General features: G+C 53.4%; 60 protein-coding genes and 1 tRNA gene (2 of these 61 running past the window's edge). 25 read left to right on the forward strand and 36 right to left on the reverse strand.

Annotation, left to right across the window (positions count from 1 at the left end; all coding sequences use genetic code 11):
- A protein-coding gene (locus tag LMED105_RS02165) for a TonB-dependent siderophore receptor (RefSeq protein WP_008247770.1) crosses the window boundary here: on the reverse strand, positions 1–2,097 show its 5' portion. 15 nt of this gene lie to the left of the window's left edge; 2,097 of the gene's 2,112 nt are visible here — the first part of the coding sequence; the start codon lies at positions 2,095–2,097; its stop codon lies beyond the left edge, outside the window.
- A 117-nt stretch (positions 2,098–2,214) separates the two neighbouring features.
- On the opposite strand from LMED105_RS02165, the gene LMED105_RS02170 reads away from it, so the two are divergent.
- Positions 2,215–2,754: a transcriptional activator RfaH gene (locus LMED105_RS02170; protein ID WP_008247772.1), complete on the forward strand. Its 540-nt coding sequence runs from the start codon at positions 2,215–2,217 to the stop codon at positions 2,752–2,754.
- Here LMED105_RS02170 and LMED105_RS02175 read toward each other — a convergent pair.
- Positions 2,736–3,116 (reverse strand): response regulator transcription factor, encoded by a 381-nt coding sequence (locus LMED105_RS02175; RefSeq protein ID WP_008247775.1) that lies wholly within the window; start codon positions 3,114–3,116, stop codon positions 2,736–2,738. The genes LMED105_RS02170 and LMED105_RS02175 overlap by 19 nt on opposite strands.
- Before the next feature lie 102 nt (positions 3,117–3,218).
- Positions 3,219–3,617, reverse strand: coding sequence for a hypothetical protein (locus LMED105_RS02180; RefSeq protein WP_008247778.1), 399 nt, complete (start codon positions 3,615–3,617; stop codon positions 3,219–3,221).
- 138 nt (positions 3,618–3,755) lie between these two features.
- Between LMED105_RS02180 and rfbB the strand changes: the two genes are divergently transcribed.
- Both rfbB and rfbD read left to right on the forward strand, forming a co-directional pair.
- Positions 3,756–4,784: a dTDP-glucose 4,6-dehydratase gene (gene rfbB / locus LMED105_RS02185; protein ID WP_008247781.1), complete on the forward strand. Its 1,029-nt coding sequence runs from the start codon at positions 3,756–3,758 to the stop codon at positions 4,782–4,784.
- 541 nt (positions 4,785–5,325) lie between these two features.
- Positions 5,326–6,273 (forward strand): dTDP-4-dehydrorhamnose reductase, encoded by a 948-nt coding sequence (rfbD, locus tag LMED105_RS02190; protein WP_198006774.1) that lies wholly within the window; start codon positions 5,326–5,328, stop codon positions 6,271–6,273.
- Here rfbD and LMED105_RS02195 read toward each other — a convergent pair whose 3' ends face one another.
- Genes LMED105_RS02195 through ftsY form a run of 3 tightly spaced genes read right to left on the reverse strand, consistent with a single transcriptional unit; the run spans position 6,274 to position 8,876 of the window.
- Positions 6,274–7,182 (reverse strand): ABC transporter permease, encoded by a 909-nt coding sequence (locus tag LMED105_RS02195; RefSeq protein ID WP_008247786.1) that lies wholly within the window; start codon positions 7,180–7,182, stop codon positions 6,274–6,276.
- Positions 7,183–7,203: 21 nt separating this feature from the next.
- Entirely contained in the window at positions 7,204–7,938 is a 735-nt protein-coding gene (locus LMED105_RS02200) for a cell division ATP-binding protein FtsE (protein WP_008247789.1), read from the reverse strand.
- A complete protein-coding gene (ftsY, locus tag LMED105_RS02205; RefSeq protein WP_008247791.1) occupies positions 7,935–8,876 on the reverse strand; it encodes a signal recognition particle-docking protein FtsY in 942 nt (313 codons plus the stop codon). The genes LMED105_RS02200 and ftsY overlap by 4 nt, the downstream gene beginning before the upstream one ends.
- 116 nt (positions 8,877–8,992) lie before the next feature.
- Here ftsY and LMED105_RS02210 point away from each other — a divergent pair, with 116 nt between their 5' ends.
- Genes LMED105_RS02210 through LMED105_RS16600 form a run of 5 tightly spaced genes read left to right on the forward strand, consistent with a single transcriptional unit; the run spans position 8,993 to position 13,288 of the window.
- Positions 8,993–10,405, forward strand: coding sequence for a pitrilysin family protein (locus LMED105_RS02210; protein WP_008247794.1), 1,413 nt, complete (start codon positions 8,993–8,995; stop codon positions 10,403–10,405).
- Between the two features lie 36 nt (positions 10,406–10,441).
- The gene (locus LMED105_RS02215) at positions 10,442–11,791 is read left to right on the forward strand and encodes a pitrilysin family protein (RefSeq protein WP_008247796.1); all 1,350 of its coding nucleotides are present in this window, start codon (positions 10,442–10,444) and stop codon (positions 11,789–11,791) included.
- Positions 11,784–12,404 carry a 16S rRNA (guanine(966)-N(2))-methyltransferase RsmD gene (gene rsmD / locus LMED105_RS02220; RefSeq protein ID WP_083797066.1) on the forward strand — a complete coding sequence of 207 codons (621 nt, stop codon included), beginning with the start codon at positions 11,784–11,786 and terminating at the stop codon, positions 12,402–12,404. Before LMED105_RS02215 ends, rsmD begins: the two co-directional genes overlap by 8 nt.
- A 59-nt stretch (positions 12,405–12,463) precedes the next feature.
- Positions 12,464–12,967: a pantetheine-phosphate adenylyltransferase gene (coaD, locus tag LMED105_RS02225; protein WP_008247800.1), complete on the forward strand. Its 504-nt coding sequence runs from the start codon at positions 12,464–12,466 to the stop codon at positions 12,965–12,967.
- Positions 12,968–12,976: 9 nt separating this feature from the next.
- The gene (locus tag LMED105_RS16600) at positions 12,977–13,288 is read left to right on the forward strand and encodes a YfhL family 4Fe-4S dicluster ferredoxin (RefSeq protein WP_008247801.1); all 312 of its coding nucleotides are present in this window, start codon (positions 12,977–12,979) and stop codon (positions 13,286–13,288) included.
- On the opposite strand, the gene LMED105_RS02235 is transcribed toward LMED105_RS16600, so the two are convergent.
- From LMED105_RS02235 to pth, 4 genes are all read right to left on the reverse strand, one after another.
- The gene (locus tag LMED105_RS02235; protein ID WP_008247803.1) at positions 13,231–14,499 is read right to left on the reverse strand and encodes a hypothetical protein; all 1,269 of its coding nucleotides are present in this window, start codon (positions 14,497–14,499) and stop codon (positions 13,231–13,233) included. The two genes, LMED105_RS16600 and LMED105_RS02235, sit on opposite strands and share 58 nt — an antisense overlap.
- Before the next feature lie 107 nt (positions 14,500–14,606).
- The gene (ychF, locus tag LMED105_RS02240) at positions 14,607–15,698 is read right to left on the reverse strand and encodes a redox-regulated ATPase YchF (protein ID WP_008247804.1); all 1,092 of its coding nucleotides are present in this window, start codon (positions 15,696–15,698) and stop codon (positions 14,607–14,609) included.
- Positions 15,699–15,744: 46 nt separating this feature from the next.
- Positions 15,745–16,863 (reverse strand): patatin-like phospholipase family protein, encoded by a 1,119-nt coding sequence (locus tag LMED105_RS02245; protein ID WP_008247805.1) that lies wholly within the window; start codon positions 16,861–16,863, stop codon positions 15,745–15,747.
- A complete protein-coding gene (pth, locus tag LMED105_RS02250; protein ID WP_040512227.1) occupies positions 16,860–17,459 on the reverse strand; it encodes an aminoacyl-tRNA hydrolase in 600 nt (199 codons plus the stop codon). Before pth ends, LMED105_RS02245 begins: the two co-directional genes overlap by 4 nt.
- A gap of 122 nt (positions 17,460–17,581) precedes the next feature.
- On the opposite strand from pth, the gene LMED105_RS02255 reads away from it, so the two are divergent.
- On the forward strand, positions 17,582–18,250 hold the full coding sequence (locus LMED105_RS02255; RefSeq protein ID WP_008247808.1) for a hypothetical protein: 669 nt from the start codon (positions 17,582–17,584) through the stop codon (positions 18,248–18,250).
- On the opposite strand, the gene leuA is transcribed toward LMED105_RS02255, so the two are convergent.
- The gene (gene leuA / locus LMED105_RS02260) at positions 18,251–19,927 is read right to left on the reverse strand and encodes a 2-isopropylmalate synthase (protein WP_008247810.1); all 1,677 of its coding nucleotides are present in this window, start codon (positions 19,925–19,927) and stop codon (positions 18,251–18,253) included.
- Between the two features lie 141 nt (positions 19,928–20,068).
- On the opposite strand from leuA, the gene LMED105_RS02265 reads away from it, so the two are divergent.
- Entirely contained in the window at positions 20,069–20,536 is a 468-nt protein-coding gene (locus tag LMED105_RS02265) for an Lrp/AsnC family transcriptional regulator (RefSeq protein ID WP_040512228.1), read from the forward strand.
- A gap of 9 nt (positions 20,537–20,545) precedes the next feature.
- Here the strand turns inward: LMED105_RS02265 and LMED105_RS02270 are convergent, their stop codons facing one another.
- The 7 genes from LMED105_RS02270 to LMED105_RS02300 all read right to left on the reverse strand — a co-directional run bounded on the left by LMED105_RS02270 (position 20,546) and on the right by LMED105_RS02300 (position 26,369).
- Positions 20,546–21,178, reverse strand: a complete 633-nt coding sequence (locus LMED105_RS02270) for an exopolysaccharide biosynthesis protein (RefSeq protein ID WP_008247814.1) — start codon at positions 21,176–21,178, stop codon at positions 20,546–20,548.
- A 105-nt stretch (positions 21,179–21,283) separates the two neighbouring features.
- Positions 21,284–21,871 (reverse strand): 50S ribosomal protein L25/general stress protein Ctc, encoded by a 588-nt coding sequence (locus LMED105_RS02275; RefSeq protein WP_008247817.1) that lies wholly within the window; start codon positions 21,869–21,871, stop codon positions 21,284–21,286.
- Between the two features lie 90 nt (positions 21,872–21,961).
- Positions 21,962–22,915: a ribose-phosphate pyrophosphokinase gene (locus LMED105_RS02280; RefSeq protein WP_008247818.1), complete on the reverse strand. Its 954-nt coding sequence runs from the start codon at positions 22,913–22,915 to the stop codon at positions 21,962–21,964.
- 75 nt (positions 22,916–22,990) lie between these two features.
- Positions 22,991–23,067 (reverse strand) — tRNA-Gln (locus tag LMED105_RS02285).
- Between the two features lie 28 nt (positions 23,068–23,095).
- Positions 23,096–24,013 (reverse strand): 4-(cytidine 5'-diphospho)-2-C-methyl-D-erythritol kinase, encoded by a 918-nt coding sequence (gene ispE, locus LMED105_RS02290; protein WP_008247819.1) that lies wholly within the window; start codon positions 24,011–24,013, stop codon positions 23,096–23,098.
- 3 nt (positions 24,014–24,016) lie between these two features.
- Complete coding sequence (locus LMED105_RS02295; protein WP_008247821.1) at positions 24,017–24,586, reverse strand: hypothetical protein; 570 nt, start codon at positions 24,584–24,586, stop codon at positions 24,017–24,019.
- Between the two features lie 4 nt (positions 24,587–24,590).
- Positions 24,591–26,369: a tetratricopeptide repeat protein gene (locus LMED105_RS02300; protein ID WP_008247823.1), complete on the reverse strand. Its 1,779-nt coding sequence runs from the start codon at positions 26,367–26,369 to the stop codon at positions 24,591–24,593.
- A 78-nt stretch (positions 26,370–26,447) separates the two neighbouring features.
- Between LMED105_RS02300 and mutM the strand changes: the two genes are divergently transcribed.
- Complete coding sequence (gene mutM, locus LMED105_RS02305) at positions 26,448–27,266, forward strand: bifunctional DNA-formamidopyrimidine glycosylase/DNA-(apurinic or apyrimidinic site) lyase (RefSeq protein ID WP_008247825.1); 819 nt, start codon at positions 26,448–26,450, stop codon at positions 27,264–27,266.
- Between the two features lie 7 nt (positions 27,267–27,273).
- Complete coding sequence (gene mutY / locus LMED105_RS02310; protein ID WP_008247826.1) at positions 27,274–28,407, forward strand: A/G-specific adenine glycosylase; 1,134 nt, start codon at positions 27,274–27,276, stop codon at positions 28,405–28,407.
- On the opposite strand, the gene rapZ is transcribed toward mutY, so the two are convergent.
- The 10 genes from rapZ to LMED105_RS02360 all read right to left on the reverse strand — a co-directional run bounded on the left by rapZ (position 28,360) and on the right by LMED105_RS02360 (position 36,139).
- The gene (gene rapZ / locus LMED105_RS02315) at positions 28,360–29,229 is read right to left on the reverse strand and encodes an RNase adapter RapZ (RefSeq protein ID WP_008247828.1); all 870 of its coding nucleotides are present in this window, start codon (positions 29,227–29,229) and stop codon (positions 28,360–28,362) included. The two genes, mutY and rapZ, sit on opposite strands and share 48 nt — an antisense overlap.
- Complete coding sequence (hprK, locus tag LMED105_RS02320) at positions 29,222–30,205, reverse strand: HPr(Ser) kinase/phosphatase (protein ID WP_008247830.1); 984 nt, start codon at positions 30,203–30,205, stop codon at positions 29,222–29,224. Before hprK ends, rapZ begins: the two co-directional genes overlap by 8 nt.
- A gap of 4 nt (positions 30,206–30,209) precedes the next feature.
- The gene (locus LMED105_RS02325) at positions 30,210–30,680 is read right to left on the reverse strand and encodes a PTS sugar transporter subunit IIA (RefSeq protein ID WP_040512070.1); all 471 of its coding nucleotides are present in this window, start codon (positions 30,678–30,680) and stop codon (positions 30,210–30,212) included.
- A 110-nt stretch (positions 30,681–30,790) separates the two neighbouring features.
- Entirely contained in the window at positions 30,791–31,120 is a 330-nt protein-coding gene (gene hpf, locus LMED105_RS02330; RefSeq protein WP_008247834.1) for a ribosome hibernation-promoting factor, HPF/YfiA family, read from the reverse strand.
- Between the two features lie 40 nt (positions 31,121–31,160).
- Entirely contained in the window at positions 31,161–32,681 is a 1,521-nt protein-coding gene (locus LMED105_RS02335) for an RNA polymerase factor sigma-54 (protein ID WP_008247836.1), read from the reverse strand.
- A 12-nt stretch (positions 32,682–32,693) separates the two neighbouring features.
- Positions 32,694–33,449: an LPS export ABC transporter ATP-binding protein gene (gene lptB / locus LMED105_RS02340; RefSeq protein WP_008247838.1), complete on the reverse strand. Its 756-nt coding sequence runs from the start codon at positions 33,447–33,449 to the stop codon at positions 32,694–32,696.
- A complete protein-coding gene (gene lptA, locus LMED105_RS02345; RefSeq protein WP_008247844.1) occupies positions 33,446–34,027 on the reverse strand; it encodes a lipopolysaccharide transport periplasmic protein LptA in 582 nt (193 codons plus the stop codon). Before lptA ends, lptB begins: the two co-directional genes overlap by 4 nt.
- On the reverse strand, positions 34,024–34,611 hold the full coding sequence (lptC, locus tag LMED105_RS02350; protein ID WP_198006775.1) for an LPS export ABC transporter periplasmic protein LptC: 588 nt from the start codon (positions 34,609–34,611) through the stop codon (positions 34,024–34,026). The genes lptA and lptC overlap by 4 nt, the downstream gene beginning before the upstream one ends.
- Positions 34,608–35,147: an HAD family hydrolase gene (locus LMED105_RS02355; RefSeq protein WP_008247847.1), complete on the reverse strand. Its 540-nt coding sequence runs from the start codon at positions 35,145–35,147 to the stop codon at positions 34,608–34,610. The genes lptC and LMED105_RS02355 overlap by 4 nt, the downstream gene beginning before the upstream one ends.
- The gene (locus LMED105_RS02360) at positions 35,147–36,139 is read right to left on the reverse strand and encodes an SIS domain-containing protein (protein WP_008247854.1); all 993 of its coding nucleotides are present in this window, start codon (positions 36,137–36,139) and stop codon (positions 35,147–35,149) included. The genes LMED105_RS02355 and LMED105_RS02360 overlap by 1 nt, the downstream gene beginning before the upstream one ends.
- Positions 36,140–36,278: 139 nt before the next feature.
- Here LMED105_RS02360 and LMED105_RS02365 point away from each other — a divergent pair, with 139 nt between their 5' ends.
- The gene (locus tag LMED105_RS02365; protein WP_008247855.1) at positions 36,279–38,246 is read left to right on the forward strand and encodes a monovalent cation:proton antiporter family protein; all 1,968 of its coding nucleotides are present in this window, start codon (positions 36,279–36,281) and stop codon (positions 38,244–38,246) included.
- 8 nt (positions 38,247–38,254) lie between these two features.
- Here the strand turns inward: LMED105_RS02365 and LMED105_RS16045 are convergent, their stop codons facing one another.
- The 8 genes from LMED105_RS16045 to LMED105_RS16050 are packed head-to-tail and all read right to left on the reverse strand — an operon-like array spanning position 38,255 to position 46,120.
- On the reverse strand, positions 38,255–38,899 hold the full coding sequence (locus LMED105_RS16045; RefSeq protein ID WP_008247856.1) for a type II secretion system protein: 645 nt from the start codon (positions 38,897–38,899) through the stop codon (positions 38,255–38,257).
- 1 nt (position 38,900) lies between these two features.
- Entirely contained in the window at positions 38,901–39,650 is a 750-nt protein-coding gene (locus LMED105_RS02375) for a type II secretion system protein (protein WP_008247857.1), read from the reverse strand.
- Complete coding sequence (locus tag LMED105_RS02380) at positions 39,647–40,765, reverse strand: hypothetical protein (RefSeq protein ID WP_008247858.1); 1,119 nt, start codon at positions 40,763–40,765, stop codon at positions 39,647–39,649. The genes LMED105_RS02375 and LMED105_RS02380 overlap by 4 nt, the downstream gene beginning before the upstream one ends.
- Complete coding sequence (locus tag LMED105_RS02385; RefSeq protein WP_008247859.1) at positions 40,762–41,307, reverse strand: hypothetical protein; 546 nt, start codon at positions 41,305–41,307, stop codon at positions 40,762–40,764. Before LMED105_RS02385 ends, LMED105_RS02380 begins: the two co-directional genes overlap by 4 nt.
- Positions 41,304–42,164 carry a hypothetical protein gene (locus LMED105_RS02390; protein ID WP_008247860.1) on the reverse strand — a complete coding sequence of 287 codons (861 nt, stop codon included), beginning with the start codon at positions 42,162–42,164 and terminating at the stop codon, positions 41,304–41,306. The genes LMED105_RS02385 and LMED105_RS02390 overlap by 4 nt, the downstream gene beginning before the upstream one ends.
- Entirely contained in the window at positions 42,161–43,198 is a 1,038-nt protein-coding gene (locus LMED105_RS02395; protein WP_008247863.1) for a type II secretion system F family protein, read from the reverse strand. The genes LMED105_RS02390 and LMED105_RS02395 overlap by 4 nt, the downstream gene beginning before the upstream one ends.
- Complete coding sequence (locus LMED105_RS02400; RefSeq protein WP_008247864.1) at positions 43,188–44,183, reverse strand: GspE/PulE family protein; 996 nt, start codon at positions 44,181–44,183, stop codon at positions 43,188–43,190. The genes LMED105_RS02395 and LMED105_RS02400 overlap by 11 nt, the downstream gene beginning before the upstream one ends.
- Positions 44,180–46,120 carry a type II secretion system protein GspD gene (locus LMED105_RS16050; protein ID WP_008247865.1) on the reverse strand — a complete coding sequence of 647 codons (1,941 nt, stop codon included), beginning with the start codon at positions 46,118–46,120 and terminating at the stop codon, positions 44,180–44,182. The genes LMED105_RS02400 and LMED105_RS16050 overlap by 4 nt, the downstream gene beginning before the upstream one ends.
- A 167-nt stretch (positions 46,121–46,287) precedes the next feature.
- On the opposite strand from LMED105_RS16050, the gene LMED105_RS02410 reads away from it, so the two are divergent.
- From LMED105_RS02410 to hisD, 12 genes are all read left to right on the forward strand, one after another.
- A complete protein-coding gene (locus LMED105_RS02410) occupies positions 46,288–47,076 on the forward strand; it encodes an ABC transporter ATP-binding protein (RefSeq protein ID WP_008247868.1) in 789 nt (262 codons plus the stop codon).
- Positions 47,073–47,858, forward strand: coding sequence for a lipid asymmetry maintenance ABC transporter permease subunit MlaE (gene mlaE, locus LMED105_RS02415; RefSeq protein WP_008247869.1), 786 nt, complete (start codon positions 47,073–47,075; stop codon positions 47,856–47,858). Before LMED105_RS02410 ends, mlaE begins: the two co-directional genes overlap by 4 nt.
- Before the next feature lie 12 nt (positions 47,859–47,870).
- Positions 47,871–48,344, forward strand: a complete 474-nt coding sequence (gene mlaD, locus LMED105_RS02420; protein WP_008247870.1) for an outer membrane lipid asymmetry maintenance protein MlaD — start codon at positions 47,871–47,873, stop codon at positions 48,342–48,344.
- Positions 48,345–48,365: 21 nt separating this feature from the next.
- The gene (locus tag LMED105_RS02425) at positions 48,366–49,256 is read left to right on the forward strand and encodes a VacJ family lipoprotein (protein WP_008247871.1); all 891 of its coding nucleotides are present in this window, start codon (positions 48,366–48,368) and stop codon (positions 49,254–49,256) included.
- 72 nt (positions 49,257–49,328) lie between these two features.
- Positions 49,329–49,952 carry a phospholipid-binding protein MlaC gene (locus LMED105_RS02430; protein WP_008247872.1) on the forward strand — a complete coding sequence of 208 codons (624 nt, stop codon included), beginning with the start codon at positions 49,329–49,331 and terminating at the stop codon, positions 49,950–49,952.
- Between the two features lies 1 nt (position 49,953).
- Positions 49,954–50,205 carry a lipid asymmetry maintenance protein MlaB gene (locus LMED105_RS02435; RefSeq protein ID WP_008247873.1) on the forward strand — a complete coding sequence of 84 codons (252 nt, stop codon included), beginning with the start codon at positions 49,954–49,956 and terminating at the stop codon, positions 50,203–50,205.
- 33 nt (positions 50,206–50,238) lie between these two features.
- Positions 50,239–51,147 (forward strand): ABC transporter ATP-binding protein, encoded by a 909-nt coding sequence (locus tag LMED105_RS02440; protein ID WP_008247874.1) that lies wholly within the window; start codon positions 50,239–50,241, stop codon positions 51,145–51,147.
- Positions 51,144–51,899 (forward strand): ABC transporter permease, encoded by a 756-nt coding sequence (locus LMED105_RS02445; RefSeq protein ID WP_008247875.1) that lies wholly within the window; start codon positions 51,144–51,146, stop codon positions 51,897–51,899. The genes LMED105_RS02440 and LMED105_RS02445 overlap by 4 nt, the downstream gene beginning before the upstream one ends.
- 33 nt (positions 51,900–51,932) lie before the next feature.
- Positions 51,933–52,175 (forward strand): BolA family protein, encoded by a 243-nt coding sequence (locus LMED105_RS02450; protein ID WP_008247876.1) that lies wholly within the window; start codon positions 51,933–51,935, stop codon positions 52,173–52,175.
- 16 nt (positions 52,176–52,191) lie between these two features.
- Positions 52,192–53,448, forward strand: coding sequence for a UDP-N-acetylglucosamine 1-carboxyvinyltransferase (gene murA / locus LMED105_RS02455; RefSeq protein WP_008247877.1), 1,257 nt, complete (start codon positions 52,192–52,194; stop codon positions 53,446–53,448).
- Positions 53,445–54,080 (forward strand): ATP phosphoribosyltransferase, encoded by a 636-nt coding sequence (hisG, locus tag LMED105_RS02460; protein ID WP_008247881.1) that lies wholly within the window; start codon positions 53,445–53,447, stop codon positions 54,078–54,080. The genes murA and hisG overlap by 4 nt, the downstream gene beginning before the upstream one ends.
- A gap of 20 nt (positions 54,081–54,100) precedes the next feature.
- A protein-coding gene (gene hisD, locus LMED105_RS02465; protein ID WP_008247882.1) for a histidinol dehydrogenase crosses the window boundary here: on the forward strand, positions 54,101–55,375 show its 5' portion. Its footprint extends 48 nt past the window's final position; only the first 1,275 of its 1,323 coding nucleotides appear in the window; its start codon is at positions 54,101–54,103; its stop codon lies off the right edge, out of view.

A 55,375-nucleotide genomic window follows, 5' to 3' on the forward strand; every position in this document is an offset into this window, starting at 1 on the left:
GACAATTGCCTTGATGGTTCGGGGTGTGCCCACACCAATCAAATCATTGCCCGCTGTGCTGTAGTAGTTTTTGTTGGTGGGGTTGTCGATCACCAACTGGAACTGTGTGGGCGTGCTGCCAATGACAGTTGAGTAACGTGCGCCCAACGAGGCCACGGTGTAGCCGCCAATAAACGCCTGGTTTTGGTCGTTCACGGCACGCTCGCCGGTGTAGTACAAACCACCGCTAAAGCTTAAGCCCGGCACGCTGATCAAACGGTATTCCGCAAACAGGCTGGCGGTTTTTTCGGCGGTGTTTTCAGGCACACGCCCCACAGTGGCTGGGTTGCCATCGTTTTGCAATTCAGCGTTCATCAGCAAAGCCGAGGCAGCCAGTGAAAGTTGCTTGTTCAATTCGCCAGTCCATGCCATTTCGAACCCGCTGTAATTTGCTTTGCCGTTCAGGCCAAATACGCCGTTGCTTGGGTCTTCAAAGGTAGAGGCACGCTCAATGTCGAAATAGGCAATTTGTGCCAGGCTGTTCTGGCCGACATTGAACTTGGCACCCACTTCAACTTGTTCCGATTCTGCGGGGTCGAGCAACTGAAATGCATTGGTGGATGTTGCCGGTGCCTGGCCCGATTCTTCAAGGCCTTCCACATAGCTGGCGTACAACGACACATCCTGGCGAGGTTTGTAAACCACCGCTGCCGAGGGTGTGGTTTCTTGTGCGTTGTACAGGCGAACAGTGCGTGTTCCGTCGGCTGCCACGCGCAGGTCTTCGGTGCGGTAGTCGCCACGGCGAAGGCCTGCCAACACTTGCCACTGTTCATTCAATTGCATGCGGTCGAATACATACAAGCCTTGATCATCGATGGTGACCGCAGAATAGGCGCCTGTGAAGGTGACGTTCTGTGGCGCAATTTCACGGGGGTTGTACAGGTTTTGGTTGAACAGGCTTTGTGTGCCAGTTACGCCCGGTGTGTTGCTGGCGCGGGTATTGGTGGTGTAGCCAAACGACAGGTTGTGTGTAATGGGCCCGGTAACCACTTCACCGTAAATTTCACCCCGGTAATTGGTGTTGTCGAATTGCTGGTCGCGGCTGTAAAAAATTTGCAGCTGCCCCTCGCCGGTGTTCAGGTCGTAATCTTGAAAACGCGAGAACGCGCGATCGCGCGTGGTTTCGGCGTAACCGGCTTCAAACAACACGCCCCATGAGTCGCTCAATACATAGTCCACGCGGGCCAGGTAATTTTGTGCGTTGGCATCGTATTGCTGCCATTCGCCAGCCAGGTTGGTTTTGTTGTCGGGCACTGGGGGTAACGTTACACGGCCATTGACCGCAGGCAGCAATCGAATGGCCGCCTGTTCGCTGACTGATTTTTCATAGTGTTCCACGTCGAAGCGAAAGCTTAAGCGGTCGGTGATTTTCCAGTCGTAGGCAATGCTGGCCAGTTCACGTTCGCCGCTGTAGTTGTTCACGCCAATGTCTTCTGAGCCTTTCACCAAATTAACCCGCAGGCCTTGGCTATTGTTGTCGCCAAACTTGCGACCCCAGTCCAGGTGCGTGGTGGCGCCGCCATGTTCATTCACACTTTGGCTAAGGCTGAGCACGGGTTTGTTGCCCGCACGCTTGGTGACCAGGTTTACAACGCCCGAGGGTGGAATAAAACCGTAGTACAGGGAAGATGCGCCCTTGAGCACTTCCACTTGCTGTTTGTTTTCAAGCGGCACGTCGACCAGGTTAATAATGGGCAGCGAGCCATTCAAACGATAGTTGCCGCGGTTTTCAACCAGAATGCCGCGAATGGCGATGTTGTCGTAGGTGGAGCCGTTCAGTTGCGAGCGGGTAACACCAGCAGTGTTGCGCAGTGCGCCGAACAGGGTGGTGGCCGATTGTGCATCTAGCACCTCGCGGGTTACCGAGTTCACGGTGAGCGGTACATCAATGGGGGCTGTGTCGCGGAAGGTACCCACCTGCACGGCGTTGCTGGAATAGCTGCCTTGCTCGCGGGCTTGAACTTCGACTTCCTCAAGCTGATTGTTGGTGGTTTGGGCCATGGCCAAAGCAGGCAGGCCCAAGCTGAGCAGTGCCAGTGAGACAGGTTTGAGTTTCATGTTGATTGCTGTAGTAGGTTTGAATTTTATGAAGATAGAATACTAAACGATAATCACTCGTATTACTAATATCAATTATGAAAACTGTTGTTTATCATGCGCTTTGAAGGGTTTAGAATGCGGCCTGTGCCTTATTTTGAAGAATGCAACACCATGGCCCAGTGGTATGTGATGTACACCAAGCCCCGCCAGGAAACTGTGGCGCTGGAAAACCTGCAACGCCAGAACTACAACGTGTTTTTTCCCCAGGCCCGCGTGCAAAAACGCAAGACCGGGCAGGGCACTGTGCAGGTGGTTGAACCCCTGTTTCCACGTTATATGTTTATTCAGCTGGAGGTGGGGGTGAGCGATTTTTCCAAGCTGCGCTCAACCAAAGGCTGTGTCGATTTGGTGAAGTTTGGCGGTAAGCCTTCAGTGGTGCCAATTGAACTGATCGAGTTGATTCAACATCAGCTTGATTCTGATTCCGTTCTCGATTTACTGAAGCTGAATGAGCTGGAGGTGGGGGGCGAAGTGCGTGTGGCCGAAGGACCCTTCGAAGGCATGATGGGCAAAATTGCAGCCCGAAAAAGTGATCAACGCGTGATTGTTTTGCTCAATGTGCTGGGCGCTGAACGCAGTGTGGAACTGGCCCAAAGTCAGCTGGACAAAGCCTGAACTTCACCCAATATTGATTTCAGCTTGTTCAGGAAGTACTCGGGTTCTACGGGTTTTAACATCCAGCCTTGAACCCCGACCGTTTTGGCCTCGGCCACCAAACCTTTGTCGGACAATGCGCTCATGACAATGATTGGTGTGTGTTTGGCCACATTCCGCACCCGTTTGCAAAATTCCAGGCCGCTGATGCCCGGCATGTTGATGTCCGTCACGATGAGGTCGGGCGTGCCATGGTCGACAATGTATTGCAAACCTTCTTCGGCGCTGGATGCAGTTTGGGCTTCAAACCCCGCTTGGCGGATTACTTCCGCGTACACGCTTCGAATGGACCGTGCGTCATCAAGCAACAAGACTGTTTTCATACTGATTTCCCATAACACCGAATTAGCTCCAGTGGAATGTTAAATCAGTACGAAATGTAAAAGACAACTTTTAACCAAAGTTAACCTTGGCTTACGCTGTGCTTACTTGGGGCGGTTCCAGTCGTTGATGCAACCCACCTGCACAGTGTTGCGTGTCACTGGGCCTGTTTGGGTCAATGTGCGGTTTTCGCCGGGCATGATGTAAAGCTCGGTCAGCTGTGCGCCCACCAGTACACGGCAGCGCTTGGGGTGTTCTTTGTGCTGGTTTTCAATGTAGATCACGGTTTCTTCGCAAGACTGTGTCACGTTGGCTTTGGTGGTGCCGTCCGACAAATCTTGTTGCTGTTTGCCTTCGATGTTGCACATGGTGGCCGACGTGCTGCTGTTTTCCGCGGGTTGGTCGTTGTTGGGCAATGGCGCTACAGCCACGCACGCTGCTGCAAGTGAGGAGGCCACGGCGATCAAGCCCAGGCGTGTAATGAGTTTCCCATTGATAGTCATGTTCTGTCCCTAATAAATTAAAAAGTTGGCTGATGCCTGTGATAATTGAAATACTGCCCTGACGTGCACAATTGATATTGTGACTTATTGTGTATTTTTTTAGTTCAGGTTTTATTCTAAGCAATTTACCGATCGATCATGACTTTACTTGTTACGGGTTCCGCAGGTTTTATTGGCTCGTGCTTTGTGCGCCAGCATTTTGAGCACAGCATTGAGCCTGTGGTTAGCCTGGATGCCTTAACTTATGCCGGCCATTTGAGCACACTGGGCCCAGTGCTTAAGCGACCTGAACACACATTTGTACACGCCTCTATTGGTGATGTGAATGCCGTTCGCGCCATTTTCGAACAGCACAAACCCCGCGCAGTGTTGAACTTTGCAGCAGAAAGCCATGTGGACAGATCGATTCTTGGGCCCGGTGAATTTATTGAAACCAATGTGGTTGGCACCTACCGTTTGCTGGAATGCGCACGTGAATACTGGAACAGCTTGGAAGGCGAGGCCAAGGCTGGTTTTCGGTTTTTGCATGTGAGCACCGACGAGGTTTATGGCACGCTGAAACCAGAAGACGCACCGTTTTCAGAAGCCAAGCGATACGAGCCCAACAGCCCCTATTCAGCTAGCAAAGCCGCCAGCGATCACTTGGTGCGCGCCTGGCACCACACTTATGGTTTGCCTGTGTTGACCACCAACTGCAGCAACAATTACGGGCCATATCACTTTCCGGAAAAACTGATTCCTTTGTGCATCATGAATGCCTTGAACGGAAAGCAGCTACCGGTGTATGGCGACGGCCAGCAAATTCGCGATTGGCTGTTTGTTGAAGACCACACCCGCGGCATACGCACCGTGCTTGAAAACGGCGTGCTGGGCGACACTTACAACATTGGTGGCTGGAACGAAAAAGCCAACCTCGATGTGGTGAAATTGATTTGCGCATTGCTGGATGAGCTGCAACCCCGTGCAGATGGTATTTCGTATTCAACGCAAATTGCGTTTGTCACCGACCGCCCAGGGCATGATCGCCGATACGCGATTGATGCGCGAAAAATTGAACGCGAGTTGGGGTGGAAGCCGGTTGAAACTTTCGAGACTGGCATTCGGAAAACGGTGCAGTGGTATTTGGCAAACCAGGCGTGGGTTGCAGAAGTAACCGCCGCTAGGTGATTTGTGATCTGAGCTTGAAGGTTCGCCGCTGCTGTTGGTTGCCAACTCGGCATGGGTTACTTGTGCCGCACAGAAAACCGCTTGATCCCTTTTTGAATTTATTCTTGCTCACCGAGCTCGGCAAAAGTTCGGGCCGAGTCTCGGTGTCGGCATGAAGCCGACCGCTGCGAATCAACTCAAACGGGGCGGTTTTCTCGAAGTGCGTCCCAAGCAATCCCACTGCCGAGTTGGCCTAAACCGCTACTGGCCGAATCTCCATCACCACGCAACTCACGGCTGTGTTCGGCGCCCAATCGGCGACGGTGTTTCGGTCGCCTCGCCTTCAAGAAAACCTGCCCGTTTGAATTCACCCGCCACGATCGGCCTAAGGCCGGCACCGAGACTCGGCCGTGTGTTTTGCCGAGCGAGGTGAGTCAGGGTGAATCTCAAAAAGGGAAATACAGGTTTTCTGGCGAGAGATTGAAATTCGCGCCGGGTGGGCCAAGCAAACCTGCAATCAATACGGTTAAACTATCGCAACAGTTTTCAGGAGAACTTCGCTTTGGGAATTCGCGTACTCGTGCTTGGCGCACAAGGCCAGCTTGGTCACACCATCGGACAACATGCCAAGCCTGCTTTGATGGAAACGATGGACGCCTGCATCAGCTACGGTCGCGACAAAGCCGACCTGTCCAAGCTCGACACCCTGATCAATGCGCTGAAAGATATACGCCCCGACGTAGTGATCAACGCAGCTGCCTACACCAACGTAGAAAAAGCAGAAACCGAAACTGAACTTGCACACACCATCAACGCAAAAGCGGTGGGCATTTTGGCCGAGCAATGCAAGAAGCAGGGAGTGGCCCTGGTGCACTACAGCACCGACTATGTGTTCGATGGAAAAGCCAGTCAACCCTACACCGAAACCGATGCCACCAACCCGCTGAGTGCTTACGGAAAATCGAAACTGGAAGGCGAGAAATACCTGAAAGAAGTGGGTGGCAACTGGGTGGTGTTTCGCACCAGTTGGGTGTACGGTCAGCGTGGCAATAACTTTTGCCGAACCATGATCAAGCTGGCGCAAGAGCGAGACACACTGAAGGTGGTTGACGACCAAACAGGTGCGCCAACACCCGCAAACTGGTTGGCTGAATTGGGGTTGACCGTGGCTGGTGTTGTGGCCATGCACCGCTACAAAACCATGGGCAAACTGGCACCTACTTTTCTGCCCGATTTTCCTTCTGAAATTCCCAGCGGTGAAATTTTTCACGCCAGTGCTGCAGGTGTTACCACCTGGTTTGACTATGCTTGTTTGGCCATTGAAAACGCGCACAAACAAGGCATTGTTCAACGCATGCCCAACATTGAACGTGCATCAACTTCCAGCATGAATTTCGCTGCACAACGCCCGGCTTACTCGGTATTGGACAATACAAAGTTAATGAACACCTTCCGGGTAAACCCACCAGAGTGGACGAAAGGCGTGCGCAATTTTGTGCTCAATTATTGATCAATGAATTCGCAGCACAGTACTTTTCACGGAAGCCCAAGCGCCAACCATGACCAATACCACCCACACCAGAACCAACCCCAGCGCGGTAATGCCGCTGGGTTGCTCGAAGCGGAAGTCGCGATCGAATTCACGAATAAAGGTACCCGCTGCGTCGTCGGCCAGGCCCATGGCGCCACTGACCACGGCATAAGCCAAACCAAACGCCACCAGCGCCAGGCTGACTGACCACCACAGGGTAGGGCGGCCCACTTCGGTGTCGGTGGCCCCCAGCGATTTCAACACATGCACTTCAGCCTGGTTGCGAATCAGCTGCAAACGCACGGTATTGAAGGTCACCACCAAGACCATGCCTGCAATAAGCACGGCCAAAGCCATGGCAATAATTTGTGTGCCGTTCAATACCGATTGAAGGCGGCGAACCCATTGCGCGTCGTACTGCACATGCTCTACACCTGTGAAATTTTGCCACTGGGTAATTTTATTTTCGATGGCTTGGGTGTCGGTGGTGGCGTCCACTTCAAGCACCACCACCACGGTGTAGGGCAGTGGGTTTTCAGGCAAGGCTTGCGCCAAATCGGGCGTTTGGCTTTGTGTGCGCAAACGTTCCATGGCCTGCTCGGGCGTTACGATATTCACGCTGTCCAATTCGAAATCGCGCTTCAATTGTGCGGCTGCACTTTTCACGGAATCCAGTGTGGCATCCGGTTTGAAGTACAGGCTGATTTCAGGGTCGCCCACCCAACGGTCCATGCTGGGCACAATGGCGCTTAAGCCTTGCGCGATGGTCCAGGGCATGGCCAGTGCAATCGCCAGTACCAGCGCATTGAACAGGTGGCCAAGTGGTTCATCAAGCCACAGTTTTAAACCGGCAGAAATGGAAAACCACTGCAAACGTAACCAACGCATGTGTTGTCTCTTAAAAGTGGATCAAGCCCCGTAGGCCTTGTTCAGAAAGTCTTTGGAAAAAGTTTGAACGCCTGCCTCGCGGCCACCGTTGTGCGACAAATCGGCTGGTGCGGGCAGCACCGCGCCTTCGCCCAGTTTCAGGCGATGCGTTACACGGTTAAAGCGGTGTGCCTCGTGGGTGGCCACAATAATGGTGACACCCGCGCGGTTGAATTCTTCCAGCAAGCCCACCACGCGCGCGGCCGATTCATCGTCCAGCTGGGCCGTGGGTTCATCGGCCAATACAAGGGCGGGGCGGTTCACCACGGCGCGTGCAATTTGCAAACGCAATTGTTGCCCACCCGACAGTTCACTGGGTAGCATGCGGTCGGTGTGGCTTAAGCCCACGCGGGCCAGCGCGGCTTTCACGCGGCTTTGAATGTCGGTTTCAGAAAGGCCCACTACGCGCAGGGGCAAGGCCACGTTGTCGAAGCAACTGCGGTTGTGCAGTAGTTCAACATCCATGCCGGTATAGCCCACGTTGCGGCGGTAGTGTGCGCGTTCGCGGCGATTCAGGCGCGCGATCGAGCTTTTGCCCACCAGAATGTCGCCACTGCTGGGTTGCTCAAACGTAGCCAGCAAGCGAAGTATTGAGCTTTTACCCGCGCCAGAATGGCCTTCGAGAAGGGTGAAGGAACCCTTGGGCAACTGAAAATTCACGCCCTTCAAGGCGGCGTGGGTGCCGTACTTCAAGGTGACGTTTTTGAATTGGATCATGCGGTTTGGTTTCCATCAGTATCAATACCCACCAGCGCATTGGCAAATTCACGGGGGCTGAAAGGGCGCAGGTCGCCCATTTTTTCACCCACACCGATAAAGGCCACGGGTACGCGGGTGCTCATGCTCATGGCTGCCAAAATGCCGCCTTTGGCAGTGCCGTCAAGCTTGGTGACCACCAGGGCGGTCAGTGTAAGTGCATCGTTGAAGGCCTTGATTTGCTGCAGGGCGTTCTGGCCGTTGGTGGCATCCACGACCAGCACAATTTCATGCGGTGCATCCATCTTGGCTTTGCCCAGTACTTTCTTGATTTTTTTCAGCTCTTCCATGAGGTGAAGCTGCGTGGGCAGGCGGCCAGCGGTGTCGCAAATCACAATGTGTTTGTTGCGCGAAATACCCGCCTGTACTGAATCGAAGGCCACTGCGCCGGGATCGCTGCCCTCTGCGGAAATGACGTCTACATTGCTGCGTTGGGCCCACACATCCAGTTGTTCGCGGGCTGCGGCACGAAAGGTGTCGCCAGCTGCCAACAGAACGGAGTAACCGATTTCAGCATAGTGGTTGGCCAGTTTGCCGATGCTGGTGGTTTTGCCTGCACCGTTGACACCCACCACCATCATGATCAAGGGGCGGGCACGGTCCACGCCCATGCTGGTTTCCAGGGGGCGCAGCAGGTCGAATACCGCATCGCGCAGCACCAAGCGTACGTCTTCAGGCCGGGTCAGGCCTTTCTGGTACACCGTGTCGCGCACTTTCTGCATTAGCAGTTCAGTGGCGGGCAAGCCGCAATCGGCCAGCAGCAGGCGTTCTTCCATTTCTTCGAAAAAGGCTTCGTCGACCTTTTCGCCGGTGAACATGGAGGTAAGGCCGGAACGGGTTTTGGTCAAACCCGATTTCAAACGACCAAGCCAGTCCTGTCTCTGCCCAGGAATCTGCATGTAAAACTCCAATTGAGGAAACTAAGCGGTGCGAACGACTGTCACACAGCGAGATGTTGAATGACTTATTCTACCATTGAGCTTAAAACGGACGTTTGCTGTAAAAGGTGTCTTGAATGATAAAAACAGGTTTTCAACTGAATCGGCGTTGGGCAGCACTGGCTGCAGGCGCTTTGCTGATTGCAAGTACGCAATTGCTGATGGTTAACGCTGCGTCTGCGGCCGACGGCGATGTGACTGAGTACAAACTGAACAATGGCTTGCGTGTGGTGGTGAAGGAAGATCACCGTTCACCCACCGTGGCGCACATGGTGTGGTACAAGGCCGGCTCGATGGATGAGTACAACGGCACCACCGGTGTGGCCCACGTGCTTGAGCACATGATGTTCAAGGAAACAAAAAACCTGAAGGTGGGTGAGTTTTCCGAAACTGTGGCTGCGCTGGGTGGGCGCGACAATGCGTTCACCAGCCGCGATTACACGGCTTATTTTCAGCAGCTTCAGGCCAAAGACCTTGGCAAAGTGATGGCACTTGAAGCCGACCGCATGGCCAATCTTATTCTCAGCGAAAGCGAGTTTGAAAAAGAGATCAAGGTGGTGATGGAGGAGCGCCGTTACCGCACCGATGACCAGGCCACCGGTAAGCTTTATGAAGCGTTCATGGCCACGGCTTTTCAAGCCAACCCCACGCGCACGCCAGTGATTGGCTGGATGAGTGACCTGGAAGCCATGACCTACAAAGACGCGCGCAAGTGGTACGACACTTGGTACACGCCGCAAAATGCAGTGCTGGTGGTGGTGGGCGATGTGCAGCCCGCGCAAGTAAAAGCCATGGCTGAGAAAACCTACGGCAAGGTAAAACCCAAGAAGCTTGAAGAACGCAAACCGCAAGAAGAGCCCAAACAAGAGGGCATACGCCGTGTACAGGTAAAGGCACCAGCGGAGAACCCTTACCTGATTATGGGTTTCAAGGTACCGAAGCTGGAAAATGTTCTGAAAGACCGCGATGCCTATTCACTGGCTGTGCTCAGTGCGGTCTTGGATGGTTATTCCGGTGCGCGTTTGAATCGTGAGCTGGTACAAAATCAGAAAGTGGCTTTGCAGGCCGGTGCCAGTTATGACATGACAGGCCGTGGCCCCTCGCTGTTTTACCTCGATGGTGCGCCCGCCCCCGGCCAAACCGTGGAGGCGCTGGAAAAGGCTTTGCTGGCTCAGGTTAAAAAGGTGGCTGATGAGGGTGTGAGCGACGCTGAACTGGCCCGTGTGAAAGCCCAGTTGATTGCCAGCCAGGTGTACAAGCGGGATTCCGTGTACGGGCAGGCAGTTGAAATTGGCCAGAACCTGACCATTGGTTTTGAGGTGGGCGACATTGACCGAATGATTGAACAAATTAAAACCGTGACCGCTCAGGAAGTGCAATACGCCGCGCAGAAATTTTTTGACCAAGACCAGTTGACCGTGGGTACCTTGTTCCCGCTGCCGATTGACCCCAACAAGAAAGATGCGCCGCCCAAGGGCCTCAGCCACTAATGAGTCATTAATAGGCCACTAAGCAGGAAACAGAATATGTTGAGTAGCAAAAACAAAGTATTCATTCGCGGCCTGTTTGCCGCTGGTGCCACCGCAGCCGCTGTGTTTGCAGCACCAGCCAACGCCGCCTTGCCGATTGAAAGCTGGACCGCAGCCAGCGGTGCGAAAGTGATGTTTATGCGCGCTGAAGCGCTGCCCATGCTGGATGTGCGCGTGGACTTTCCCGCGGGCAGCCGCGCAGACCCCAAGGGCAAAGAGGGCCTGGCCAGTGCAACCGGTGACATGATTGGTCGCGGTGCAGAAGGCCTTTCCGAGAACGACATTGCCGATGGCTTTGCTGACACCGGCGCGCAGTTTTCCGGCGGTGCCAGTAGCGATTCCGCAGGGGTGCAATTGCGTACCTTGACCTCCGAGCCCGAGTTTTCAAAAGCCATTTCCCTGATGAAAACCGTGCTGCAAAAGCCAGTGTTTAATGCAGAAATTTTGGCGCGTGAAACAGCGCGCAGTGTGGCTGGCCTGAAAGAGGCTTTGACCAAGCCCGACACCTTGGCGGACCGTGCATTTGCTACAGCGCTTTACCCCAATCACCCTTACGGCACGCACACCACAGAAGCCAGCCTGAAAGCCATTACCCTGAATGATGTTGAGCAGTTTTACAAAACCCGTTACCTGGGCAACAAGGCAGTGGTTTCACTGGTAGGCAATATTACCCGCGCACAAGCGGAGCAACTTGCCAATGAGTTGACCGCAGGTTTGCCCAAGGGTGAGCTACAAGGTAACCCCTTGGGCGGCACCGACTACCAAGAACTGCAGGCGGCCATGAAAGGCCAAACCATTCAAATTGATCACCCCGCTGCGCAAAGCCACATTTTGATGGGGCTGCCCGCCATGCGCCGTGGCGCACCCGATTACTTCGATTTGCTGGTGGCCAATCACATTCTGGGTGGCGGTGGTTTTGTGTCGCGCCTGATGGATGAAATTCGCGAGAAGCGTGGCTTGGCCTACAGCGCCTATTCTTACTTCATGCCGGCGGGCGATGCAGGCCCATTCCAGGCGGGCGTGCAAACCAAAAAAGAGTCCACTGCCCAAGCCGTGCAAATTATGCGGAAAACCATTCTTGATTTTATCGAGAAGGGCCCAACACAGGCCGAACTGAACGCCGCCAAACAAAACCTGGTGGGCGGCTTCCCCTTGCGGATCGACAGCAATGGCAAGTTGCTGGGCAATATTTCAATGATGGGCTTGCACAACATGCCTTTGGATTACCTGGACAACTGGACTGCCGAGATTGAGAAGGTCACCGTTCAAAGCGCGCGCGAGGCATTTGCCAAGCATGTGAAAGCGGACAAATTGGTGACCGTGGTGGTGGGCGGAAAGGTTGAGTAATCAGCTTAATAAGCTCCGAATCATTGGCGGCGCGTGGCGCAGGCACTTGCTGCCCATAGCGCCAGTGGAGGGGCTGCGGCCCACACCCGACCGGGTTCGTGAAACCGTGTTCAACTGGCTTGGGCAAGACTGCACGGGCATGCAAGTGCTCGACTTGTACGCAGGCACAGGTGCCTTGGGATTTGAGGCGGCCTCGCGCGGGGCCAGCAATGTGGTGCTTGTGGAGCAGAACCGCCAGGTGGTTGCCCAGTTGCAGGAGAACAAATCCTACCTGCTGTCGAAATGGCCTGCGGCCGAGGGGGGCAAGCCGCCCTCCATTCAAATTGAAGCCAATGATGTGCTTGCTTGTCTGAAACGTTTGGCCAGCGCGGGCAAGCAATTCGACCTGGTGGCGCTCGACCCGCCCTTTCGAAGCGATTTGATGCAGGCCACCTTGCCCTTGATCAAGGCAGTATTGAAACCCAGCGGCTTGGTGTACGCTGAATGGCATGAAAACATGCTGGCCGATGAAGCCGCACTGTGCAAGGCGTTGAATGTTCAAGAAATTGATGCTTTGCGGCATTTAAAAGCAGGCCAAGTGCATGCCCATTTGTTTGCCCTGCCTGCTGTGTGATACAAAGCGGGGATAGAGCAGTATCACGCGAATAAAACCCTTTGATATGGAGATCAGCGATGCGCATTGCTGTATATCCCGGAACATTCGACCCGCTAACCCGTGGTCATGAAGATTTGGTGCGCCGCGGCGCGAAGATTTTCGACAAGTTGGTTGTGGGCGTGGCCGACAGCCCCAACAAGAAACCTTTCTTTTCCATGGACGAGCGCGTGCAAATTGCGCGCGAAGTGCTTAGCCACTACCCCAATGTTGAAGTGAAAGGTTTTCGTGGTTTGCTGAAAGACTTTGTGCGCGAGAACAACGCCAATGTGATTATTCGCGGTTTGCGTGCTGTGAGCGATTTTGAGTACGAGTTTCAAATGGCGGGCATGAATCGCTATTTGCTGCCCGATGTGGAAACCATGTTCCTGACGCCTTCGGATCAGTACCAGTTCATTTCCGGCACCATTGTGCGTGAAATTGCCTCACTGGGTGGCGACGTTAGCAAGTTTGTGTTTCCTTCGGTTGAACATTGGTTGAACCAGAAGCTGGGCTTGACCCCGCCGCAGGTGATCAACAAGTAAAGTGAACGTATGGCTTTAATCATCACCGATGAATGCATTAACTGCGACGTGTGCGAGCCCGAGTGCCCGAACGGCGCGATCAGCATGGGTGAAGAAATTTATGAAATAGACCCCGGTAAATGCACCGAGTGCGTGGGGCATTTCGACGAGCCGCAATGCGTGGTGGTGTGCCCGGTTGAATGCATTCCCAAAGACCCGGCCCACCCCGACACCCGGCAGCAATTGCTGGGCAAGTTTTTCAAACTACACCCCGACAAAACGCCTTATTTGCCTGCAGCTTCGGCCGCAGCGTCCAAACCAGCGCCCACTGAGGGTTGTTGAACCGGGCACAACACCAGGCTTGAGTTTTCTTGCGGGTGTTGATTCAGCACCCGGAACCAGCCTTCCTGCCAGGCCCAATACGGCTGGTCTTCCCGAATTGCAGTTTCATCTGCGTCGCAATTCAATTCACGTACCTGTGCTTCAGCGGGAATGCCTTCGCTGCCACGTATGGTCTCGGGTTGTAACTCCAGCAAGCCTTCTGATGCGGCGTAATTCATGTTGAATGTCCAGGCCTGGGCATCCTCATGGGTGTAGGTCCATTCGGCTTTGTTTAGTGTCCAGTTTTGCGCGGGCAAGCCACCCTCAAATTGTTGGGCAGAAAATGCAGCCTGGTGTGTTTCGGGCAAGTCGTCACGCCGAACATAGGTGCGCAGGTTTTCACCGTTGAGTTTGATGAAAGGCGCGCCTTCGCCGTTGTTGGTTTGCGCTAGGCGCAACACTAGAAGGTCTTGCTCGGCACTGCCTGTCCACGGAAAACCGTTCCATTGGCCATCAATGTCGACTTTCAATTGTTTAAGCGAAACTTCGCGCATGGGGCCCGCTTCGGTTTGCGCATTCATGGCGATATACAGCTCGTTGTTTTCTTGTGGGGTTTTGATACCCACGCGCCAACCCAGGTTGAATTGATTGTCTGGAGTGCTGTTGCCAACTTTAAACTTGAACTGCTCAAGTTTGCCACTCAGCACTTGCTGGGCTTCGGGGTTGTTCACCGTGAACTGCGCCTGCTCCAGTTCCAGTGTATTCAAGGCAAGTTCAGGTGTAAAAAAACCGGGGTTGGCCACCTGTGTGCTCGCCCAGCCGCGAGCCACCAAGGCCACTGGCAACACAGGTATGCACGACAAACTGATACTGCCACAATCGGCTTGTCTGCTGGCGTCTACCGCCAATCCTTTGACAGCAATCGCCTTGATTTGCAGACGCCCCTGTTGGACCGATTCAATGGCATCCATGCCAAATCGCAGCAGTGCGATTTTGACATTCTCTTGGCGATTGGGGGCATCGATTTCAATTTCTGAAATGATGAGTTGCGGTTTCAGCGACAAGGCGAGCACCACTCGCTTGACCTGAATGGTTTGATCCGGATATTGGTTCTGGATGGTTTGAAGGCGTGGCTCCCAGAGGAATCGGGGCACTATTACACCGTGGCTTAGCACCACACCAATTGCAATCAGGATCAGTGCGAAGATAGACCACTTCAGGGCTTTGGACATGACTGGGTGCTGCGAGTGAATACTGGCATTACCGTAGCACAAAAAGACGACAAGCAAAAAACAAGGCCCCGAAGGGCCTTTGCTTAGTGGTTCAGTTACACGCTGATTTACACATTGAACAGGAAGTTCAGTACGTCACCGTCTTTCACCACATATTCCTTGCCTTCAGCGCGCATTTTTCCAGCTTCCTTGGCACCGTTTTCGCCTTTGAACTGAATGTAGTCATCAAACGCAATGGTTTGGGCGCGAATAAAACCACGCTCAAAATCGGTGTGAATCACGCCAGCCGCTTTGGGTGCAGTGTCGCCAATTTTGATGGTCCATGCACGCACTTCCTTGGGGCCAGCGGTGAAGTAGGTTTGCAAACCCAGCAATTTGAAGCCGGCGCGAATCACGCGGTTCAGGCCAGGTTCGGTCATGCCCATGTCGGCCAGAAATTCCATTTTGTCCGCGTCTTCCAGATCGGCAATTTCGGCTTCAATGGCGGCACACACAGCCACCACAGGCGCATTCTGTTTGGCGGCGTATTCTTGCAAACGTTCCAGGAACGGGTTGTTCTCGAAACCATCTTCGGCCACGTTGGCCACGTACATCGCGGGTTTTGCGGTGATCAAGCCGAAGCTTTTGATGGCAAACAGTTCTTCTTCGTCCAGGCCTAAGGCACGTACGGGTTTGGCTTCGTTCAGCTGGGCTTCACAACGCTGCAAAATTGCGAGCAACTTGGCGGCTTCCTTGTCGTTGGCACGGGCCTGTTTGGCATAACGGTGCACTGCCTTTTCAACCGTGCCCATGTCGGCCAAGCACAATTCTGTTTCAATGGTCTCAATGTCGGAAAGGGGATCAACGCGGCCATTCACGTGAATGACATTGTCGTCTTCGAAACAACGCACCACGTTCACAATCGCATCGGTTTCGCGAATGTGGGCCAGGAACTGGTTGCCCAAACCTTCGCCTTTCGAAGCACCAGCCACCAGGCCAGCAATGTCCACAAATTCAACGGTGGCGGGCAAAATGCGCTCGGGCTTTACAACATCAGCCAGCTGTTGTAAGCGTGCATCGGGTACTTCGACCATACCTACGTTGGGTTCAATGGTGCAGAAGGGATAGTTTTCTGCAGCAATGCCCGCTTTGGTCAGCGCGTTGAACAGGGTAGATTTACCGACGTTGGGAAGGCCAACGATGCCGCATTTGAGAGTCATGAGAATTCGCTAAGTGCTTAATTGAATGGGGTGAATTGTACCGCGCCTAGCGATTCACGTTGCCTAGCCATGTTGAAAAGTCTTCAGCCATGCGCTCGCTTTCGCGAATTGCGGCCTGCCACAGCGGTATGCGAATACGGTGATCAAATTTGTAACGCCTGAAATCGCTTCGGTCGGGAATTTTTTTCGCAGGCAAGCGCTTCACAAACTCCGGAGAAGGACACACCAGAATCACATTGCTCATCCACTCGGGTTTGGCTTTGCGCACTTTTAAAAACTTGTCGAGCCAACCCGGTGTAACCGTGGGCGCGAAGTGGGGGTACAGCACCAGGCCATCGAGTCGGTGGTAGGGCAGGGCCAGGTGGTAGTCGGTCAGGCCGCCGTCCCAGAATGGGCCTTCGTGGTATTTCACCTCGGGGTGATCTTCGCGCAGCGCATGCGCAATTTTATGCACTGGGTTCAGCACAAAGGGAATGCTGCCACTGGCCAGCAAGGCGTCGTGAATATTCAGCGCGTCCAGGTCTTCAATTCGGGTGGGAATGCGGTCGAAGGTTTGCTTTAACCAATCAGTATGGGCACCCGGGCTTTGAAACACCCAGCGCTCAAAATAGGTCGCCAATTTGTTGCGGTTCACGCTGTTGGCCACCACCGCGCTTGCAAAACCCCGTACACGTGCACGTTGTTGTTGGGCATGCGCATAATGCAGAGGGGTCAGCCCCTTGTTCACCCACACCAGCAGTTCTTTGCCCGTGGGTTTCACCATGTGTTGCGCTTCGTCGGCCACCACGGCTTGTACCATGGCTTGGCACACACGGCTTATTTCATGGCGGTCAACGCCCTTGCTGTAGTCTTGCGCCTCAACATATTGTTGGGCAAGGCGCTTCAAAGTGGCGGCAGGGTTGCTGCTTGCTGCGGCAGCCATGCGCCAGGCACCGATGGATGCACCAATCAACTGCAAGGGTTTGACACCCTTGGCCGCGCGGGTTTGAAGGTGGTCGGCGCCCAGCCAGTCGTTGAACAAATACTGGTCAAGCCCCTGCAAAATCAATCCTTTGGGTCCACCTGCTGCGGCGGGTATGGCGCAAATGTCTTCAGGCTTCAGACCTTTGTTGGCAATGTGCGCTTTGGCGCGGTCGCCCAAAATGATTTGTATGCTGCTTCTCATGCGCACTCCGTGTGAATGTGCGTGGTGGCCTGGCCAATTTGACCCTTCAAAATCAGCTCGGTGTGTTTCAGCAGCACATCGATGGATTTGTCGATCACCTGCTGCTGTTCGCTGCTTGGGCGGTGCAATACGAAGTCGGCCACGCCCTGTTGCAAGTTAAGGCTGCGTGGGTGCCCAATGCCAATGCGTGCGCGCCAAAAGTCACCGCTGCCCAGGTGGGCATGCATATCCTTCAGGCCATTGTGCCCAGCAAAGCCGCCGCCTTTTTTCATTTTGATTTGACCGGGCAACAAATCAAGTTCGTCGTGCGCGACCAGAATTTCCTCGGGCTTGATCTTGAAGAACTTGGCGAGTGCCCCAACCGCTTGCCCCGACCGGTTCATGAACGTGGTGGGGAACAGCAGCCACACGTCTTCACCCGCAAACTTGATGCGCGCCAGGTCACCAAAAAAACGCTTGTCGCTTTGCAAAAACACATTGTGTTTGCGTGCAAGCGCTTCCAGATACCACACGCCCGCGTTGTGGCGCGTGTCCGCGTATTGTGGGCCGGGGTTGCCCAAGCCGACGATCAATTTAATGGGGATGTTGCTGGACATGAAGAAAATACAGCCCGTGTGAGTCACAAGGCTGTATTTTGGCTGAAAATCGATGCTCAAACCACCTACCCAGTCATTCAGGACTTGGATAAAATGCTGATCACTCATTCTTGGGAGAGACGATGTTGAATGTGATCCAGTGCGTTCGCAGTTGTGCCGTGGTGATGCTGTGTTTGAGCCTGACAGCTTGCGCTGGATTCCGGGCGGGAGTGGAAAGCATTGCCTACATTGGCTCTCCAGACGATCTGCCAACCAAGCCCGGCCCAAGTTTCCAATCGCGTCACAACCTGGATTGGAACGATGTACAGCTGTCAGTTGAATTGAATAATAAGCTGCAAACACGCGACCACACTGTGATGTTGTTTGTGGTCCCCACGACCATTGACCCTTTTGACAAATTCATCGGTGCCAAAGACACCAATAAGCTGGTGGCTTACGTGGAAATGAGGTCAATGAACCCAAAGCTGTCGTTTGACCCCGCAAAGGTCAGTTTTTTGATCAACGGTCAGCCTCATGCACCGGTAAAGGTGTCTGAACATGCAAGGTGGGGCGACGATGGTCGAGTGAACAACCTGACTGGCAAATGGGGCTACAGGGAGGTAACCGGGGCTCGTAGTCTTCAAGATCCTCTGCACAATTACTCGTTCAGAATCGAATTCGACCTGGACCGACCTTCGCCGAGAGAAGAAAACTTTCTGCTGGATTTAAGTCAGGCGTTGCGGTCACCCGGCGGTGAACCGGGCCCTGTTGTCAAGTTCAAAGCAGTGCCTTGGAAACAGGGATACACCTGATCAAATTGCAGCAGCTTTTGTGGCCGCTGTTTGATCAACCCTGCGCCATGCACTTACCAGCGCCATGAGGCTTGCGGTGGTGATGTTGTCGTGAAAGCCCACGCCAAATTTGCTGCCTGGCACATTCGGTACACTCACCTCGATAATCGCCATGGCCTTGGATTTGGCGCCCTGGCCAACGCTGCGTTCTTCAAACCCGACAATGTCCATGGGTATCCCCAATGCTTGCACGGCAGCGTCCAGCGGGCCGTTGCCCACGCCTTCAAGGCGAACTGTTTCACCGTGCTGTTCTACCGTCATTTCAATGCCCTGACCACCTTCAGCATCAAATACTTTGTGGCTGATATAGCGCGGCTGGCTTTCGTCATTTTGCAAATAGGTTTGTTCGAACAAGGCCCACAGTGCGGGCGAAGTCATTTCCGCTGCGGTGCTGTCGCTGACCTTTTGCACCACGCTTGAAAATTCCACCTGCATGCGCCGTGGCATGACCACGCCATGTTCGCGTTCAAGAATGTAGGCAATGCCACCTTTGCCAGATTGGCTGTTCACGCGGATCACGCTGTCATAGGTTCGACCCACATCTACAGGGTCAATCGGCAAGTAGGGTACTTCCCAAATGGCATCGGGCTTTTGAATGTCGAAGCCTTTCTTAATGGCATCCTGGTGCGAACCAGAAAATGCGGTGTACACCAAATCGCCTACATACGGGTGGCGTGGGTGAATGGGCAGTTGCGTGCAACTTTCCACCACGCGGGCCACGGCATTGATGTCTGAAAAATCAAGGTTGGGGTGCACGCCTTGGGTGTACATGTTCAAGGCCAGGGTCACAATATCTACGTTGCCACAGCGCTCGCCGTTGCCGAACAGGCAACCTTCCACGCGTTGTGCGCCGGCCATCATCGCCAGTTCGGCGGTGGCCACGCCCGTGCCGCGGTCGTTGTGGGGGTGCACGGAAAGCACCACATGTTCACGTCGATTTAAATGCCTATCCATCCATTCAATTTGATCGGCGAACACATTGGGTGTGCTCCATTCCACCGTGGTGGGCAGGTTGATGATGATCTTTCTACCTGGCCCGGCTTCCCAGGCTTCAATGGCGGTGTTGCAGGCCTGCAAGGCCACATCCAGTTCGGTCATGTTGAAGCATTCGGGCGAGTACTGTAAAACCCATTGTGTTTCGGGGTGTGCGTCAGTGAGTTCTTTCACCTTTTGCACACGTTTTTTTACCATGTCGATGACTTCAGGCACAGTCATGCGGAACACCGTATTTCTCCACACGGGTGCGGTGGAGTTGTAGATGTGGACGATGGCGCTTTTGGCACCAATCACCGATTCCACTGTTCGCTCGATGAGATCATCACGAGCCTGGGTCATGACCATGGGGGTAACGTCTTCCGGAATCAAATCATTGTTGATCAAATGCCGAACCACGTCGAAGTCGATTTGCGAAGCGGCAGGAAAGCCCACCTCAATTTCCTTGAAACCAATGCGCACCAATTCCTTGAAGAAATCCAGTTTGGTGGCCACGCTCATGGGTTCAAAAATCGCTTGGTTGCCGTCGCGCAAATCGGTACTTAACCAGATTGGCGCATTCTCAATGGCCTTGTTGGGCCATGTTCTGTCGGGCAGGTCCACTTTGTAAGCGGGGCGATATTTGTTGGCGGGGTTCTTCAACATGCTGCGTTGGCCTGAAAGGTGAATCGATGAAGACCAGTGTAGGCGCTTCACTGCGAAATAAGATTGCGTTTATTGCTTGGTTATTTGAATTAATTGGCAGATAATTGCGTATGAATTGATGAATTGAGCATTAAAAGCGAAATGCAAGAACTTGACCGCTATGACAAGCGAATTTTGACCCTGCTGCAAAGTGATGGGCGAATGAGCAACCAGGACCTGGCCGATGCCATTGGCTTGTCGCCTTCACCGTGTTTGCGCCGCGTGAAAGCGCTTGAGGACGCGGGCCTGATCACCGGTTACCGCGCATTGGTCGATTCAAAAAAACTGGGCTACAGCTTGATGGCCTTGATTTATATTTCCATGGATCAACACACCCCTGAACGCTTTGCCAGTTTTGAGGGCGCCATTGCCGCCATTCCCGAGGTGCTGGAATGTTTGCTGATTACCGGGCAACAGGCCGATTACCAATTGAAGGTGATAGTGGCCGACATGGACGGCTACCAGAATTTGCTGCTGAATAAAATTACCCGCATCAAAGGGGTAACTGGCGTGCACACCAGCTTTGTGTTGCGCCGGGTGGTGGACAAAACTGAAGTACCAGTGGGCTAGCGTGAAAGCCTAGTTTTGCAGCATGTTTTGAATCATCATGCCGCCGCCGCCAATCAGCACGCCGAAGTACACAATAGAGGCCACATTGGCCAAATGCCCCAAGAGCACCGCTGCACCGTCGCGTTGAATAAGGCCTACAGCCAGAAACAGCAGGGCAATGCCAGGCACGGTGTTGGAAAACGGGATGAATCCGAAGGGGGCCATCAGCAACACAGCGCCCAGAATCAGACCGCCGTCGTTGATGATATTCATGCCGCGCCCGGTGCTTAGCCAGGCCATGCGATGGGGTTTGCTGATTTTCTCAAGGCGCGGAATCCAGACCAAACCTTTCTCAAGTGCATTTCGCAGTTTGTCAGCTGGCAGGGCACGCTCTTTGAAGCGCTTGGGCAACCACAAGGTGCGCCCGAAAATCCTGCTGATTCCGATGAGCAGAATGGCTGCTCCGAAGATGGTGCTGACACCCGGAATAGAAACCGGCACCATGAACACCAGCGTGAGAAATGCCACCAACAGCAACATGCCGTCGCGGCCCACCAGGTCCAGAATTTCGCCAAGACTGACCGTACTTGCGGGCAGCTGCGCGATCACTTGTTTGATTTGATCGCCCAAGGGCAATTCATCGAAATTGGGTGTGTTGTTCACTTCAGGTGTGTTGTGTGATTGATCAATGAGCCCACATTGTGCCCATAAAAAAAGCCGCTGAACTTCGGTGCAGCGGCTTTTCGGTACTAATTGGACTTCGAGAATTTACTCGTCGCCGCCTTTCACTGCGCCAGCCTTGATTTTTACAGTCACCACTGACAGGTCTTGTTGACCGTGGTTTGGAATGCTCACGCCTTCCGGGAACTGCAATTCAGTCACGTGGATAGAGCGCTTGGTAACGTCCAACACGCTGCAATCTACGGCGATGAATTCTGGCAGGTCTTTTGGCAGACATTCGATTTCAATCTGGTTGGCCACGAAAGTAACCTGACCGGCATACAGCTTAACCGCTGGGCTTTCCAGGTGACCAGAGAAGTGCAAAGGCACGTTCATGTGGATCTTCTGGTTGCCATCGATGCGCTGGAAGTCGATGTGCAGCAGCTGTGGCTTGTAAGGGTGTGACTGGTAGTCTCGCAGCAAAACCTGCTGTGACTTGCCGTCGATTTCCAGATCCAGAATGCTGGAGTGGAATTTCTCTTTTTGCAGGGCGTGCCACAGGGGGTTGTGTTCAATCGACACAGCCTGAGCTTCCTGATTTGCGCCATAAACAATGCCAGGTACCTGGCCAGCACGACGCAGGCGGCGGCTCGCTCCGGAACCCTGCTCTGTGCGGGATGTTGCAACTACTTTCATGTTGATTCTCCAAATTTGACTTCACCGCGACCAGTGAAACCAAGTTATGCGGCACTTAAGGGCGTCCGCAAATAAGCCCGAAAACTGTTCTTAGTCGATAAACAGCGAGCTGACCGAGTCAGAGCGCACGATGCGGCGAATGGTTTCAGCCAGCAGTTCGTCTACGCTCAACACACGAATGGTCTTGCTGTTGCTTGCTTCGTCTGACAATGGAATGGTGTCGGTAACCACCAGTTCGTCCAGGTCAGATTCTTCAACACGCTGAATGGCACCGCCCGACAACACGGGGTGAGTACAGTAAGCCACCACTTTCTTTGCGCCGTTGGCTTTCAGGGCCGCTGCAGCCTTGCACAGGGTGTTTGCGGTGTCGACCATGTCGTCCATAATGACACAGGTGCGGTCTTTCACATCACCGATGATGTTCATCACTTCAGCCACGTTCGCGCGGGGACGGCGCTTGTCGATGATCGCCAAATCACAATTCAGGCGTTTGGCCAAAGCACGTGCGCGAACCACACCACCCACGTCGGGCGATACAACCATGAGGTTGTCGAGGTTTTGTTTCCATACGTCGCCAAGCAAAACGGGCGATGCGTAAATATTGTCCACGGGAATGTCGAAGAAACCCTGAATTTGGTCGGCATGCAAGTCCATGGTCAGCACGCGGTCTACACCAACCACCTGCAGCATGTTGGCCACCACTTTGGCAGTAATGGCCACACGTGAAGAACGCACGCGGCGATCTTGACGGGCATAGCCGAAGTAGGGAATTGCTGCGGTAATGCGGCCAGCTGATGCGCGCTTGAGCGCGTCGATCATGACCATCATTTCCATGAGGTTGTCGTTGGTGGGCGCGCAAGTGGATTGCAGCACGAACACGTCTTTGCCACGAACGTTTTCGTTGATCTCGACCATCACTTCACCGTCGGAGAAGCGACCCACCGTTGCTTTGCCCAGTGGAATGTTCAACTGTTTTGCAACAGACTCGGCCAATGCGGGAATTGCATTGCCGGTGAAGATCATCAGACTGCTGTCGCTGGCCATTGTTTACCCCAGGGCTTGACGTGTGCGTTGGCGAAATAAAAAAAGGGCCAACCTGTGGCTGGCCCTCTTTGGTATTGGCAGAGGAGGAAGGATTCGAACCTTCGAATGCCGGAATCAAAATCCGGTGCCTTAACCAACTTGGCGACTCCCCTAAAACTTTTCTCGATTCAACTTGGTGGCTCAGCCATTTTTAATTTGGCAAGCAAACCATTGTCCGGCGTTTAATTCAGGTGCATCGGCGACTGCTGCCACTGCGTTGCTGAGCTGGCTTGGGCTGGCAAACACAGCAAACATGGCCGAGCCGGAACCTGACATGCGAATCAATTGCGGGTTGAACTTTGCAACACAGCTTGAAAAAACACCAAATTGGCATTCCCAGTCTGGAAAGTTGCGAGACACAACAGCTTGTAATGCATTCTGTGTGTTGGCTTTAAGGTAAGCCATCAACTCACTATTCATTCGGCGGGCCGAATCGAAGACCGCTATTTTGACGTCACTTGAGTTGCGTGTCAATTGCGGATCGCTAAATATTTTGGGCGTTGGGCAAGAAAGTGGCGGTTTGTAGACAATTAAATGCCCGGAAATGCCCTGAATCGGGGTGATGACCTCGCCGATGCCTTCCACAAAGGCACTGCTTTCTTGAAGAAAAAAGGGCACATCAGCGCCAAGCTTCAGACCAATTGAGGCCAGTTGTTCCGGTTCTATCGGGTGTTGGTGGTGCTGTTGCAGCAGACGCAGCACGGTGGCTGCATTGCTGCTGCCACCTCCCAGGCCCGCTTGTTCCGGAACCTGTTTGCTGACATGAATGAACACCGAGTGGCCGATGCCAAGATTAGCGTGGGTATAAAAAGCCTTGCAGGCGCGAACTGTCAGGTCGATTTCTTCAGGAATGTGGACAAGGTCGCCACTTCGCTGAACCACCAATTCATTTTCAGGGTTGGCCTGCACTGAAATTGAAACCTGATCGCCCAAGGTGATTGGGCAGAAAACACTTTGCAGCAGGTGGTAACCATCGGCCTTGCGACCAGTAATGTGCAAAAACAGATTGATTTTTGCCGGCGAAAACGCAGAAAGTTTAGCGGGTGTGGGAAGGTTCACGCTTTACTTGCCCAAGGTGCCTTGTGGAATCAGATCGATGCGGCCCGAGGTGTTGTTCTCGATGAACACCACGCGGTATCGGCCGTTCTGGTTTTCCCAGGACCAATTGGCAGGCAATGTGGGCAATTCATTGGGGTTCGGGTTTTCCATCCACTGCACCAGGGCTTCGGCAGGCAGTTCAACGGGGAACATCAAGTCGAACAGGCTTTGCCAGTCTTTGGCCAAATACACGCGTCCATCTGCAGCCCGAACCTCGTAAAAATTACCCAAGCGCTTTGCGCTGCCCAGTGAGGGGCCCAGAGTGGAGTTCACCTCAAGGTAAGCAATTTCGGGAGCTTGGCTGGGTCCGGTGCGGCCCGATCGCCATTCATAGGTGCCTGAAATGGAATCGGCCTCAATTTTGCCGTCGGTTTGTTCAACCTTCCAGATGAGGCCAAAACGCCCATAGTGGCAACTGGACTGAATCGACTTGCAATCCACTTCGGTGCTTGGGTTTTGATCCAAAGTGCTGCAGGCGGCAAGACTTGCGCTGATCAAGCCAATGCAGGCCAGGCGCAGTGTTGATAAAGCCATGAACTTAAATTTCCTCAACCTGTTGAACCAGTTTTCTCAATGCTTTGCTGTCAGGGTAGCGAACGGTCAAGCGGCTCCCCAGTTGACGTGCTTCTTCTTTTTTGCCTGATTTGAGCAACACTTCAAGTAAATGCAGGCCGATTTCTTCGTCCTGACGCAGATCGAACGCTTTTTTCAAGGTGGCCTCGGCGCTGTCCAGTTTACCCAGGCGGTAATGCACCCAGCCCAGTGAATCAAGAATGAAGGGGTCGTTGGGGGCCAGTTCAACTGCCTTCTTGATCAACTCGTAAGCTTCTTCCAGTCGCATGTTGTTTTCGGCCCAGGTGTAGCCCAGGGCATTGTAACCATGCGGATTTTCAGGGCGAACTGCAATAAGGCGCTTCAGGAATTGCTCAACAACTGGCAGGTCGTCTTGCCGCTCGGCCACCATGGCACGTTCATAAAGCAGGTCGGGTTGATCCGGAAAATTGAGCAACGCGAGTTCAAGTTCAGTGGCGGCTTCAGCAGGGGCTTTTTGAGACTCTGCCAGTTGCGATTTCGCCAGTGCCAGGCGCACAGACTCATCCTCGTTCTTGGGCTTGAACTGATTCAGTACCCGTTTGGCTGACCGCACATTGCCTTGTTTCTCGAACAAGGCCGATTTTTTCAGCTGCACATCGAGGTTATCGGCTGCGTTGGGTGTGGTGTCCAGCCATTTCAGGGCGGCAGCGTAGTCTTTTCGTTCAAGTGCCATGTCTGACAGCGTGGCGTGAATCAGTGATTCATTTTGACGCTCGGCTGGTGCAGTTTTGTCCAGGTAAATCCTGAAATGCTGCTCGGCTGCTTTGTAGTCTTTGAGCTGGGTGAGTACAAAGCCTTGGCTTGAATACAGTGGAATATTGTCGGGTTGAAGCTCGATCATTTCAGCAAAGCGCTGCCTGGCCTGTGCCCACTGCCCAAGCTGGGTGTGGTTGCGGGCCAGGTAAAGGCGTGCACCAAACCAGTTGGGGTGCAGTTGCGCTTGCTCGTTCACCAGTTGCATGGCTGCATCCAGGTTGCCGTCGCGCTTTTCCATGAACTGCGCCATCAACACATAAAAACGTTCTTGCGGTGACTTGCGCAACACGTTTTCCATGTGTCCTACAGCCTGTGGGTATAACTCGGAATTGTTGGCGAGTTGGGCCAGCAGGGTTTGTGTTTCAAGGTCATCGGCGTTGTTGCCAAACAGCTCGATGCCGGTTTGGTACGCTTTGTTTTTGTCGGGAATGCGTTGCAGCATGTCCAGCGCAACTTTCTCGGTGCTTGAACCACCCAAGCCCGGGTTTGCAGTTTCAGCGGCCTGTACGTCGGCCAAAAACGCCTTGAGCGCAGGCATGGCTTCATCGACCCGGTTGGTGCCCAGTTGCAGCAGCATGATAGAGCGGCTGGCTTGTTTGTCGCCGGGCGACAATTCGGACCACACTTGAGCCGCGTTCAAAGCCAGGTCCAATTGGCCTTCCGCCAGGCTGATTTCGACGGCTCGTTTTGCAAGTTCGGGATTGCGCTGTTGCTTGGCGGCCTCGGTGTAGGCCAGCGTGGCAGAATAAGTGTCGCCGCGCTGACTTGCAATTTCAGCGGTGAGCAGCGCAAACAATGGGTCTTGTTTGACCATGTCGGCAACACGGGCCTCGTAGGCTTTTTGCTCGTCAGACATTTGCTGTTGAGCTGGCTCGCCTTGATCTGCGGGCACAGTGGCACAGCCTGTGGTCAGGCTGGCGGCCAGAAAAAATACCGGGCCTGCGATGGTCCATTTAAAACAAGTCATACTGTTGAACCCAATGAAAACTGGTGAATCCACTTTTATTTTTATCACATTAACAGATGCGCGTGCGCGCTTTAGCTTATGCCTGAATTACCCGAGGTAGAAATCACCAAAAGAGGCGTAGACCTGCATTTCACAGGGCAACGCCTGTTGGCTTGTACCGTGCGGCAACCCCGTTTGCGCTGGCCTGTGTCCACCCAAGTGCAAAGTTGTGTAAAGCAGATATTGCAAGCTGTGGAGCGTCGGTCGAAATACATGTTGATGGATTTCGGCGGGCAGGTGTTGGTGGTGCATTTGGGCATGTCGGGGTCCATGAAAATTGTTAGCGCCAGTACCCCGTGGGACAAACACGACCACATTGAATGGAATTTTGGTGACAAGGTGCTGCGCTACAACGATCCGCGCCGCTTTGGCAGTGTGGAGTACGTCGAAAAAGCACCCGGCTGGGAAGACAGTTTTGTACGGTTTGCAAAACTGGGGCCGGAGCCTTTCAGTGATGCATTCACGCCAGAGTCATTTTTCAAGGCAACCCGCGGTAAAAAGGTGTCAATCAAGGCCTTGTTGTTAAGTGGGTTTGCGGTGGTCGGCGTGGGCAATATTTACGCCTGCGAGGCACTGTTTCGCAGTGCGATTCGCCCTGGCAAAGCCGCAGGGCGGCTGAGTAGGGCAAATGCGCAGGCCTTGCATGCAGCGGTGGTTGCTGTATTGACTGAGGCGATAGAGCGGGGTGGTTCAACCCTGCGTAATTTTCAGGCCATTGATGGCGAGTTGGGACATTTCCAGTTGCATTGTGATGTGTACGGTCGCGAGGGGCAGCCCTGCAAACGCTGTGGGGCCTTGGTAAAACGCCGGGTAATGAATCAGCGCAGCACGTTTTATTGTGCGCAATGTCAGGAATAGAACCAGTATGAGCCCTTTGACAGGAGAGCCGTTTGGCGAAGTGTTGGTGCGGTGGCAGAAGCAGCATGGTCGACAAACCTTGCCTTGGCAGCACACCGGCGATGCTTACAAGGTGTGGCTGAGCGAAGTGATGTTGCAGCAAACCCAGGTAACGACCGTGTTGGCGTACTACGCCCGTTTTTTGCAGGCTTACCCGACTGTAGCCGACCTGGCTGGCGCCCCGGAGCAGGATGTGATGCAGTTGTGGGCCGGTTTGGGCTATTACACCCGTGCGCGTAATTTACATGCCTGTGCCAAGCAGGTGGCGGCCCGTTTTGGCGGGCAATTCCCGCGCACGGTGGCCGAGCTTGAAAGTTTGCCCGGCATTGGTCAGTCCACGGCAGGTGCAATTGCATCGCTGGCATATGGTGTGCAGGCTCCCATTCTGGACGGCAATGTGAAACGTGTGTTTTGCAGGTATTACGGCATCGAGGGGTACCCGGAGCAAACCACCATCAAGAAAACCTTGTGGGCTATTGCAGAGGCCAATGTGCCAGAACAGCAGCCCGGTGTTTACAACCAAGCCTTGATGGACCTTGGGGCCACATGCTGTGTGCCGCGCAACCCTGCATGTTCAGCTTGCCCATTGATGCAAAGTTGTGTGGCTTTGCAAAAGGGCATGGTCGGGTTGTTGCCCACACCGAAACCCAAAAAAGCCCGGCCTGAATTGCATTTTGTCAGCATGATTGTGGAAGACGAGCGTGGCGCGGTGTTGCTGGAACTGCAAACAGGCAAAGGAGTTTGGCAGGGCCTGTGGACTACACCTTTTGAGGCCTGTGGTAGCCAGGGCGGTTTTGCAGACGATTTTGACAACTTAACCCGAATCGCAGCTGTGTGGGTTGAGCGCTATGGCTTGCAGGCCCACCGTGTTGAACTTGAGCATCAGTTGCGCGCGTTGCAAGGTCAGCCTTGGTTGGTGCATGAATTAACCCACCGCAAAATGCACTTTAAATTGTTGCGTGTGAAGGTGCCCGGCGTGTGGGTTGGTTGTCACGTGGTTAGTGAAAAGCCCGTGCCGAAAATTGTGCACAAATTGTTGGAGCAATCGAGAGCTTTAGCCCAGGCTGCGGTGCCGCAACAAAACGCTCTCGATCTCGGTTAAAGGCTGGTTGGTAAAACGCTTGGCCAGTGTTTCGGCCACATACACCGAGCGGTGTTGACCACCGGTGCAACCAATGGCCACGGTCACGTAGCTGCGCTGCTCATTCAAATACGAGGGCAACCATTTTCTCAAATAGGTTTCGATATCGCTGATCAGCGGGTCGCTGCGATTGTCGGCTTGAATGTACCGTTGTACTTCTGTGTCTTTCCCGGTCAGCGGACGCAGGCTTTTGTCGTAATACGGGTTACTCAGGCAGCGCACATCAAACACCAGGTCTGCATCGCTGGGCAGGCCTTTTTTAAAACCGAAGGTTTCAAACACCAATGTAAGTTTGGCCGATTCTTCTTCTACGGTTTCAAGCACCCATCGCCGCAGTACATTGGGCTGCAGGGCAGAGGTGTCGATACAGCTTGCAATGTTTCTCAGGGGCTCAAGCGACTCTCGTTCCGCATCAACACATTCTTGCACGGTGGCTTGCTCGCCAAGGCGTGCGCTCATGGGGTGACGGCGGCGGCTTTCAGAGTAGCGGGTGATCAGGGTTTCATCGTCGGCATCCAGAAACAGAATGCGAACATCGGTCCCGTCGGCCTTCAGGGCCTGAATAATTTGGGGAACATCGATAATGTCTCGTCCAGTGCGGGCGTCGGCTGCAATCGCAATTTGCGTGATGCCCTCGGAGGACAAGCGCTGGATGACTTGCGGTATGAAAGAAGGCGGCAAGTTGTCGACACAGTAAAAGTGGGAGTCTTCCAGCGCGCGAATGGCGACTGATTTGCCCGAGCCTGAAAGGCCGGTGACCAATACCACTTTCATGTTAATCATGGCCAATGTCCGTCTCAGTGTCGGGGTCAACCTGTAGGTGGTCAATGCCGCCAAGTTCAGTGAGCATGGCTTTTTGTTGACGAACCATGAATTCGTCGAGTGTGTTGATACCCCGCATTTGCAAGATGGTGTTGCGCACCGCAGCTTCCAGCAACACGGCCAGGTTGCGGCCCGCAGCCACTGGCAATATGGCTTTGCGAATCGGCAGCCCCAGCACTTCCTGGAATTGTTGCTCGGTTACCAAGCGTTCCTGATGCAATTCTAGCGAGGCTTTACGAACCAGATGTACGATCAGCTTCAATCGCATTTTCCGGCGTACGGCGGTTTCACCAAAAATAGCCTTGATGTCGAGCAGGCCCACCCCGCGCACTTCCATCAGGTTGCGAATCAGTTCAGGGCAGCGCCCTTCGATCAGGTTGGGGGCTACGCGCGAGAATTCGACCACATCGTCTGCCACCAAGCCGTGCCCGCGAGAAATCAGTTCCAGGCCCAACTCGCTTTTGCCCAAACCCGACTCGCCACAAATAAGCACGCCCATGCCGAGCACATCCATGAACACGCCGTGCATCATGGTGGTGGGGGCTAACCATTTGTTGATGTACACGCGCAGAAAATCGATGATTTCGGCGGCTGACAATGGTGTAGCCAGCAGGGGAATGTTGGATTCGTCGCAGGCGGCCTTCAGTAGGGCATGGGGCTGAAACGATTCAGCCACGATGATTGCGGGCGGATCGCCTTCGATTAGCTTGTCGATTTGGTGTTTTTTGCGTTCGTCGCTGATGCGGGCGAAATATTCGATTTCCTGACGACCAAATACCTGGATGCGGCCCGGGTGAATGGTGTTGAGGTGACCTACGAGATCAGAGGAAGCAAAGCACTGAAGATCCAGGTGGCGGTCACCACCATTTAAACCGGCCAGCCAGTCAAGCTTGAGTTTGTTGCGGTTGGCTTCGATCAGTTCTTTCAGTTGCTTCACAGGCTTAACTCGCGGGTTGGTAAGGCTCCCAGTTGGCGATCAGTTGGTGAGTGGCGCCGGGATCGGATTCTGTCATGAGTTTCTCACGGAAATCTTTGTCAGACAGCATTTGAGCCAGTTCTGACAGTATATCCAGATGATGCTGGTTTGCGCTTTCAGGCACCAGCAAAAACATGAGCAGCTTGACGGGTTGGCCATCGGGGGCATCAAAAGGGATTGGGTCTTGTACCCGTACCAGCGAGGCAATGGGTTCGCGCAGGCCTTTGATGCGGCCATGCGGCACGGCCACCTGCTGGCCAAGGCCAGTGGAGCCCAAACGTTCACGCGCAAACAGGCTGTCGAACACCTTGGATCTTGCGATGCCTTGGTTGTTTTCAAAGACCAGACCGGCTTGTTCAAACACGCGCTTTTTGCTGGTGACCTGTGTGTCCAACAATATGTTGGATGGTGGGAGTAGATTTGCGATCAAGTTCATCGCTGTTGATTCCTGAGACCCGCTTCTAATCGTGGGGCCGATTATACGCCATAAAAACAGAAAAGGCGGATGGAAGTCCGCCTTTTGATTTTCCCTGAAATTACAGAGGTTTATTCGGCTTCTTCGACCACCTGGTGTTTGATCGGTGTGTGATTGTGATTGGTTAGTTTGTCTTTGTGACGCAGTACCTGGCGATCCAGTTTGTCGGCCAGCGCATCAATGGCTGCGTAGAGGTTTTCATGACTTGCTTCAGCGTGAATGTCTTTGCCGCGAACGTGCAGCGTAACATCTGCCCTTTGAACCAGCTTGACCACCGAGATGGTCACCGATGCATCAATGACGTGATCAAAATGCCTTTTCACCCGATCCAGTTTTTCGATGACGTAGTTTCGAATTGCTGGGGTAACTTCCAGATGATGACCATTGATGTTCAAGTTCATAAGGTATCTCCTTTCGTTGCTGCGGGGGGAAGCTTTAAATTTAAAGCGACTTGCGCATGTTCACCGGGGGTATTTTCAGTGATTCCCGGTATTTAGCGACCGTGCGTCTTGCGACCACGATGCCCTGTTGACCGAGTAGGTCGGCGATTTGGCTGTCAGATATCGGCTGCTTGGCGTCCTCCGCAGAAATCAGTTGCTTGATGAGTGCACGTATTGCTGTGCTGGAAGCCTGACCACCCGAGTCGGTGGAAACATGACTTCCGAAGAAATACTTTAGCTCAACCAACCCATAGGGCGTCAACATATATTTTTGCGTGGTAACCCTTGACACGGTCGATTCATGCAGTCCCAAGAGATCGGCAATTTCCCTCAGAACCAAGGGCTGCATTGCGATTTCGCCGTGATTGAAGTAGCCGATTTGCCGTTCTACGATGGCTTGGCTCACCCGTAAAATAGTGTCAAATCGCTGCTGAACGTTTTTTAACAACCAGCGAGCCTCTTGTAATTGCGCACTGAGTTGCGCACTTTGACCACGGTGTGATCGCAAGATGGAGGCATACATTTCATTAATACGGATTTTTGGCATCACGTCGGGGTTCAGTTGCACATGCCACTGTCCACTCAGTTTTTTCACGATCACGTCGGGCACCACATGGTCATCGTCGATGCGTCGAAAACGCGCACCGGGAAACGGCTCGAGTGAACGAATGATTTGATGACATGTTTTTAGCATGTCCTCGTCGACGTTCAATGCTTTTTTCAGCTTGGTGAAGTCGCGTTGGGCCAATAAACCCAAGTGGTCGCGAATAATGTGCTGACAGTTGCTGTACAGGTTTGGCTGGCAAGTAATGTCTTTGCGCTGGGCCAGTTGCAGCAGCAGGCATTCGGCTGCATTGCGGGCACCCACGCCGGGTGGGTCAAAACTTTGCAGCAGGCGCAAGGCCGCGCTGAGTTCTTCAAACTCCAGGTCGGGCTCGTCCTGCAGGGTTTCCCACAGGTCTTCAAGTTCAACAGTCAGGTAGCCATCGTCGCTGAGGTAGTCAATCAGCCAAAGCACCAGGTTTTTGTCACGTTCGCTGGCCTGTGTCATGCGCAGCTGGTCGATCAGGTGCTGGTGCAGGCTGCTGTCGGGCGCAGCCAGTTGCAGGCCGGGTTTTTCTTCATCGCCATCGGCACCTGCGCCGCTGTTGTCGCGCCAGTCGCCTTCCCAGTTGTCCTGGATGGAGTCGATGGTCTCGCGCTGAACAATTTCTTCGCTTTGATTGTCTTGTTCAGCTTGCTGATCGCTGACCGGTTCGCTGGCTTTGCGGGGGTCGGGATCGGCCTCAAAGCTGTCGCCTTGTGGCTCGTGCAGTTCGCCATTGCTGCTGTCCAGGCTCAGGGTGCGCTCGCCTTCCACGGCCTCTTCGTCAGCCAACTCCAGCAGTGGGTTTTCAGCCAGTGCTTGTTGAATTTCCTGCTGCAACTCCAGTGTGGACAATTGCAGCAAGCGAATGGATTGCTGCAACTGAGGCGTGAGCGTGAGGTTTTGCGAGACTTTAAGCTGAAGGGATTGTTTCATGGAGATTCAGCTTTACATCCGGAAGTGTTCGCCGAGGTACACGCGGCGTACATCGTCGTTTTTCACAATTTGCTCGGGACTGCCCGAGGCCAGCACGCGGCCCGCGCTGATGATGTAGGCGCGATCACAAATGCCCAGGGTTTCCCGTACATTGTGGTCGGTGATCAGCACACCGATACCTTTGGATTTCAAAAAGGCAACGATGCGTTGAATTTCCAGTACCGCAATGGGGTCAACGCCTGCGAAGGGCTCGTCCAGCAAAATGAAGCGCGGCTGGCTGCCCAGCGCACGGGCAATTTCAAGTCGGCGGCGTTCGCCACCCGAGAGGGACGCCGCCAGCGAGGTGCGAATGTGCGCAATTTGAAGGTCGTTCAGCAAGTCTTCGACAGCCTGATCCACCGTTTTGTCTCTGGGTGGATTGATTTCAAGCACTGCGCGAATGTTGTCTTCCACAGTCAGTTTGCGAAACACGGAGGCTTCCTGAGGAAGATAAGAAAGCCCTGCGCGTGCGCGCTCGTGAATGGGTTGCAAGGTGATGTCGCGGCCTTCCAGGCAAATGTTGCCCTCGTCGGCACTGACCAAACCCACAATCATGTAAAAGCAGGTGGTTTTACCCGCACCGTTGGGGCCTAACAGGCCCACCACTTCACCGGTGTCTACATGCAGGGAAACGTCTTCAATCACACGCTTGCTGCGGTAGGCTTTGCGCAGGCTGAGTGCCTGAAGGCGGCCTTGACCTGTCAATGTGTGTGCAGGGGTGTTGCTCACTTGCTGCCCCCTTTGGGCGCGGGCTCGGGCGCAGGTTCCGTCGATTGGGTTTTTGGTTTGATCACGGCTTGAACGCGTGAGGAGCCGCTGCTGCTGGGTGAACCCACCACATTCAGGAATTCGGTGTTTTGCTCGTAGGTGATCCGTGTGCCCGAGATGGACTCAGTCAGCTGACCATTGGTACTTTTTTGAATGCTGGCCGCACCAGTCAACGTCACTATCGATTTGTTGCCGTCGAATTCTATGGTGTTACCAGTGCCGTTGATCAGCAATACCTCGTTGGGCGTCTCTGAATCACGTTGTTGCTTGAAGCGGGCTGGTTTACCTTCCACGGTTGCAAACTGGGTGCCGTCGCTGCGCTCGGTCAGTGTGAGTTTGTCGCCGCGAATCACCAGGCTTCCACGTGTTAAGAGCACGTTGCCAGTGAAAACATTCACATTTGACTTCTCGTTGTAAGTCATCTGGTTGGCGTCGATGGTGGTGGGTTGTTGTTTGTCCGATTCCAGTGCTTGCGCGCAAACCCCAAAGGCCAGTGCAGGCGCAGCCAGTGCGAGGGAAATCCAGGTAGAGCGTTTCATCGTTTGGCCTCTATGCGAAACTTGATTGACCCTTGGGCAGTCAATTCGCCAGTGTCGTTGTTCAGTGTGGCACCTTGTGCTTCAAACCGTTGGCCTGGTCGCGTCACCAGCACATTTTTGTCGGTTGAAATTTCGTTGGTGATATTGTCGATTCGTATTTCTTCAGACTTCATGGTGGTCAGCAGCCCTTCGTTTTGACTGGTCACCACAACGTTGTCCCGCAAGAAAATTTCATCCGTGTCGAGCAGGTAGACACCTTTTTGGGCATTGCCTTTGACCATGCCATTGCCCGATTCAAACTGTTCCAGTTCAGGCGCTGTAATGTTCCACACATTGCCTTGTGGAATATGCTCGGCTGCGTTGCTGCGGATGATTGAATATTTATTCTCGGCCAGGTCGTGGCTTTGTACCGAAAAATTACGCAGATAGTAGTCGCTGCTGGTCGGATCGCTTTTGCCGCTGGTGCTGAACAGGCTGAGCTCAGATTGAATTGCAAACCAATACGAGGTGGCCGCCAGTGCGAACGTCAACAGCAGCGGAATGAACTGCGAAATCAGGTTGAAAAAAGCACTCAACGGTTTCACGCTGTTTCCCATGGGTTTTGATAGCCTGCCTGGTGACTCAAAATGAAGTCGCACAATTCGCGGGCTGCACCATCGCCTGGTGGGCGCGTGTTAATCCAGTTGGCAGAGTTTTTCATGGCAGCCGGGGAGTGCTGCGTGGTGGCCGCCAGAGCAACCTGTTGCAGCACTGGATAGTCGGGCCAGTCATCCCCAAAAAAGCCGCATTCGCTCCAGTCCAGCCCCAATAGCTGGCGAATTTCATCATAGGCTTGCAGCTTGGTTTTGCAGCCCTGAACCAGTTGATAGATGCCAAGGTCTTTGGCACGTTTTTCCACAATGGTGCTGGAGCGCGCGGTGATCCAGATCACCTTGATGCCATGGTCCATCAGCAGTCGAAGGCCCTGGCCGTCAAATACACTAAAGCGTTTCATGACCTCGCCTTCATTGCCGAAGTACAGGCCACCATCAGTCAGTGTTCCGTCTACATCAAAACCCATCAATTTGATGTTTGCCGCAGCTTGGGCGGCAGTGGGTTGGCGGTCGGTCAATTGATCCATCACACCACCTTGGCTTCGAAAAGATCATGGAAATTCAGGGCGCCGACAATGTGTCCCTGTTCGTCTGTGACCACCACCTGGCTGATGTGGCTGACTTCCATCATGCGAACGGCCTCTACGGCCAGCTTGTCGGGTGAAATGCACTTGGGCAGAGTGTTCATCACTTCGCTCACCAGCAAACCGCGTAAATCCAGGCCTTGTTCAATCAGGCGGCGCAGGTCACCATCGGTAAAAACGCCCAGCAGTTTGTTGTTGGCCCCCACAACGGCAGTCATGCCCAGGCCCTTTTTGGTGATTTCCAGAATGGCACTGGAAATGCTGGCTGATGGTGAAACGGTGGGGATTCGGTCGCCTTTTCGCATGACATCGCTGACATGGGTCAACAGTTTGCGTCCCAGGCTGCCACCTGGATGCGAGAGTGCGAAGTCTTCTTCGCTGAAACCACGCGCTTTCAAAACCACCACGGCAAGCGCATCGCCAAGGGCCAAGGCTGCGGTGGTGCTGGCAGTTGGGGCCAAATTCAGGGGGCAGGCTTCTTTTTCAACGCCACAGTCCAGTACCAAGTCCGCCTGCCGGGCCAAGGCTGAATCGAGTTTGCCGGTCATGGCGACTATTTTTGCGCCCCGCCGTGCAATGGCTGGCAACACCGCGACCAATTCTTCGGTATTTCCCGAATTAGACAGGGCAATGACCACGTCGTCTTGGGTAATCATGCCCAAATCGCCATGAGAGGCTTCGGTGGCGTGCACGAAAAAAGAAGGCGTGCCCGTGCTGGCAAAGGTGGCAGCAATTTTTTTGGCAATCAGGCCCGACTTGCCCACACCGACCAGAATGACTCGACCCTTGCAGTTCAGTATGGCGGTGGTGGCTTGGCTGAACTGATCATTCAAGCGTTCAGCCAGTGCCGAGACTGCTTGGGCTTCAATGGCAAGCGCCTCCCTGGCCATGGCCAGAAAATCGTGCTTGTCATTATTCGACGGTGTTTTTGACATGGTAGACCCTGATAGACTTAAGCAACTAAGGTGCTTGAGGCTGTGCTCTTTTCAGGGCAGTATAGCAAAGCGCGTGCCAATTCTCTCCACTTCCTAAGCATTAAACGTGCCTAACGCTCTAGAGCTGTCTTTGATTCTAATGCTGGTCGCCGTATTGGCGGTCTCGCTTTTCCGTCACTGGAAGCTGCCCGCCATGCTGGGCTATCTGTTTGCGGGTACGCTGATTGGTCCTTATTCATTCGGCATCGTGCCCGATACCGCCGAAACCCGGCATCTGGCAGAGTTCGGCGTTGTTTTCCTGATGTTCTCAATTGGTCTCGAGTTCAGTTTGCCGAAACTGCATGCCATGCGCCGTGTTGTGTTTGGCCTGGGGTTTGCGCAAGTAGGGCTGACCATGCTGGGCGTGATGGGCCTGGGCTTGTTGGCTGGCTATTTCTTTGAGGTGCCACTGAGCACCGCCTTCGTGCTGGCAGGGGCTGCAGCCATGTCTTCCACGGCGATTGTCAGTAAATTGTTGTCGGAGCGGCTTGAACTCGATTCTCCCCATGGTCGTCAAATCATGGGTATTTTGTTGTTTCAGGATTTGGCCGTGGTGCCGCTACTCATCATTATTCCAGCACTGGGCCAAGGGGCTGAGAACCTTACTGTGACACTGAGCCTGGCGGTGGTGAAGGCCGCACTGGTGTTGGGGCTGATGTTGGTGTTTGGCCAGCGCATGATGAATTGGTGGATGACATTCGTGGCCCGCAGCAAGTCGCAAGAATTGTTTGTGCTGAATGTGCTGTTGATCACCTTGGGCTTGGCTTGGTTGACCGAGCTTGCAGAGCTGTCGCTGGCCCTTGGTGCATTTGTGGCGGGCATTCTGATTGCAGAGACCCAGTACAAACATCAAGTGGAAGAGGACATCAAGCCATTTCGTGATGTGCTGCTGGGTCTCTTCTTCGTGACCACAGGCATGCTGCTGAACCCACAAGTGGTGATGCAGAATTGGTACTGGGTAATTTTGCTGGCGGTACTCCCGGTGTTGGCCAAGTTGGTGTTGATTGCGGCACTGGCCCGGATATTTGGTGCGAACACCGGCACAGCCATGCGCACCGGCATTTATCTGGCGCAGGCCGGTGAATTCGGTTTCGTGCTACTGGCCAACACGGGTTCAGCCGGTTTTGGTTTGGTCCCCGACCCTTGGTTACAAACCATTACGGCCAGCATGGTGCTATCCATGTTGGCAGCGCCCTTCATGATTCAACATGCAGATCGAATCGTGCTGCGCTTTTCAAGTCAGGAATGGTTGCAAAAATCGCTGGAGTTGCACCAAATTGCCCAGAAGAGTCTTGCCACGACCAAGCATGTACTGATCTGCGGCTTCGGGCGCAGTGGTCAGCACCTGGCCCGGTTGCTGGACCGTGAAGACCTGGATTATGTGGCTTTGGATCTGGATCCGGACCGTATTCGTGAAGCGACCGCAGCAGGCGATTCGGTGGTTTTTGGCGACGCCGCAAAGCGTGAAACACTGGTCGCTGCGGGTTTGCTGCGGGCATCCTGTGTAGTGGTCACATTTGCTGAATTCAAGTCGGCCGAGAAGGTGTTGACAGCAGTGCGTGCTTTGGCTCCGAATGTTCCAGTTGTGGTGCGCACTTACGATGAAAGTGATCTGGAGAAACTGACTGCAGCTGGAGCCACCGAGGTGGTGCCAGAAATTCTTGAAGGCAGTTTGATGCTGGGCTCACAGGCCTTGATGTTGTTGGGTGTGCCGGTTTCTCGTGTGGTCAAACAGATTCGAGCCATTCGTGAATCGCGTTACCAAATGTTCAGGGGGGTATTCCGTGGCGTAGACGACGAAGCGGATACACCCGAAAACCAATGGATCCGTTTGCATTCGGTGTTCCTGGAGCCGGGAGCCAGTGGCGTGGGTAAAAGCCTGGCCGAGTTGGGTATTCTTGAATTGGACATTGAAGTAAGCGCAATTCGCAGGCGTGGTATTCGGGGCGGGGATCCTTCCCCCGATACGCAACTGGAGTCGGGGGATATCCTGGTGCTGAAGGGGCAGCCTGATGCTTTAAGTTTGGCCGAAGCCATTATTCTTGGCCGCAAGTCTATGGGGCGTTGAATTGGTGTTTACCGAATAATATAAAGTGCCGCGCAATCAGCGCCTTGCGCCTCGTCCCATTGACTGCCGTTGATGGTGCACAGTTCTTCCTCGCCACTAATCACCTGCACTGCGCCACGCAGGGGGTTGCCATCATCGAGTTTGCGGTCAATTTCTGCCAGTTGGGCAACAGGTACGGTTTCGCCAATCAGCAAGGCCATTGCATTTTCCCGGGAGTTAGGGCCCTGCATGGTGTTGTTGAGCAGGTACTGGCCACTGAACTGGTTGCCCATGGTGCTGGCGGGCGTGCAATTTCCAGATTGGTCACTGCCACCGGTGAAGTCACCTTGGATGAAACCTGACAGTTGAAGATGCGTGAATACATTGCAGGATTCTTCGCCTTCAATCAGGCCGTTGCCGTCACCGCCGCTGTTGGAAAGCCCAGCTGCGCTGGCCGCAATGAAGTCACCGGGCAAGGCTGAATAACGTGCCTGAAAAGCGGACAATGCTGTTTCAAGGCTGGCGATGTCGGTAAGAGTGGCCTGTACGCGGGCGCTGTTCAGCAGCTCGCGTCCCTTCAGTACGCCACCAGCGAGTATTGCCAGCACAGCCAGCGCAATGGCCAGTTCTAATAAAGAGAACCCGTTCTGGGTCTGGTGTCGAGGTTGTTTCAATTCAATTCTCCTGAATGTGAGGTGTGTCGAGCGCGCCGCGTTTCATCCAAAGCCAGTTCAGACGTTCAAATGAAAGCCAAACGGGGTTTGCAGCGGGTTGGTCGGGATTGATAAAAAATTGTTGATACCGGTTTTGGTTTGCAAGATCGTCTGCTGGGTATGCAAGCCACACGGTGGTTGCGTTCAACAAGGTGTGCGCGCCGCAGCCTGAATTGACGTTGGGTGGAATTGCATGACCTTGCACAAGCTGACACAGGTGAATGGCTGGCAATGGCCCTGCGCCCAAGGGGTAGTTGGCGGTGTAGGGGGCCATCACAATTTCGGTCAACTGTTGCGGGCTGAGTTGTGCAAAAGGTTGCGCTGACACCAGCGCATCTTGCGCGGGCTCGCCGGCCTGTTCCAGCGTGGCCACCGCCATTTTCCACTGCCCCTCGATCCCCCAGGTGGCCAGTGTCGCAATTGGAAGCCAACCCTCCTTGCGCGTGCAGGCATCACCGGTGCGCGATTCGGCACCCTTGTATTGGTCTGCAGGGCAGGGCAGCCTGCCTGTGGCCAGCACAAAACCTTCGACGGTCTCAAGAATGCGTTGCCTTGATTCCAGGTGTGCAAGTACTTTGTTTTTTTCTCGCTGACTGGCCAAGAGGTGCAGCACAGGCCCCAGAATGATCGCCATGAGCACAACCACAAGTGCAACCTCGATCAGCATAAAACCACGCGCATGGATACCGACGACTTGATGATGGCGATTCATGGCGTACTTGGCAGTTTGAAACTGAATTGATCAAGATTGAGCAAGGTGTTGTTCGGCCAGGAAAAGTGGCAAAGGCAAGCTGTGCTGTTTTGACTAAGCGGGCATTGGTTGCTGTAGCTTGGGCGACACGATTTGTTGATGGCTGCGATGGGTTCAAAGTGGCTGACTGGCCAAAGGTTTTTCATGTGGGCAGGGCCATTGAATATGCAGGGTTGATTAGGCAGGCTGGTGCAATCTGTTTGCGTGTTGTTGCTTGCGCAGTTCGGATTGTTGTCCTGGCATGAGGCAGGTGATATCCACTTGCCGGTGTTTTGGCAATGGCAACTGCAGCGTGTTTTTGTGCAACGGCATTGGCAACCCGAGTCGATGGGTTGATATAGATTGGAAAGCGTGTCAGCAAGCAGCATATTTTCATGGTCACTTGTACTGGCGTTGAATTGCGGGTTGAGTTGTTGCCAGGCAGTCAGCATCATTTTCAGTTGATGTTGTTGCGTCCGTTTCATGTGCATTTTCAGTTCATTGACATGAACGAGAACATAGGGAGAAGAAATGTCGTACTGATGCTCTGCGATGGGGGTAATTGTTTTTGCAACCACCGCAACGATGTTTGTTTTGATGTGATCATTTTCATCGGAAATTCGAACCTGAATTGACGGTCTCGAAAAGTTCACCCAACGACTCCAGCCCAATGCGTTGGGTTGAATCACCTGGCTAGAGACCGCGTACTGCCATTGCGTGTTGGTGGATAAGTCCATGTCGTTGAAGCGGGCATCAATTCCAGCGTTCAGGTAGTTGATTGCGATTTTGCTGTGAACGGGAAGATAGCCCCAAGGTTTGTTCAAACACGTGGTTTGCGCATATTCACCAGCTTGTATGGCTGGACAGGGCAGGTGACCCAAATGGCTTTGGCTGTGCAAACCCTGATTGGCAGAAAATCCTAAAAGGCTTGCACGAATTTGTTCAAGAATCTGGGTTTCACGGGCCTTTTGTTGCAGCAGTAAGCTTTGCTTGAATACTTCATTGTTGCGAAATTCAAGGGCTGCGAAACCCAGCATGAAGATCAGAATTAACAGTGCAAGCAGCGAATAGCCCTTGTGTTTAAAAGCCTTGCTCATGGGAGCCACTTTTTCTGAACGGGGTCAAAAGTTTTTTGACCCTGTTTTGTGATCATCCAGCCTTGTACTTTGTAAGCGGGTTCAGATATTTTGCTTTCCGCTGCGATGGGCTGTGTCGTGCCTGATGCTGTGGGGGGCACAAAAAGGTGTTCGCTCGGTGGGGACTCGCTTAACAACAGTGTCGACCGAATGTTAGTAGGTGCTTTGGCAAAGCACAGCAAGTAAAACGGTGTTTTAACTGCTGCAGGTTTGGTCTCTAAAACGCATTGTCCCGAGCCCGGCCGCTTGGTGTTTATCCATGTGATCCAGGTTCGCCAAAGATCAGATTCTTCATTGAAGTGTTGTTCAAGAAAAAGCGTTTCTGTTGGTGGCGTTGTTTCCTGAATTTTCAGACTTGGCTTGTTGTTCAGTTGTTGTTCAATTTCGATGTTGCGCAGAGTGATCAGTGCAAAAAAAGCGGCCAGCAGCAACACCAGGTCGAGTGCAGGGCGCACCCAGCGAAACCAAATTATTCGTTGCGTTGTGATTGTCAGTGGGCTCATCGGTTTGTTGGTTCAGTTGAGCAGTGTGTTTGGGTCGGATTGTTCAATGTGCACCCTTTGGGAACCCGTTTTCGATCTCTGGCCAAATTTGCAGTGGTCAGAATTTCTCCTTGCTCGTCCCACGACATTTTCAGTGACAGCAGATTGGCTCGTTCGCCTCGACCGAATTTGCGAATTTGTTCCAGCCAATCTTCAAATGGGGCCGCTTTGGCGTTGCGAGGCTGCGCCACTAGTGATGTCTTGAATTGCTGTAAGTTGGCTTTCTCGTACTTTAGTTGTTGCTGATTGGCATGCCAGCTCATCAACAGGAATGTGCCCAGCACGCAAGCCGCGGCTACACCGCGAACCGCTTGATAATAGCCAGTGGGTTTGACCCACAGTGTCATGTAAAGATGAAGGCTGCCAAGGAATTGGCCAGTTCCTGATTTCCTTGAGTTCAAGAAATTCTTCAGGTGGTTGAATTCATGTTTATTCAGCAAGGCCATTTGAATGGCGCGATTGAATTGCTCCGATTTCTGCGAAGAAATGACTTGAATACTTTTTCCCATGCTGCGCAGTTCAGTCAGTACCTGCTGGTGAAAGGCAGTGGCTGGTGTTTCAATAATTCGTTGTGGGTCTTCCGCAATCCCCGCCCAGTGGAGCTCTGTCCACAGCGAGTCGGCAATGTTGTTTTGGAATACATTCAAATAAACAAGTGTGTCTGGCAGGCTGAAGCTGGAAAGTGCAATTGCACTGCCACTAAACTCACTGTAAGAAAGACGCTGTTCTTCGATCCACCGTTGGTCTTTTTGACGAAACAGAATTGCCAGGTTCTGCTCAATCACCCACACGTCTGCATGCATTGGGGTGCTTGTCATGACAGTCCAGTCAGGTTGTTGTACAGCGGAGCCAATGTGAACTGATACGCCATGGCAAGGGTCATTGCTGCTATGGACAAGGCCACCGAAGGCAAGGTGCTTTGTAAACGTTGTTGGGTTTCCCTTGCCTGTATTTCATACACTTTCGCAGCCAGAAAAAAGCAGTAAGCCAGGTTGCCGGTTTGCTCAGCCAGTTGACTTTGGCGTATCAGAAAACCAGGTGCACCCGCGGCCTGCATTGACTGGCTTAGTGACATACCGAGTTTCAACTGCTGTTGAATACCCTGCATCAAATGATTCAGGTTCCGCAAAGTTTTCGCCGAAAGGTGTGTGCCACCCCACCAGTTTGGTGTGGGTAGAGTACGGTGACGCAGGCAGTGCATCAGATCAAGGCCCGCCTGGAGTTCACAAGCTATGACATGGTAAAAGTTGGATGAAAGCCAAATATTGTTTGGTAGCAACGGCTGGGTTTCAGTGCTGCCTTTGACGGATCTGAATTTCAGGTAGGCGGCGCTTGCCAAGGTGAAAGTACCGATCAAAAGCAGGCTGTTTGACCAGCTGCTGGCGGGTGTGTGGGAGTTTACTTTCTGCGTCAAATGCGGCGCACTCACGTGGTGTAATAAAACCCAGCAGGCGCAGGCCAATACCAAAACCAGCAATGGGTAAACAAGGCTTTTGCCCAATGTGTGTTGGGCTTCGCTGGTTGTTTTCCAGCGATCCAGTTGGGTTTGCAAGGCCAGGCCAAGATCACCGCTGGCCTGTGCACACACGAGTGCAATTTCCAGATGCATAGGCACCTTGCCAAAGGCTGCACGAAAGGCGGTTTGAAGGTTTTGCCCTTCCTGAAGGTAGCGCGACGCATGGTTTAATCCCAGGCGTAAGGTATTTCCTTGTGTGCGTCCGGTTTGAAGTTCACTGCTCAGTGAAAGCGCATCAAGTGCGGGCATACCCGACTGTAACAATTCAGCCCATTGGCCCAACCAGGCACGCCATGTTGATGATTTTACTTGGTCGCCAATTGACTTATTTTTCATGGTTTGCTGGCAGGCTTGGCGTTGGAAATGGAAGGTGATTCAATGGCGAGAACAGTTGCATTAATCCATCAATACTTTTGCAGCTGAGTACCTCTTTGCGAGGCATGTTTTTTAGATTAATGATTTCAGCCCACAATTGACGTCGCTCATTTCGCTCAGCAGGTTTTAGACGAAGGGTGACAATGCCGTTCAAGCAATTCAGCAGGCTGCCAAGACGCACATTCAGTTCCGTAATTCGGTTGATCGCCCCAAGGCAGTCGGGCGCATGCACCGATGCAAACAATCGATGGCCGGTGAGTGCTGCATTCAAGGTGAGTTCAGCGGTTTCCTCATCCCTGACTTCACCAACCAGAATGGTGTCAGGGTCCTGGCGCATCAATGAGCGCAAGCCCGACGCAAAGTTCAGATGAGGAAGTCTGGACAGGTCTGTTTGAACAGCCTCGGGATTGATGATTTCCACCGGATCTTCAAGCGTTGCGATCCGGCCTGCACTTGCACCTAGATGATTGAGCATCGCATGCAGTGTGGTTGTTTTTCCGCTCCCAGTGGCACCAGCTACCAGTGTGAGTCCGTTTTCGTGAGCGAGTAGTTGTTCAATGTGCACCAAGGCGGCTTGACTTAACCCAAGCTGATTCAAAGGCATCCGGCTGTGGGTGTTCAACAGCCGGATCACCAGGTTTTCGCCATGCAGACTGGGGTGTGTGGCCAGTCGAAGATCAATGTTGTTGCGACTCAGCCTCGCGTCTTGAGGGCGGCGCGTTTCGGCGATGTTCATTTTGCTTTCGGCCTTGAAGGCCTGAACAAGCGATCGGCCCGTGTCGCTGGGAATATCTCGCACCGGGCTTAGTTTTCCGTTGACGCGCAACCGCACACTGAAGTTCATCGGGTTGGGCGTGAGGTGAATATCCGATGCATTCACCGCGCTGGCATAAGCGATCGTGTTGTCGATATTTTTAAAAGCCGTATCCAGTGGTGTCTGTGTCATTGAAGTTTTGCCTGTATCAACGAACGCACCGTAAGCAAGGGCAGTGAACATTCCTGTAGTTGACATCGCGCCTCGGCTTGCGACAGGTGGTCGAGGGCATTGGTGAATTGTCCAAGGCTGCTTTGATGAAGTGCCATGTTGTAGAAAGGTTCGGGTGTATTCGGAAAGCGTTCTATAAGAAGTTCAAGAAGTGCGTTCAGCGCTTTGTTTTGCCCGGCTTGATACATGGTCAGGCCAGCAGACAAGGCTTTGTTAAGCTCGCCCAGCTCTTTGTTTGTTTGAAGTTGGTTTGCAGTCGCACTTTCAAGCACGGTTGCCTTAAGTAACACCACCAGTTCAATGTGACTTTCTCCACGGTTTTTGCTTTGTGTGATCAAGTCGACAGATTCCGGGGCACCGGGAATACCTCGACTCAAGCTGCTGTTCTCTTTCTGGCGTAGCCCACCCAGCAGGGCCATCTCGCCACTTTTTAATCGCAGTATTGATTCCAGTTCGCGCGTTTGTACCTCGGGTACCCGACTGATGATGTTGAGCTGTTGCAATGCCGGGTTGGGGTCTTGCACAAAGCCTACAATTCGGCTCAGTGTGGGGCGGACCCGCAACTGAATTGCATTGTTGTCCGCAATTTGCGGAGTTACCGTCATCAGGAAACCCACCGGTACTGTTTGAACTTGTGTGGTAAACGTGGAAAATGCAGGACTGTTTTGTGTAGGTGCACTGGTTTGAACATCGGTTGTGAAATACACCCGGTTGTCGATCACTTTCAGCACAGCAGCTTGTTGATTCATGGTCACGACGCGCGGCGATGAAAGCACTTCTGTTTTCCCAAACTCCTCCAACAGGCGCAAGGCCACGCTGGTGTCGGTATTGCCGGTGTTTCGCAACGCATTGAACGTGAGGGCTGGGTTACCCAAGTTAAGCCCTTGCACCGCCAGGCCCGCGGTAATTCCGTTTTGGCGCAGCACATTCCAGTCAATTCCTCGCTCGTAGCGATCATTCAGTGAGATCTCGGTGATTACCGCTTCAATCACAATTTGCCGATCAACCCGACGCTGAATTTGTGTGAGCCACTGTGCTACCCTGCGATGCTGGCTGGGCTTTGCGATCACCGACACGGTTCCAGATTCCGGATTGGTGATGACTCGCCCGGAGCGGGTTTCTTTACGAGTCGTTGTGATGTCCCGTTTCTCGGAGGAAACTGCAGTGGTACTCCTCAAATTGGGTTGTGCTCGGCGAGGGGATGTGTTGCGCGTGCTGGCATAGGCACGGTCTTCATCTTCATCAATGACGCGTTCCCGCGTCGAGAGTTCTACCGGCTTTATCTGCACCTGAATGATCTGTTCAATTTGAGTCGCGATGTCTTCCCACAAGTCGTGCTGTTGTGAGTTGTTCAGCACCAGTTCCGAGCGATTGCCAGTTTCCCGTCGATCAGTCAGTTCGCGCGGGCCGCCAGCGATTGCCGAACTCAAGCTGGATGAGTCATTCATTTCCCGGGCAATTGACAGGTAGTCAAGGGTATACACCCGAAGCTCATCTGCCTCGCACCGCATGGACAGCTGATTGCCTGCAAATTGCACGCTGGCACCGGATTGAAGTTCCAGGCTTTCTATGACTTGTTGAAGTGGCATGTCTCGGCCCACCAGGCTGACCGGGGCGTCGCCGCAGTTGTCCATTTCATAGCCAAGCTTTAGCTCCCGCGAAATCAGTTCGAGCACTTGGCTTGCGGGTATGTTTTCAAGCCGGAAAGTGAATGTTTGCTGATGTCTTTGCCACGCGTTGCTGCTGTGCTGAACTTTGTCTGCCCAAAAAACAGCATTCAACTCAAGCGTGTGCGTCACTTCAAGCGGCGCAATGCGCTCGCTTGTTTGGGGAGGAGTGGCCACGCACGCAGTCAGGAGGGTGGTCAAACCGATTAAAAACACAAGCAGTGAGGGCACGGGCAGACTTTTCAGGGTTTAAGTGCTGCGGATCATACTTTGATGAAACCATTTCCACGCTTCGTGGTCATGCCTTGTGGGTGAGCCTGTCACCATTTGGATGGTGAGTGCATGTCCTTCGGGGTACAATAGCTCCCAAATTCGTATTCGTTTACTAAGGAGCCCCCATGGGCTTTGTTGCTCAATTAAAAAACGTGGACTTCGGCTACGCCGATCGCCTCATTCTGGAAAACATTTCGCTGGACATCCCCAAGGGCAAAGTGGTTTCTGTCATGGGTGGCTCTGGTTCGGGCAAAACCACTTTGCTGCGCTTAATGTGTGGTCAGTACCCGGTTAATCGGGGTGAGGTAGAAGTGCTGGGCCAAAATGTGGTGACTGCCAGTACACAACAGCTTTACGCATTCCGCAAAAAAATCGGTGTGCTTTTTCAGTTTGGTGCGCTTTTTACCGATTTGAATGTCTTCGAGAATGTGGCGTTTCCGCTGCGTGAACACACCAATCTGCCCGAAGCAGCCATTCGCGATCTGGTGCTGTTGAAGTTGCAGGCCGTGGGCCTTCGTGGAGCAAGCAATCTTTTTCCGTCGGAAATCTCCGGCGGCATGAGCCGGCGAGTGGCCCTGGCCCGCGCCATTGCGCTCGATCCCGAACTGATTTTTTACGATGAACCCTTTGCCGGGCTTGATCCAATTTCGCTGGGCATCACAGCCAACCTCATTCGTACCCTGAATGATGCCTTGGGCGCCACCTCAGTGGTGGTTACCCACGATATTCACGAGTCCTTTGCAATCAGTGACCATGTCATTGTGATTGCGAATGGCAAGGTACTTGCGCAAGGTACGCCAGCAGAAGTGGAGGCCAACCAGGATCCTTACGTTCAACAGTTCATCCAAGGTTTGCCCGAAGGGCCTGTGAAGTTTCATTATCCTGCACGCAATTTGCAGGAGGACTTTGCATGAATCCAATCGCATTGGTTTCCCGCCTGGGGGCGGGTGTTATTGCAACAATTGCCGGCCTGGGTGTTTTTGCGCGTTTTGTGGGCAACTTGTTCATGTTGCTTCCTAAGGCTTTATTCCGCCCGCGCCTTGTTATCGATCAAATCCATTTCATTGGCAATTATTCGCTGGTCATCATTGTCGTCTCGGGTCTTTTTGTGGGCTTCGTGTTGGGCTTGCAAGGTTATTACACCCTGAACAGGTACGGTGCCGAGCAGGCCTTGGGTCTCCTGGTGGCTTTGTCACTGGTGCGTGAATTGGGTCCGGTGGTGTCTGCTTTGCTGTTCGCTGGCCGAGCTGGCACATCGTTGACGGCTGAAATTGGTCTGATGAAAGCAGGTGAGCAGTTGACCGCCATGGAAATGATGGCCGTGGATCCCAAAGCGCGCATTGTTGCCCCTCGCTGGATAGCCGGTTTGATTTCCCTGCCTTTGCTGGCAGGTTTGTTCAGTGCGGTGGGTATTTTTGGCGGTTACGTGGTGGGTGTGTTGTTGATCGGTGTGGATTCAGGTGCATTTTGGTCTCAAATGCAGGCTGGTGTGGACGTGCGTGACGACATTCTCAACGGGGTGATTAAAAGCGTGGTGTTTGGTGTGGCTGTCAGCTCAATTGCCTTGTTCCAGGGCTATGCGTGTCAGCCCACGCCTGAAGGTGTTTCCAGGGCAACCACCCGAACCGTGGTGATTTCCTCCCTGACTATTTTGGGTCTCGATTTCGTGCTAACAGCACTCATGTTCAGTATTTAACGGATTGAAGGTATGAAAAAGAACACGGCAGTGGATTTTTGGGTGGGCCTGTTTGTGCTAATTGGCGCACTTGCATTGGTGTTTCTCGCTTTGAAGGCGGGCAACTTGAGTTCTTTCACCACGGGCGATCAATACCGGGTGACCGCAGAATTTGACAATATCGGTGGCTTGAAGCCTCGTGCGCCTGTTAAAAGTGCGGGTGTCACCGTGGGGCGTGTGGCCAACATCAACCTTGATCCAGTCACATTCCGTGCAGTCGTGGCCCTGGATTTGGAGGAGGGCTTCGAGTTTCCCAAGGACTCTTCAGCTAGAATCCTTACCTCAGGCCTGCTGGGTGAGCAATATGTGGGTATTGAGGCCGGTGGAGATCTCGAGAATCTAGCCAGCGGCGAGAAGTTTGCGCGTACCCAGTCTGCCGTGGTGCTTGAAAACCTGATTAGCCAGTTCTTGTTTAGCAAAGCCTCGGAAGGCGACTCCGAAAAGTGATGAAGGGGATTTGAAGTGTTAATGTCCATTCGAAAAGTGATTTTGCTGCTTGGCGTGCTTGGCTTGTCCACCGCATGTACCAGCATGCGCGCCCCTTCCGAGTCAGACCCGTTGGAAGGATTCAACCGTTCCGTTGACGGCTTTAACCAGGTGGTAGACAAGGCGGTGGTGAAGCCGCTGGCGCAGGGTTACGACAAGGTAACGCCGCCAGAAATCAAAACCGTGATCGGAAATTTCTTTTCCAATCTGGATGACATCAGTGTGGCGGTCAATAATTTGTTGCAAGGCAAGCCCAAGGCTGCAGGCAGCGATATCACGCGTTTCGCGCTGAACACCACAATCGGAATTGTAGGTTTGGCTGATGTGGCCACCGAACTGGGATTTCAGAAAAACGATGAAGATTTCGGTCAAACCCTGGGTGTGTGGGGCATGGGTTCGGGCCCCTACCTGGTGCTCCCCTTGTTGGGACCAAGCACCCTGCGTGACGCGCCTGCCAGGTTTGTCGATGCTCCCCTCGATCCCCTCTACCATTACGACAATGTTAGGGTGCGCAACAGTTTACTGGTTGTGAATGTGGTGAATACTCGGGCAAGGCTGTTGCCAGCAACCGACCTGGTTGAGCGCGTAGCGCTGGATCAATATGCTTTTGTTCGCGATGCCTACTTGAAGCGCCGTGCCAGTTTGGTGAGAGATGGTGCCCCAGATCCGAACGAACAAAGTTACGAGGATTTTGAAGAAGAATCGCGCAGCGACACTCCCGTTTCTTTTCCACCCTTCAAGGCAGCCCTGGTGCAGCTTGAAACAAGCAGCGCATCTTTAAATACGCAGCCTGATTCAAACTCGTCGATTGGTCTGCCAACCGACCTGCAGCAAAGCGAACGTGCCAAGTCTGGCTTGGGTTTGGTGAACTGATTGGCATTGGGGTGGTCAACCCCTTGGTATGTATTGCGTTTTTAGACTAACGACACACGTTTTGGAAGAATCATGAATATTGCAGTGAACAAGTTGTTTCAATGGGTTGCAGCCGCCGCTTTGGGTTTTGGCCTGATTGCGCAGCCAGCGTTGGCGCAGGATGTACCTGCCAATGAGTTTGTTGAAAAGTTCAGCAATGAGGTGTTGGCCGAGATCAAGGCGCGCAAGCAGGAGTTGTTGGCTGACCCCAAGAAGCTGGATGCCCTGATTGACCAGAAAGTAATGCCCAATGTGAATTTTCGAAGAATGACCCAATTGGTTGTGGGGCGCCCATGGCGCGAAGCCACGCCCGAGCAGCGTGAGCAAATTACCAAAGAGTTTCGCACCCTGTTGGTGAAAACTTACTCTGGCGCGTTGGCGCAGGTCGGTGATCAAACCCTGCAAGTGGACCGCCTGCGTGCCCGCCCGGAAGACACGGATGTGATCGTGAATAGCCGCGTGATCCAGAAAGGCGCCCCGCCCGTCGATTTGGCCTATCGCGTTGAAAAGAAAGACGGCAAGTGGCTGATTTATGACCTGAGCGTTTTGGGTCTGTGGCTGGTTGATTCCTACAAAGCCCAGTTTGGCACGGTGCTGTCCAACTCCGGTGTGGATGGTTTGATTCAAACCCTGAAAACCCTAAACGCTAAGGGTTGATATGAAGGTATCGGTCGATCAAATTACCGTTCGCAACGGAGATCAAGTGATCGCCGAGGTCGCCAAGGCATTTGCCTTGGGCGACCATGTTATTGACTTTTCCTCAGTCAAGCATGTCGATTCCACCGCATTGGCTGTGATTCTTGCAGCCAAGCGAGTGCTTAAATCAGACAAAACCCTTGAACTCCAACATCCTCCCGCGCAGCTGGACAGTTTGATTGCTGCCTACGGAGTACAATCTCTCTTCTCCTAAAACCTGTAGCACCTTTCATCGGTGCGAGAAGTCATGTCGTTTGCACTAGAGCTGAGCTCGGTATCCAAATATTTTGGTGAATTCCGTTCCTTGAACAATGTGTCGCTCACAGTTCAGGAAGGGGAGTTTTTCGCTTTGCTTGGCCCCAATGGCGCCGGCAAAACCACACTGATCAATATTATTGCTGGTCTTAGCCGAGCCAGCACGGGCACAGCCAAGGTCATGGGTTTTGACGTGGTGGGTCAGTTTCGAGATGCTCGGCGAAGCATCGGCATCGTGCCCCAAGAACTTGTTTTTGATCCGTTTTTCTCAGTGCGTGAAACTCTGCGTTTTCAGTCGGGCTATTTTGGCTTGAAAAAGAATGACGACTGGATTGACGAACTATTGCATTCGCTAAGCCTGATGGACAAGGCCGACAACAACATGCGTACCCTGTCGGGCGGTATGAAGCGTCGCGTGATGGTGGCTCAGGCTCTGGTTCACAAGCCGCCAGTGATTGTGTTGGACGAGCCAACAGCGGGAGTTGACGTAGAATTGCGCCAAACCTTGTGGAAATTCATTGCTGGTCTGAACCAAAAGGGACACACAATTCTGCTGACTACGCATTACCTTGAAGAAGCAGAAACCCTGTGCAACCGAATCGCCATGTTGAAAAAGGGCGAAGTGCTGACCGTGGACACCACCCCCAACCTTTTGAAAAAGCATGCCAATCAAACGCTAAACATGCAACTGAACGGCGTATTGCCAGCGGGCCTGCAAGCCAGGGTGTTGAAGGCCAATGTGAGCGAGGGGCGCTACACGCTCGCGTTGAACGGCCCTGCAGAGATAGAGCAAATACTGGCTCAATGCCGCAAAGATCACCTGGATGTTTTGGAGTGCAGCATTGAAAAACCTGATCTTGAAGAAGTATTTGTGCAACTAATGAGTGGGGGTTCCAAATGACTGGTTGGCAAACCCTGTTCAAGAAAGAAATCCTGCGCTTCTGGAAGGTCAGTTTTCAAACCGTATTGGCCCCGGTGGTTACAGCTTTGCTGTATCTCATGATTTTTTCACATGTACTGGATGGCAAGGTAGAGCCTTATCCCGGCGTTAGTTACGCCGCCTTTCTGGTGCCTGGTTTGGTCATGATGTCGGTGCTTCAGAATGCGTTTGCGAATTCGTCGTCCAGCCTGATCCAGTCAAAAATTACCGGCAACCTGGTGTTTGTGTTGTTGCCGCCATTGTCCCATTTCGAGTTTTTCTCGGCATACGTGCTGGCTTCCATGGCTCGCGGCATTGCTGTGGGTCTGGGCGTGTTGCTGGTCACTGTGGCCTTTGTTGGCCTGCATGTGTATAACCCGGTCTGGATTCTCGTGCACGCCCTGGTGGGCTCAGCCTTGTTGGGTACCATGGGGGTAATTGCCGGTATTTGGGCTGAAAAATTCGACCAGCTGGCGGCCTTCCAGAACTTCATCATCATGCCAGCCACCTTTTTGTCGGGTGTGTTTTATTCCATCCACTCCTTGCCGACGGTGTGGCAAACAGTGTCGCATTTCAATCCGTTTTTCTACCTCATAGACGGTTTTCGCTATGGTTTTTTCGGCGTCAGCGATGTCAGCCCCTGGTTCAGCTTGGCCATCGGCCTGTTTGCCTGGGCTGTTTTGACCGTAATTGCGATGCGCATGGTGACCTCTGGTTACAAATTGAGGGGATAATAGTGCTGTTGAATCAAAAGGATAGGAAAAATCATGTTGTTGCCTGAAACCGTTCGCGGCTATATTGCGCAGGGCTTGGAATGCGAACACCTCACCGTGTCTGGTGACGGTCAGCATTTTGAGGCGGTCATCGTGGCCAGTGCATTCGAAGGATTGCGCGCCATTCAGCGCCATCAAAAAGTGTATGCAGTACTGGGTGACAGAATGCGTGCTGAAATTCACGCCTTGTCTATGAAAACATTGACGCCCGCTGAGTGGGCTCAACAACAAGCGTAAAAAGGACTGCCATTTAATGGATTCATTTTTGGTTCGTGGCGGAAAGCCGCTTCACGGAGAAGTGTCGATTTCTGGTGCGAAGAATGCGGCCTTGCCCATTTTGTGCGCAAGTTTGCTGACCGCTGAGCCAGTCACCATCACCAACGTGCCGCGCCTGCGCGACATCAACACCTGCCTGCGCTTGCTGGGCTCTATGGGCGTTCAGTGTTTTTGGCATGGAGAGAACCAGTTGGCCCTGCGGGCCGAAGAAATTTCCGAGCCGATCGCCAGCTACGATCTTGTGAAAACAATGCGCGCCAGTATTTTGGTGTTGGGTCCCTTGGTGGCACGCTTTGGCGAGGCCAGCGTGAGCTTGCCGGGTGGCTGTGCAATCGGGCAGCGCCCAGTCGATCAGCACATCAAAGGCCTTCAGGCCATGGGTGCCGAAATCACCATTGAAAAGGGCTACATTCACGCCAAAGCCAAGCGTTTGAAGGGTGCGCGCATTGTGACCGACATGGTGACTGTGACCGGTACCGAGAACCTCATGATGGCGGCGGCTTTGGCCGATGGAACAACCATCATTGAAAACGCGGCCCGTGAACCCGAAGTGGTGGACCTGGCGAACATGCTGGTCAAAATGGGCGCGAAAATTGAAGGCATTGGCACCGATACCATTACCGTGCACGGCGTTGAAAAGTTACATGGTTGCGAATACCAGGTAATGCCTGACCGCATTGAGGCGGGTACGTTTTTGTGTGCTGTTGCTGCCTGCGGTGGCAACATAACCTTGAACAACACCGATGCTGACAGCATGGACGCAACCATTGAAAAGTTGCGTACAGCGGGCGTAAGCATTGAAGTGGACGGCACAAAGATTCACGCCAGCATGAATACACGCCCCAAGGCAGTGGGCGCACGCACGGCACCATTTCCAGGCTTTGCAACCGACATGCAGGCGCAGCTGATGGCAGTGAACTGTGTGGCCGATGGCACGGCGGTGGTCAATGAAACCATTTTTGAGAACCGTTTCATGCATGTTCAGGAAATGGTTCGCCTAGGTGCAAACATTGAAATTGAAGGCCACACGGCAATCATCAAAGGTGTGGAGCGACTCGACGGTGCCACCGTCATGGCCACCGACCTGCGCGCCTCGGCGGGCCTGGTGATTGCAGGCCTTGCAGCCAGCGACGAAACACGGATTGACCGTATTTATCACCTGGATCGCGGGTATGACAGAATGGAAGAAAAGCTGCGCAAACTCGGCGCAGACGTCACGAGAGTAGCGGAATGATTACATTGGCCCTGTCCAAGGGACGTATTTTTGAAGAAACCCTGCCCTTACTGGAAAAGGCGGGCATTGTGCCGTCTGAAGATCCTGAAAAATCGCGAAAGTTGATCATTGGGACCAACCGTGCTGATGTGCAAATCATCATCGTGCGTGCAACCGATGTCCCCACCTATGTGCAGCATGGTGCGGCCGATCTGGGCGTGGCCGGAAAAGACGTACTGATTGAACATTCCGGTGCTGGCTTGTATCAACCGCTGGATTTGAACATTGCCAAATGTCGGCTCTGTGTTGCAGCTCCTGAAGGCTTCGACTATGCCAGCGCGGTGAAGCAGGGTGCACGCTTGCGAATTGCCACCAAGTATGTGAACAGCGCCCGCGAGCACTTTGCCAACCGTGGTGTGCATGTAGACCTGATCAAACTTTACGGTTCTATGGAACTGGCCCCGCTTGTGGGCTTGGCCGACGCCATTGTCGATTTGGTCAGCACCGGCTCCACCTTGCGTGCCAACAAGCTTGTTGAGGTTGAGGAAATTTGCGAAATATCTTCCCGTTTGGTTGTGAACCAGGCGGCATTGAAAATGAAGTACGAGGCTTTGCAGCCTATTCTGGATGTGTTCACCCAAGCAGTAGCCTGAAATTTTAAAGGTAGTAAAAAATGTCTTCCCAAATTCGTCGATTGTCTACAGAAGATGCCAACTTTGCCGAGCAGTTCCGTGCATTGCTCGCCTATGAAGAACAACGCGATCCCCATGTGGAAGGCGCAGTGGCAGACATTATTCATGCAGTGCGAAAGCGCGGCGATGAAGCCCTGCTGGAGTTCACGGAGAAGTTTGATCGGGTGAAGGTCGGTAGTGCCGCAGAACTTGAAATTGGCCAGGAAGAGTTGAAGCATGCCTTCGATACACTCGATTCGGCCCAGCGCGATGCTTTGAAAGTAGCAGCCCAGCGCGTGCGTGCATTTCACGAGCGCCAGGTGGCAGAAAGCTGGGAGTTCACCGAGGCCGATGGCACTCGCCTAGGGCAACGCGTGACACCGCTGGATCGTGCCGGTTTGTATGTGCCCGGTGGCAAAGCAGCCTACCCCTCTTCGGTACTCATGAATGCAGTGCCGGCCAAAGTGGCGGGTGTGAAAGAAGTGATCATGGTAGTGCCTACTCCCAGTGGCGTGAAAAACCAGATGGTATTGGCTGCTGCCCACCTGGCTGGCGTCGACCGCGTGTTCACTATCGGTGGCGCGCAAGCTGTGGCAGCCTTGGCCTACGGCACACAAACCGTGCCGCGCGTAGACAAAATTGTGGGCCCTGGCAATGCCTATGTGGCTGAAGCCAAGCGCCGTGTATTCGGTGCCGTTGGCATTGACATGATTGCGGGCCCCTCAGAAATCCTGGTGATCTGCGATGGCAGCACCAACGCCGACTGGATCGCCATGGACCTGTTCAGTCAGGCTGAACACGATGAAATGGCGCAGTCCATTTTGTTAAGCCCAAGCAAGGAATTTCTTGATCAAGTGCAGGCCAGCATCAAGCGCCTGATGGACTCCATGCCCCGTGCCACTGTGATTGCCACATCGCTGAAAAACCGAGGCGCCCTGATTCAGGTGCGTGACATGGACGAGGCCTGCGAACTGAGCAATCAAATTGCGCCCGAACACCTTGAACTGAGTGTGCAAGACCCCGACGCCTGGGTTGGGAAGTTGCGCCACGCCGGTGCCATTTTCATGGGCCCTTACAGCAGCGAATCGCTGGGCGATTATTGCGCAGGCCCCAACCACGTGTTGCCCACTGCGGGCACCGCGCGCTTTAGCTCGCCCTTGGGTGTGTACGATTTCCAGAAACGCAGCAGCATTATTTTTGCCAGCCGCGAAGGTGCCAGCACCTTGGGTGAAGTGGCCGCAGAGTTGGCCTATGGAGAAGGCCTGCCGGCACACGCG

This window comes from Limnobacter sp. MED105, from assembly GCF_000170915.1.
Taxonomy (GTDB): domain Bacteria; phylum Pseudomonadota; class Gammaproteobacteria; order Burkholderiales; family Burkholderiaceae_B; genus Limnobacter.

Excerpts from the sequence above, each read along its gene's own strand:
- pth (WP_040512227.1), bottom strand. The coding sequence starts at position 17,459 with ATGTCCAGCAACATCCCCATTAAATTGATCGTCGGCTTGGGCAACCCC.
- LMED105_RS16600 (WP_008247801.1), top strand. The coding sequence starts at position 12,977 with ATGGCTTTAATCATCACCGATGAATGCATTAACTGCGACGTGTGCGAG.
- hpf (WP_008247834.1), bottom strand. The coding sequence starts at position 31,120 with ATGAACTTGAACATCAATGGTCATCATCTGGAAGTTACCCCAGCAATT.
- LMED105_RS02435 (WP_008247873.1), top strand. The coding sequence starts at position 49,954 with ATGAAGGTATCGGTCGATCAAATTACCGTTCGCAACGGAGATCAAGTG.
- LMED105_RS02335 (WP_008247836.1), bottom strand. The coding sequence starts at position 32,681 with ATGAAACAATCCCTTCAGCTTAAAGTCTCGCAAAACCTCACGCTCACG.
- LMED105_RS02450 (WP_008247876.1), top strand. The coding sequence starts at position 51,933 with ATGTTGTTGCCTGAAACCGTTCGCGGCTATATTGCGCAGGGCTTGGAA.
- murA (WP_008247877.1), top strand. The coding sequence starts at position 52,192 with ATGGATTCATTTTTGGTTCGTGGCGGAAAGCCGCTTCACGGAGAAGTG.
- LMED105_RS02385 (WP_008247859.1), bottom strand. The coding sequence starts at position 41,307 with ATGAGCCCACTGACAATCACAACGCAACGAATAATTTGGTTTCGCTGG.
- LMED105_RS02380 (WP_008247858.1), bottom strand. The coding sequence starts at position 40,765 with ATGAGCAAGGCTTTTAAACACAAGGGCTATTCGCTGCTTGCACTGTTA.
- LMED105_RS02375 (WP_008247857.1), bottom strand. The coding sequence starts at position 39,650 with ATGAATCGCCATCATCAAGTCGTCGGTATCCATGCGCGTGGTTTTATG.
- rfbB (WP_008247781.1), top strand. The coding sequence starts at position 3,756 with ATGACTTTACTTGTTACGGGTTCCGCAGGTTTTATTGGCTCGTGCTTT.
- mutY (WP_008247826.1), top strand. The coding sequence starts at position 27,274 with ATGAGCCCTTTGACAGGAGAGCCGTTTGGCGAAGTGTTGGTGCGGTGG.
- lptA (WP_008247844.1), bottom strand. The coding sequence starts at position 34,027 with ATGAAACGCTCTACCTGGATTTCCCTCGCACTGGCTGCGCCTGCACTG.
- LMED105_RS02275 (WP_008247817.1), bottom strand. The coding sequence starts at position 21,871 with ATGAAAGTAGTTGCAACATCCCGCACAGAGCAGGGTTCCGGAGCGAGC.
- LMED105_RS02425 (WP_008247871.1), top strand. The coding sequence starts at position 48,366 with ATGTCCATTCGAAAAGTGATTTTGCTGCTTGGCGTGCTTGGCTTGTCC.
- LMED105_RS02410 (WP_008247868.1), top strand. The coding sequence starts at position 46,288 with ATGGGCTTTGTTGCTCAATTAAAAAACGTGGACTTCGGCTACGCCGAT.
- mlaD (WP_008247870.1), top strand. The coding sequence starts at position 47,871 with ATGAAAAAGAACACGGCAGTGGATTTTTGGGTGGGCCTGTTTGTGCTA.
- LMED105_RS02195 (WP_008247786.1), bottom strand. The coding sequence starts at position 7,182 with ATGCGTTGGTTACGTTTGCAGTGGTTTTCCATTTCTGCCGGTTTAAAA.
- LMED105_RS02400 (WP_008247864.1), bottom strand. The coding sequence starts at position 44,183 with ATGACACAGACACCACTGGATACGGCTTTTAAAAATATCGACAACACG.
- LMED105_RS02300 (WP_008247823.1), bottom strand. The coding sequence starts at position 26,369 with ATGACTTGTTTTAAATGGACCATCGCAGGCCCGGTATTTTTTCTGGCC.
- LMED105_RS02175 (WP_008247775.1), bottom strand. The coding sequence starts at position 3,116 with ATGAAAACAGTCTTGTTGCTTGATGACGCACGGTCCATTCGAAGCGTG.
- LMED105_RS02360 (WP_008247854.1), bottom strand. The coding sequence starts at position 36,139 with ATGTCAAAAACACCGTCGAATAATGACAAGCACGATTTTCTGGCCATG.
- LMED105_RS02295 (WP_008247821.1), bottom strand. The coding sequence starts at position 24,586 with ATGGCTTTATCAACACTGCGCCTGGCCTGCATTGGCTTGATCAGCGCA.
- coaD (WP_008247800.1), top strand. The coding sequence starts at position 12,464 with ATGCGCATTGCTGTATATCCCGGAACATTCGACCCGCTAACCCGTGGT.
- LMED105_RS02200 (WP_008247789.1), bottom strand. The coding sequence starts at position 7,938 with ATGATCCAATTCAAAAACGTCACCTTGAAGTACGGCACCCACGCCGCC.
- LMED105_RS02170 (WP_008247772.1), top strand. The coding sequence starts at position 2,215 with ATGCGGCCTGTGCCTTATTTTGAAGAATGCAACACCATGGCCCAGTGG.
- LMED105_RS02180 (WP_008247778.1), bottom strand. The coding sequence starts at position 3,617 with ATGACTATCAATGGGAAACTCATTACACGCCTGGGCTTGATCGCCGTG.
- LMED105_RS02355 (WP_008247847.1), bottom strand. The coding sequence starts at position 35,147 with ATGGATCAATTGACCGACCGCCAACCCACTGCCGCCCAAGCTGCGGCA.
- rapZ (WP_008247828.1), bottom strand. The coding sequence starts at position 29,229 with ATGATTAACATGAAAGTGGTATTGGTCACCGGCCTTTCAGGCTCGGGC.
- LMED105_RS02325 (WP_040512070.1), bottom strand. The coding sequence starts at position 30,680 with ATGAACTTGATCGCAAATCTACTCCCACCATCCAACATATTGTTGGAC.
- LMED105_RS02235 (WP_008247803.1), bottom strand. The coding sequence starts at position 14,499 with ATGTCCAAAGCCCTGAAGTGGTCTATCTTCGCACTGATCCTGATTGCA.
- mlaE (WP_008247869.1), top strand. The coding sequence starts at position 47,073 with ATGAATCCAATCGCATTGGTTTCCCGCCTGGGGGCGGGTGTTATTGCA.
- mutM (WP_008247825.1), top strand. The coding sequence starts at position 26,448 with ATGCCTGAATTACCCGAGGTAGAAATCACCAAAAGAGGCGTAGACCTG.
- hisG (WP_008247881.1), top strand. The coding sequence starts at position 53,445 with ATGATTACATTGGCCCTGTCCAAGGGACGTATTTTTGAAGAAACCCTG.
- ftsY (WP_008247791.1), bottom strand. The coding sequence starts at position 8,876 with ATGCAGATTCCTGGGCAGAGACAGGACTGGCTTGGTCGTTTGAAATCG.
- leuA (WP_008247810.1), bottom strand. The coding sequence starts at position 19,927 with ATGTTGAAGAACCCCGCCAACAAATATCGCCCCGCTTACAAAGTGGAC.
- ychF (WP_008247804.1), bottom strand. The coding sequence starts at position 15,698 with ATGACTCTCAAATGCGGCATCGTTGGCCTTCCCAACGTCGGTAAATCT.
- LMED105_RS02365 (WP_008247855.1), top strand. The coding sequence starts at position 36,279 with ATGCTGGTCGCCGTATTGGCGGTCTCGCTTTTCCGTCACTGGAAGCTG.
- LMED105_RS02430 (WP_008247872.1), top strand. The coding sequence starts at position 49,329 with ATGAATATTGCAGTGAACAAGTTGTTTCAATGGGTTGCAGCCGCCGCT.
- LMED105_RS02210 (WP_008247794.1), top strand. The coding sequence starts at position 8,993 with ATGATAAAAACAGGTTTTCAACTGAATCGGCGTTGGGCAGCACTGGCT.
- LMED105_RS02280 (WP_008247818.1), bottom strand. The coding sequence starts at position 22,915 with ATGGCCAGCGACAGCAGTCTGATGATCTTCACCGGCAATGCAATTCCC.
- LMED105_RS02390 (WP_008247860.1), bottom strand. The coding sequence starts at position 42,164 with ATGACAAGCACCCCAATGCATGCAGACGTGTGGGTGATTGAGCAGAAC.
- LMED105_RS02395 (WP_008247863.1), bottom strand. The coding sequence starts at position 43,198 with ATGAAAAATAAGTCAATTGGCGACCAAGTAAAATCATCAACATGGCGT.
- LMED105_RS02215 (WP_008247796.1), top strand. The coding sequence starts at position 10,442 with ATGTTGAGTAGCAAAAACAAAGTATTCATTCGCGGCCTGTTTGCCGCT.
- LMED105_RS02255 (WP_008247808.1), top strand. The coding sequence starts at position 17,582 with ATGTTGAATGTGATCCAGTGCGTTCGCAGTTGTGCCGTGGTGATGCTG.
- LMED105_RS02440 (WP_008247874.1), top strand. The coding sequence starts at position 50,239 with ATGTCGTTTGCACTAGAGCTGAGCTCGGTATCCAAATATTTTGGTGAA.
- LMED105_RS02265 (WP_040512228.1), top strand. The coding sequence starts at position 20,069 with ATGCAAGAACTTGACCGCTATGACAAGCGAATTTTGACCCTGCTGCAA.
- LMED105_RS02445 (WP_008247875.1), top strand. The coding sequence starts at position 51,144 with ATGACTGGTTGGCAAACCCTGTTCAAGAAAGAAATCCTGCGCTTCTGG.
- LMED105_RS02245 (WP_008247805.1), bottom strand. The coding sequence starts at position 16,863 with ATGAGAAGCAGCATACAAATCATTTTGGGCGACCGCGCCAAAGCGCAC.